The sequence below is a fragment of the Pseudomonas capeferrum genome, from assembly GCF_000731675.1.
Taxonomy (GTDB): Bacteria; Pseudomonadota; Gammaproteobacteria; order Pseudomonadales; family Pseudomonadaceae; genus Aquipseudomonas; species Aquipseudomonas capeferrum.
Window position 1 is genome coordinate 57,672 of the sequence record NZ_JMIT01000005.1, and the last position, 57,671, is coordinate 115,342.

50 protein-coding genes and 1 tRNA gene (2 of these 51 cut by a window edge) are annotated in these 57,671 nt (G+C 63.7%); 26 read left to right on the top strand and 25 right to left on the bottom strand.

The window, feature by feature from the left end; translation table 11 throughout:
• On the top strand, nt 1-1,164 hold the 3' portion of the coding sequence (locus PC358_RS24415) for a bifunctional diguanylate cyclase/phosphodiesterase (RefSeq protein ID WP_033703066.1). The gene continues 2,580 nt to the left of window position 1, outside the view; the window shows 1,164 of its 3,744 coding nt (coding positions 2,581-3,744); its start codon lies beyond the left edge, outside the window; its stop codon occupies nt 1,162-1,164.
• A 15-nt stretch (nt 1,165-1,179) separates the two neighbouring features.
• Nucleotides 1,180-1,256 (top strand) — tRNA-Ile (locus PC358_RS24420).
• Between the two features lie 286 nt (nt 1,257-1,542).
• On the opposite strand, the gene PC358_RS24425 is transcribed toward PC358_RS24420, so the two are convergent.
• The 4 genes from PC358_RS24425 to PC358_RS24440 form a co-directional block, all read right to left on the bottom strand.
• Nucleotides 1,543-2,835 (bottom strand): carbohydrate porin, encoded by a 1,293-nt coding sequence (locus tag PC358_RS24425; protein WP_033703067.1) that lies wholly within the window; start codon nt 2,833-2,835, stop codon nt 1,543-1,545.
• A 117-nt stretch (nt 2,836-2,952) separates the two neighbouring features.
• Complete coding sequence (locus PC358_RS24430; RefSeq protein ID WP_156056805.1) at nt 2,953-5,388, bottom strand: membrane-bound PQQ-dependent dehydrogenase, glucose/quinate/shikimate family; 2,436 nt, start codon at nt 5,386-5,388, stop codon at nt 2,953-2,955.
• Nucleotides 5,389-5,735: 347 nt separating this feature from the next.
• Complete coding sequence (locus tag PC358_RS24435) at nt 5,736-6,407, bottom strand: hypothetical protein (RefSeq protein WP_033703068.1); 672 nt, start codon at nt 6,405-6,407, stop codon at nt 5,736-5,738.
• A gap of 128 nt (nt 6,408-6,535) precedes the next feature.
• On the bottom strand, nt 6,536-7,090 hold the full coding sequence (locus PC358_RS24440; RefSeq protein WP_033703069.1) for a serine acetyltransferase: 555 nt from the start codon (nt 7,088-7,090) through the stop codon (nt 6,536-6,538).
• A gap of 114 nt (nt 7,091-7,204) precedes the next feature.
• Between PC358_RS24440 and PC358_RS24445 the strand changes: the two genes are divergently transcribed.
• From PC358_RS24445 to PC358_RS24485, 10 genes are all read left to right on the top strand, one after another.
• Nucleotides 7,205-7,666, top strand: coding sequence for an Lrp/AsnC family transcriptional regulator (locus tag PC358_RS24445; RefSeq protein ID WP_033703070.1), 462 nt, complete (start codon nt 7,205-7,207; stop codon nt 7,664-7,666).
• Nucleotides 7,667-7,903: 237 nt separating this feature from the next.
• Nucleotides 7,904-9,586: a flavin monoamine oxidase family protein gene (locus tag PC358_RS24450; protein WP_033703071.1), complete on the top strand. Its 1,683-nt coding sequence runs from the start codon at nt 7,904-7,906 to the stop codon at nt 9,584-9,586.
• Between the two features lie 14 nt (nt 9,587-9,600).
• Nucleotides 9,601-10,395 carry a carbon-nitrogen hydrolase family protein gene (locus tag PC358_RS24455; RefSeq protein ID WP_033703072.1) on the top strand — a complete coding sequence of 265 codons (795 nt, stop codon included), beginning with the start codon at nt 9,601-9,603 and terminating at the stop codon, nt 10,393-10,395.
• A 12-nt stretch (nt 10,396-10,407) separates the two neighbouring features.
• Complete coding sequence (gene pqqF, locus PC358_RS24460) at nt 10,408-12,684, top strand: pyrroloquinoline quinone biosynthesis protein PqqF (protein WP_033703073.1); 2,277 nt, start codon at nt 10,408-10,410, stop codon at nt 12,682-12,684.
• Between the two features lie 170 nt (nt 12,685-12,854).
• Nucleotides 12,855-12,926, top strand: coding sequence for a pyrroloquinoline quinone precursor peptide PqqA (pqqA, locus tag PC358_RS27435; protein WP_003243383.1), 72 nt, complete (start codon nt 12,855-12,857; stop codon nt 12,924-12,926).
• Nucleotides 12,927-13,004: 78 nt separating this feature from the next.
• Nucleotides 13,005-13,916, top strand: a complete 912-nt coding sequence (gene pqqB / locus PC358_RS24465) for a pyrroloquinoline quinone biosynthesis protein PqqB (RefSeq protein ID WP_033703075.1) — start codon at nt 13,005-13,007, stop codon at nt 13,914-13,916.
• A gap of 9 nt (nt 13,917-13,925) precedes the next feature.
• A complete protein-coding gene (pqqC, locus tag PC358_RS24470; protein WP_033703077.1) occupies nt 13,926-14,681 on the top strand; it encodes a pyrroloquinoline-quinone synthase PqqC in 756 nt (251 codons plus the stop codon).
• Nucleotides 14,678-14,953, top strand: a complete 276-nt coding sequence (gene pqqD / locus PC358_RS24475; RefSeq protein WP_033703078.1) for a pyrroloquinoline quinone biosynthesis peptide chaperone PqqD — start codon at nt 14,678-14,680, stop codon at nt 14,951-14,953. The genes pqqC and pqqD overlap by 4 nt, the downstream gene beginning before the upstream one ends.
• Nucleotides 14,925-16,085 carry a pyrroloquinoline quinone biosynthesis protein PqqE gene (gene pqqE, locus PC358_RS24480; protein WP_033703079.1) on the top strand — a complete coding sequence of 387 codons (1,161 nt, stop codon included), beginning with the start codon at nt 14,925-14,927 and terminating at the stop codon, nt 16,083-16,085. The genes pqqD and pqqE overlap by 29 nt, the downstream gene beginning before the upstream one ends.
• The gene (locus tag PC358_RS24485) at nt 16,051-17,883 is read left to right on the top strand and encodes a S9 family peptidase (RefSeq protein ID WP_033703080.1); all 1,833 of its coding nucleotides are present in this window, start codon (nt 16,051-16,053) and stop codon (nt 17,881-17,883) included. The genes pqqE and PC358_RS24485 overlap by 35 nt, the downstream gene beginning before the upstream one ends.
• Nucleotides 17,884-17,930: 47 nt before the next feature.
• Here PC358_RS24485 and PC358_RS27440 read toward each other — a convergent pair whose 3' ends face one another.
• Both PC358_RS27440 and PC358_RS24495 read right to left on the bottom strand, forming a co-directional pair.
• Nucleotides 17,931-18,089, bottom strand: coding sequence for a YqaE/Pmp3 family membrane protein (locus tag PC358_RS27440; protein ID WP_003177654.1), 159 nt, complete (start codon nt 18,087-18,089; stop codon nt 17,931-17,933).
• A gap of 151 nt (nt 18,090-18,240) precedes the next feature.
• Nucleotides 18,241-19,521, bottom strand: a complete 1,281-nt coding sequence (locus PC358_RS24495; RefSeq protein ID WP_033703082.1) for an aspartate aminotransferase family protein — start codon at nt 19,519-19,521, stop codon at nt 18,241-18,243.
• 209 nt (nt 19,522-19,730) lie between these two features.
• Between PC358_RS24495 and PC358_RS24500 the strand changes: the two genes are divergently transcribed.
• On the top strand, nt 19,731-20,654 hold the full coding sequence (locus PC358_RS24500) for a LysR family transcriptional regulator (RefSeq protein WP_033703083.1): 924 nt from the start codon (nt 19,731-19,733) through the stop codon (nt 20,652-20,654).
• Between the two features lie 301 nt (nt 20,655-20,955).
• Here the strand turns inward: PC358_RS24500 and PC358_RS24505 are convergent, their stop codons facing one another.
• The 9 genes from PC358_RS24505 to bioB all read right to left on the bottom strand — a co-directional run bounded on the left by PC358_RS24505 (nt 20,956) and on the right by bioB (nt 31,321).
• A complete protein-coding gene (locus PC358_RS24505; RefSeq protein ID WP_033703084.1) occupies nt 20,956-22,734 on the bottom strand; it encodes an acyl-CoA dehydrogenase C-terminal domain-containing protein in 1,779 nt (592 codons plus the stop codon).
• A 123-nt stretch (nt 22,735-22,857) separates the two neighbouring features.
• Nucleotides 22,858-24,141: a GGDEF domain-containing protein gene (locus tag PC358_RS24510; RefSeq protein WP_033703085.1), complete on the bottom strand. Its 1,284-nt coding sequence runs from the start codon at nt 24,139-24,141 to the stop codon at nt 22,858-22,860.
• 158 nt (nt 24,142-24,299) lie between these two features.
• Nucleotides 24,300-26,105 carry a phenylacyl-CoA dehydrogenase gene (locus PC358_RS24515; RefSeq protein WP_033703087.1) on the bottom strand — a complete coding sequence of 602 codons (1,806 nt, stop codon included), beginning with the start codon at nt 26,103-26,105 and terminating at the stop codon, nt 24,300-24,302.
• A gap of 317 nt (nt 26,106-26,422) precedes the next feature.
• The gene (locus PC358_RS24520) at nt 26,423-26,737 is read right to left on the bottom strand and encodes a hypothetical protein (protein WP_033703088.1); all 315 of its coding nucleotides are present in this window, start codon (nt 26,735-26,737) and stop codon (nt 26,423-26,425) included.
• A 112-nt stretch (nt 26,738-26,849) separates the two neighbouring features.
• On the bottom strand, nt 26,850-27,530 hold the full coding sequence (bioD, locus tag PC358_RS24525; protein ID WP_033703090.1) for a dethiobiotin synthase: 681 nt from the start codon (nt 27,528-27,530) through the stop codon (nt 26,850-26,852).
• Nucleotides 27,531-27,540: 10 nt separating this feature from the next.
• Nucleotides 27,541-28,359, bottom strand: coding sequence for a malonyl-ACP O-methyltransferase BioC (gene bioC, locus PC358_RS24530; protein WP_033703091.1), 819 nt, complete (start codon nt 28,357-28,359; stop codon nt 27,541-27,543).
• Nucleotides 28,352-29,083, bottom strand: coding sequence for an alpha/beta fold hydrolase (locus PC358_RS24535; RefSeq protein WP_033703092.1), 732 nt, complete (start codon nt 29,081-29,083; stop codon nt 28,352-28,354). The genes bioC and PC358_RS24535 overlap by 8 nt, the downstream gene beginning before the upstream one ends.
• Nucleotides 29,068-30,261: an 8-amino-7-oxononanoate synthase gene (gene bioF, locus PC358_RS24540; RefSeq protein WP_033703094.1), complete on the bottom strand. Its 1,194-nt coding sequence runs from the start codon at nt 30,259-30,261 to the stop codon at nt 29,068-29,070. Before bioF ends, PC358_RS24535 begins: the two co-directional genes overlap by 16 nt.
• A 1-nt stretch (nt 30,262) precedes the next feature.
• Nucleotides 30,263-31,321 (bottom strand): biotin synthase BioB, encoded by a 1,059-nt coding sequence (gene bioB / locus PC358_RS24545; protein WP_033703095.1) that lies wholly within the window; start codon nt 31,319-31,321, stop codon nt 30,263-30,265.
• An 89-nt stretch (nt 31,322-31,410) separates the two neighbouring features.
• On the opposite strand from bioB, the gene PC358_RS24550 reads away from it, so the two are divergent.
• From PC358_RS24550 to rarD, 4 genes are all read left to right on the top strand, one after another.
• Nucleotides 31,411-32,142: a ComF family protein gene (locus PC358_RS24550; protein ID WP_033703096.1), complete on the top strand. Its 732-nt coding sequence runs from the start codon at nt 31,411-31,413 to the stop codon at nt 32,140-32,142.
• A 264-nt stretch (nt 32,143-32,406) separates the two neighbouring features.
• The gene (locus tag PC358_RS24555; protein WP_033703097.1) at nt 32,407-33,171 is read left to right on the top strand and encodes a TOBE domain-containing protein; all 765 of its coding nucleotides are present in this window, start codon (nt 32,407-32,409) and stop codon (nt 33,169-33,171) included.
• A 69-nt stretch (nt 33,172-33,240) separates the two neighbouring features.
• Nucleotides 33,241-34,215 carry a serine/threonine protein kinase gene (locus PC358_RS24560; RefSeq protein WP_033703098.1) on the top strand — a complete coding sequence of 325 codons (975 nt, stop codon included), beginning with the start codon at nt 33,241-33,243 and terminating at the stop codon, nt 34,213-34,215.
• Nucleotides 34,216-34,279: 64 nt separating this feature from the next.
• A complete protein-coding gene (rarD, locus tag PC358_RS24565) occupies nt 34,280-35,167 on the top strand; it encodes an EamA family transporter RarD (RefSeq protein ID WP_033703099.1) in 888 nt (295 codons plus the stop codon).
• Between the two features lie 248 nt (nt 35,168-35,415).
• On the opposite strand, the gene PC358_RS24570 is transcribed toward rarD, so the two are convergent.
• On the bottom strand, nt 35,416-35,934 hold the full coding sequence (locus PC358_RS24570) for a glycine cleavage system transcriptional repressor (protein ID WP_033703100.1): 519 nt from the start codon (nt 35,932-35,934) through the stop codon (nt 35,416-35,418).
• Nucleotides 35,935-36,387: 453 nt separating this feature from the next.
• Between PC358_RS24570 and PC358_RS24575 the strand changes: the two genes are divergently transcribed.
• Nucleotides 36,388-38,565 carry a malate synthase G gene (locus PC358_RS24575; RefSeq protein WP_033703101.1) on the top strand — a complete coding sequence of 726 codons (2,178 nt, stop codon included), beginning with the start codon at nt 36,388-36,390 and terminating at the stop codon, nt 38,563-38,565.
• Between the two features lie 43 nt (nt 38,566-38,608).
• Here the strand turns inward: PC358_RS24575 and PC358_RS24580 are convergent, their stop codons facing one another.
• Nucleotides 38,609-39,052: a response regulator gene (locus PC358_RS24580; protein WP_033703102.1), complete on the bottom strand. Its 444-nt coding sequence runs from the start codon at nt 39,050-39,052 to the stop codon at nt 38,609-38,611.
• Nucleotides 39,053-39,238: 186 nt separating this feature from the next.
• Between PC358_RS24580 and PC358_RS24585 the strand changes: the two genes are divergently transcribed.
• The 8 genes from PC358_RS24585 (at nt 39,239) to PC358_RS24615 (ending at nt 50,534) form a co-directional block, all read left to right on the top strand.
• Nucleotides 39,239-41,176 (top strand): putative nucleotidyltransferase substrate binding domain-containing protein, encoded by a 1,938-nt coding sequence (locus PC358_RS24585; RefSeq protein ID WP_033703103.1) that lies wholly within the window; start codon nt 39,239-39,241, stop codon nt 41,174-41,176.
• Nucleotides 41,173-41,883, top strand: a complete 711-nt coding sequence (locus PC358_RS24590; RefSeq protein ID WP_033703104.1) for a 3'-5' exonuclease — start codon at nt 41,173-41,175, stop codon at nt 41,881-41,883. The genes PC358_RS24585 and PC358_RS24590 overlap by 4 nt, the downstream gene beginning before the upstream one ends.
• A gap of 394 nt (nt 41,884-42,277) precedes the next feature.
• Entirely contained in the window at nt 42,278-42,796 is a 519-nt protein-coding gene (locus PC358_RS24595) for an RNA polymerase sigma factor (protein WP_033703105.1), read from the top strand.
• On the top strand, nt 42,793-43,749 hold the full coding sequence (locus PC358_RS24600; protein ID WP_033703106.1) for a FecR domain-containing protein: 957 nt from the start codon (nt 42,793-42,795) through the stop codon (nt 43,747-43,749). Before PC358_RS24595 ends, PC358_RS24600 begins: the two co-directional genes overlap by 4 nt.
• Nucleotides 43,750-43,867: 118 nt before the next feature.
• On the top strand, nt 43,868-46,300 hold the full coding sequence (locus PC358_RS24605) for a TonB-dependent siderophore receptor (RefSeq protein WP_033703107.1): 2,433 nt from the start codon (nt 43,868-43,870) through the stop codon (nt 46,298-46,300).
• Nucleotides 46,301-46,380: 80 nt separating this feature from the next.
• Entirely contained in the window at nt 46,381-47,493 is a 1,113-nt protein-coding gene (locus tag PC358_RS24610; protein ID WP_033703108.1) for a PepSY-associated TM helix domain-containing protein, read from the top strand.
• Entirely contained in the window at nt 47,490-47,666 is a 177-nt protein-coding gene (locus tag PC358_RS27965) for a hypothetical protein (RefSeq protein ID WP_077068766.1), read from the top strand. Before PC358_RS24610 ends, PC358_RS27965 begins: the two co-directional genes overlap by 4 nt.
• A 66-nt stretch (nt 47,667-47,732) precedes the next feature.
• Entirely contained in the window at nt 47,733-50,534 is a 2,802-nt protein-coding gene (locus tag PC358_RS24615) for a dermonecrotic toxin domain-containing protein (RefSeq protein ID WP_033703109.1), read from the top strand.
• Here the strand turns inward: PC358_RS24615 and PC358_RS24620 are convergent.
• The 8 genes from PC358_RS24620 to glnE form a co-directional block, all read right to left on the bottom strand.
• Nucleotides 50,495-51,937 (bottom strand): lipopolysaccharide kinase InaA family protein, encoded by a 1,443-nt coding sequence (locus PC358_RS24620; protein ID WP_033703111.1) that lies wholly within the window; start codon nt 51,935-51,937, stop codon nt 50,495-50,497. The two genes, PC358_RS24615 and PC358_RS24620, sit on opposite strands and share 40 nt — an antisense overlap.
• Nucleotides 51,937-52,689: a lipopolysaccharide kinase InaA family protein gene (locus tag PC358_RS24625; RefSeq protein ID WP_033703112.1), complete on the bottom strand. Its 753-nt coding sequence runs from the start codon at nt 52,687-52,689 to the stop codon at nt 51,937-51,939. Before PC358_RS24625 ends, PC358_RS24620 begins: the two co-directional genes overlap by 1 nt.
• Complete coding sequence (locus tag PC358_RS24630; protein WP_033703113.1) at nt 52,686-53,420, bottom strand: lipopolysaccharide kinase InaA family protein; 735 nt, start codon at nt 53,418-53,420, stop codon at nt 52,686-52,688. The genes PC358_RS24625 and PC358_RS24630 overlap by 4 nt, the downstream gene beginning before the upstream one ends.
• Entirely contained in the window at nt 53,420-54,226 is an 807-nt protein-coding gene (gene rfaP, locus PC358_RS24635) for a lipopolysaccharide core heptose(I) kinase RfaP (RefSeq protein ID WP_033703114.1), read from the bottom strand. Before rfaP ends, PC358_RS24630 begins: the two co-directional genes overlap by 1 nt.
• Nucleotides 54,223-55,347: a glycosyltransferase family 4 protein gene (locus PC358_RS24640; RefSeq protein ID WP_033703115.1), complete on the bottom strand. Its 1,125-nt coding sequence runs from the start codon at nt 55,345-55,347 to the stop codon at nt 54,223-54,225. Before PC358_RS24640 ends, rfaP begins: the two co-directional genes overlap by 4 nt.
• A complete protein-coding gene (gene waaC / locus PC358_RS24645) occupies nt 55,347-56,405 on the bottom strand; it encodes a lipopolysaccharide heptosyltransferase I (protein WP_033703116.1) in 1,059 nt (352 codons plus the stop codon). The genes PC358_RS24640 and waaC overlap by 1 nt, the downstream gene beginning before the upstream one ends.
• Entirely contained in the window at nt 56,406-57,455 is a 1,050-nt protein-coding gene (gene waaF, locus PC358_RS24650) for a lipopolysaccharide heptosyltransferase II (protein ID WP_033703117.1), read from the bottom strand.
• A gap of 184 nt (nt 57,456-57,639) precedes the next feature.
• Nucleotides 57,640-57,671 carry the final stretch of a bifunctional [glutamate--ammonia ligase]-adenylyl-L-tyrosine phosphorylase/[glutamate--ammonia-ligase] adenylyltransferase gene (glnE, locus tag PC358_RS24655; protein ID WP_033703118.1) on the bottom strand. 2,902 nt of this gene lie beyond the right edge of the window, so the window shows 32 of its 2,934 coding nt (coding positions 2,903-2,934); its start codon lies beyond the right edge, outside the window; the stop codon is at nt 57,640-57,642.

The following is a 57,671-nucleotide window of genomic DNA, read 5'->3' on the forward strand; positions in this document are numbered from 1 at the left end:
GGCGACCTGTTGCTCAAGGGTATCGCCCAGCGCCTGAAAGAGCAGGTGCGTGACGTCGACACCGTGGCCCGCCTGGGCGGTGACGAGTTCATCATCCTTCTGCCCGGCCTGCACAGGCCCAGCGACGCCAACAGCATCGCCGGCAAGTTGCTGGCCTGCTTCAGCGCGCCGTTCCAGGCCGGCGAGCACGAGTTCTTCACCAGCGCCAGCATCGGCATCAGCCTGTACCCCCAGGACGGCAGCGACGTCTCGACGCTGATTCGCAATGCCGACGCTGCCATGTACCGCTCCAAGGCCAAAGGCCGCAACCGTGTAGAAGCCTACACCCGCGACCTCACCGCCCAGGCCAGCGAACGCATCGCCCTCGAACATGAGTTGCGCCGCGCCGTCGAGCGCAACGAGATGAGCCTGTGCTTCCAGCCCAAGCTCAGCCTCAAGACCCAGAGCCTGGTCGGTGCCGAAGCGCTGATCCGCTGGAGCCACCCGACCTTTGGTGAGGTGCCGCCAGAGCATTTCATTCACCTGGCAGAAGAGAACGGCACCATTCTTCAGTTGGGCGACTGGGTGCTGGAGCAGGCCTGCCGGCAGATGCACCTCTGGAAGATGCACTACGAAGACTTCGGCCCCCTGTCGATCAACCTCGCCGGCGCCCAACTGCGTCACCCGCACCTGGCGCGGCGCATCGAACAGTTGCTCAAGACCTATCAACTGAAGGCGGGTGACCTGCAGCTGGAGATCACCGAGAACTTCATCATGAGCCAGGCCGAGGAAGCCCTGGCCGTGCTGCACCAGTTGAAAAAGCTGGGCGTGCAATTGGCCATCGACGATTTCGGCACCGGCTATTCGTCGCTCAGCTACCTCAAACGCCTGCCGCTGGACATCCTCAAGATCGACAAGTCGTTCATCCGCGGCCTGCCCGAGGACCCCCACGACGCCGCCATCGCCCGCGCAATCATTGCCCTGGGCCGCAGCATGCAGTTCACCATCATTGCCGAAGGCGTGGAAAACCAGGCCCAGCAGCGCTTCCTCGCCGCCGAAGGCTGCGAACAGATCCAAGGCTACATCGTCAGCCTGCCCCTGCCGGCGGAGGAATTCGCTGCGGCGTTTCTTCGTATAGCACTAACCGATCTTTCGGATGGCACCCTTTCAAAACCCTCGTTATAATCCGGCCACCTCTGAGGGCCTATAGCTCAGTTGGTTAGAGCAGAGGACTCATAATCCTTTGGTCCACGGTTCGAGTCCGTGTGGGCCCACCATATTCAAAGCCGCGCATTGCGCGGCTTTCTGCTTTTCGGGTTTATCCCACCCGTATCAGTCCTAGGTTCTGTACGAAAAGTTTTGTGGGAGCGGGCTTGTCCCGCGATGGAGTGCGAAGCGCTCCTGTACCCGATATTAAATAGTGTCAAAGACGCCGCGAATTCAGGCTTTGCTGCCGCGTTGCGGCAGATCGCGGGGCAAGTCGGATCGCCGCACCGCCGCTCCCACAACGATGGATGACCATACTTTTCGTACAGAACCTAGGTTGGGTCCGAAGGTAGACGGTTAAAACGTCATCTTGACCTGCAACCCAGCCGCTAGCGCATTGCCTCTTTGCTTGCCAAAGAAAGCCCCAGGCTCGATGTAGTACTGCACGTCCGGGCGCAGCAGTAGCCACGGTGTTACTTGTGCACCGTAATTGAGTTCCAGTACTTGCTCCCCGCTATCGAGCCCGGTAATGACGGCAGTGTCATCTGGGTAGGCCGCAGCAGCTTCCTGCACACCCCGCGTGCGCGGGTTGATAACGGCGCGGCCATAGCCAAAGGAAATGGAGTCTTGCGGGCGGCTGGCAAACGGCTTTTGTTTAACCAGGCCCAGCGAGTACCAGCGGCGCATTGGCGAGGTCGCGGCGTTGCTGGTGGCTGCTTGCCCGAACAACCTCAGCACACTGGCCGGGTCTTGCTCGTCGCGCCAGATCGCCTGATCCACCAGCAGGTAAGCGCCTGTACGGCTGCTGCTTTTGCCGGTGCCGCCAATCTTGGCGTAATCGGACGTGTCGTAGTACCAGCCAACTTTGTATTGGCCATTGAGGAATGCACGGTTATTGATGATCGCCTCCAGCGGCAAGATAGCGCCCGTCGTGCCGTTGCTGGGCATAGCGAACGCTTTGGAGACGCGCGCGTTGTACCCCGGGTTGACCTGGAACAGTGCCGTTTGCAGCGTCAGCGACGGGTTGACGTCATAGCGCAACTCGCCCCCCCAATGTGCGGTCGGGTAGTTGCCCCAGCCACTGCCGCTGGACATGGTCAGCGGATGCGCACAAAAGCCTGCACTGACAAAGTTGGCGAGGATCGGCATGCCGCCGAAATCGGTGCCCATGACCATGTAACCGAGCTTGGTGGACAGGTCTGGCGAGAACAGCGTGCGCTGGTAACTCAACTCGGTCAGCCGCGTATATTCGCCCCCGTAGACCTCTTGCGCGGACATGCGGTTGCCAATCAGGTCTTCGGTGGCGCTGTGGCCGCGACGATCGTTGAGCAGTACTTGCACGCGCCCGGCATCTGGGGTGTCGAGCAGTTTGCTCAAATCAAACTGAGCGCCCAAACGTATCTGTTGTGCATAGCGAGTACCGCGTTTGATACCGCCATGCAGGTTGGAAATGGTTTCCGAGGTGTAGTCGCCCGTCAGCTTGATACCCTGGTCTTCCAGCCTCTGACGCTGCCCGCCCCAGTTACCGGTGAGTGTAGGTTGGGTCATCAGGTGGGCAGTATCGGCCAATGCGCAGGGCAGTGGCAGAAGGCAAAGCGATAAACCGCTGCACAGGCTGCCGGCCAGCACGGCGCGGAGGGGTAATGACATTTTGCGCGGGTTCCTTGCTTGAGAAGTCGTTGAACAGTTCTGGCTTTTGCGTGATGGGCTGACTGGCGGGAAAAAAAATCCCCGCGAGCGGGGATTTTTCGTAGTGCACCAGAGCCGTTACGGCTTGCTGCCGTCAGGCAATGCGTAAGCGATGATGTAATCGCCCACATCTGGCGAGTGGCTCATGCCGCCAGCGGAAATCACCACATACTGCTTGCCGGTCGTGGGGGACTTGTAGATCAGCGGCGCTGCTACGGCACCTACTGGCAAGCGGGCCTTCCACACTTCTTTGCCGGTTGCCGAGTCGAGCGCACGCAGGTAGTAGTCCTGGGTGCCCGCGAAGAACACCAGGCCGGATGCCGTCGAAGTAGGGCCGCCGAGTGTCGGCATACCCAAAGGGATCTGCAGGTGCGTCTTGATGCCCAGTGGGCCGGTATCCTGAACCGTGCCCAGTGGCACCTGCCACACCAGTTTCTGGGTGTTGAGGTCAATCGCGCTCATGCTGCCAAACGGTGGCGTATTGCACGGTACGCCCAGTGGCGACTGGAGGATGTCGATCTTCACACCGCCATAGATGCCCGCGACCTGCGGCCGAATAGTGCCCATGAAGCCAGGCACCTCATCGGTCGACACTTTGTACTTGCGGGTGTTTTCCTGGGTTACCAACGACATGCGCAGTGGCATACGCATGTCGTTGACGAACATCATGCCGGTGTTTTCATCAATAGAAATGCCACCCCAGTTCATGCCACCCAACAGCCCTGGCCATTCGATGTACGGCTTTTCAGAGGGCGGTGTGAACGGGCCGACATACACCGAGTCCTTGAACATCATCCGGCAGTAGAGCTGGTCGAAAGTGGACACACCCCACATCGATTGCTCGGTCAGCGGGTCCGCGCCAATGACGGGCATACCCGCCGAGTACGGCTGGGTCGGTGACAGGTGTTCGCCTTCTGCGGCCGGTGAAGTGGGAACAGGGCGCTCCTGAACTTCAGTGACCGGCTGGCCAGTGCGGCGATCCAGCACGAAGATATGGCCGGTCTTGGTGGTCTGGATCAGCACCGGGGTCTTGGTGCCTTGGGCGTTTTTCATCTCGTACAGCACGGGTTGCGAAGGCAGGTCGTAGTCCCAGACATCATGATGGACAGTCTGGAAAACCCACTTGGCCTTACCTGTCGATGCATCGACCGCGACAATGGCTGTGCCGAACTTTTCTTTCACCTGGTTACGGTCGCCACCCCAATAGTCAGGTGGGCCATTGCCGGTAGGCAGGTAGACCAGATTCAGTTCTTTATCGTAGGTGGGAATGGTCCATACGTTAGGTGTTTCAAGCGCGAACTGATGGTCAGCCGCCGCAGTGTCGGTACCCTCAGGCGCACCGACATCCCAGGCCCATACCAACGAACCGCTCAGCACATCGAATGCACGCACGGCACCAGAAGGCTCGCCGGCCACGATGTCACGTACCCAGCCCCCCACCACTGTGAGGTGGCCCATGACCACAGGCAGAGACGTCGGGTGGTAGCGCTTGCTGTTTTCCGTTGGCCCCATGCCCTTCTTGAGGTCAACGTAACCGTCCTCGCCGAAGTTGGGGCAAAGGGTGCCGGTGTGTGCATCCAGGGCAAACAGCCGGGCATCGACCGACGATACCAGGATGCGCTGGCGGCATTGCTGGTCGCTGGCGTGAGAGGCTTTTACCTCGGCGCTGAGGCTGTCGTCCCGGTCGATGTCGTAATAGCCCACGCCACGGCAGGTCACATGCTCTTCGCTTTTGGCGTGAGGGTCGAACTTCCAGAGGGGTTTGCCGGTATCGCCATCAAGCGCGGTGATCAGGTTTTCCGGCGTGCACGAGTACAGGACGTTGCCGATCTGCAATGGCGTGTTCTCGTCGACACCCGCACCTGGGCCGCTGGTTCTGCGGCCGGTCCGGTAGGTCCAGGCAACTTGCAGGTCCTTGACGTTTTCCGGGGTGATTTGCGTGTAGGGCGCGAAGCGCGTGCCCGAGGCGCTGCGCCCAAAGAACTCCCAGTTTTCCGGGGCTGTGGAGGCAGCGTCTGGGGTTGTCAGGCTACCTGCTGCGATGGGGTTCGAGATGCCGCCATGTGGGAAGAAGGCGGCGATGAACGTGGCGATCAATGCCAGCAACAGGGCAAACCCGGAGCGATTGGCGGTTCGGCGTGTGCTCGAAGAGGTAGTGGGCAGTGCAGCGCCCACCCACAGGCTCAGGGTCAGGATGATGGCCGGGACCACCAGACGCGGCAGCAGTGGCCAGTAACTAAGTTGCCCCACTTCGTAAAATGCCCAGGCGCAGGTGGCCAGGAATATCAGAATCGAAAGTACAATACTGATACGCTTGCGCAAGCACACGGCTACGGCCAACACGGCGTAGGCAAGCCCCGCCAGCAGGTAGTAACTTGACCCGCCCAGTGCTAATAGTTTGCAACCGCCGTAAATCAAACCCAGCGCCACACACATTACAAGTAGCGCAAATAGCAGTCGAGCGGCACTGCTTAACGAGCGCCTCCCCGCGTTGGAACACGTGTCATCCGTCATGGTTGTGTAAGCTCTGTGGGTATATGCATGGTTGTTCCATCAGGGCGCAAGCACGCCGCCAGAGAAGTCAGGCTGCGCAGCCTGCCAATAGCAAGAATCGCCAAGATCATCAGCGTTAGATGAAAGGTCAGTTATTCAGGCAGGCCGCTAGAACGGCCCTGTTGGCACGAAACTTTGTAAAACGAACAATTATTCAACGTCAGCAACCTGAATACCGAGGTTTGACGTTGCTTAAAGGATAAGTCCGACTATCCCCAGGATAAACCAACGCGTCTGCAACAGCTTTTATACGAACCTGTAACAATGACAAAGCCGCGCCATCGCGCGGCTTTGTCATTTCAACTTGGTCAGGCTTTGCAGATCAAGATTGCATCTTCGATACGGCAGCTTTCCTGCTTCCCGTCATACCCCCAATGAATGGAGGGGAGCGGGCCGCTTGCCACAGAACTGCCATCCTCGTTGAACACTTCAATAACCGCGTTCCACAAACTTGTGCGAGGTGTTTCGCTGCCGGGGTCCAGGCATAACAGGTGAGTGATCTGGAAATCACCCTCGTTTTCATAACCCTGATAACCGACCACCATCATCCAGTGGCCACTGCCACCAGGCCAGCGCACCCCGATAATCGGGGCAGACATGCAGTCGATTGAATCCTGGACCTGTTGAACAATGTCTTTTTTACTGCCGGTAACGTACTCAGCGCCCACCCCCACACCACTGAAGCACTCGACCAGCCTCAGCATGTCCTTGTGGTCGGTGCCTTCTGAAACCAGTGCGCCCAAACTACGTATTTCGGAACGAAAACGCCCTTCGCGGCTGTTGCCATGCCAGAGATACATGTTCCTGGCTTCGCCATAACCCATGACGCCCAGGGTAATCAGGGCCATCACCACACTGTATGGGCCACACGCACCGTCCAGTCCACCTTGGCGCAAATGCACCAACTGACCGCCACGAGCATAGGTCAGCGGCCCATCCGGGGAGACCATCAACCAGGGGCTGACTGTCATCTTGTTCATAGCGCGAATCCTTGCATGACGTGAGGTTAAATCGCAGTGAGCGGGGCGGCGGAAGATATCAATCGGCCACCATTCCGTCCACGCAGATCAACCGGCCGGCAAGTTTGCTGAAGATCAACGACCAAGGATTACAGGGTGGTTACGCGCATTTCTACTTGGCGGGGGTTGTAGAACGTGGTGTCAGCCGGAATATCGCGCATCACCAGCGACATGGCCCCAATCACCACGTTATCGCCAATGCTGATCCGGTCGGCAACAATGCAGCTGTTGGCGCCCAGGCTGACGTTATCGCCAATGCGCAGCGCATACGCCTGCAGCCCAAGGGTCTTGATGCCGATCGAGCAATTCTGCCGAATGAAGAAATTGCGCCCGATGCTCACGTGACGGGTAATCACCACGCCAGGCAGGTGGGCGATGCGCAGCCCGGGCGCGATCTGTGCGCCGATGTCGATGTCTACGGCATACTTCAGATTAAGCCGCTGCTGCATGCGCTTGGCGTGCCGCCGGCCCAGGCCGCCTCGTGCATCCAGATACTGGGCCAGGCGGAAGGCGAAGAGAAAGCGCAGCTTGTTATCCTTGCGGGCGCGGCGCAGCACGTTGAACAACAGGCTGATACGGCGCCCGGGCTTTTTCTTGTTGGAGACTTCCAGTCGCCAGCATTCGAGCAGGTTTGCGAGGTTCATGGCGTGGCTCCACTGCGTACGGCCTGCCATGATGCCGAAACAAAGCCAGCGACGCAGCCTTGCCCTGGCGGCCACTGGCTGGCTAGGCTAGCGGGCCCACTGTAGAGACTTGCCATGTCGGATGCCCGCCCCATCACGCTGGATGAAATCGATCGCCAGCTGATCGCCCTGCTGCAGATCAATGCCCGCGAAAGCGTTGCCACCCTCGCCCGCCTGCTCGGTATCGCGCGCACCACGGTCAACTCGCGCCTGGAGCGGCTGGAGAAGAACAAGGTGATCTCAGGCTACGGCGTGCGCCTTGGCCAGCACGTGATCGGGGGTGGTTTGCAGGCGTATGTCGGGATCAAAGTGCAGCCCCGCTCCGGCAAGGAAGTGGTGCGGCGCTTGAGTGCCATGGGGCAGGTGCAGCAATTGTGCGCGGTGAGTGGCGAATTCGATTATGTGGCCTGGCTGCGGACCGATTCGCCAGAACAACTGGACCAGATGCTCGACCAGATCGGCAGTGTCGACGGGGTGGAAAAAACCACTACGTCGATCATCTTGAGCAGCAAGGTCGACCGCGGGCAGCCGCTCTGAAGTGGCTGGCGATCAGGCTTACTGACTGGCGAGTATGCCTCCTGAACTGTGGATTCTCCCGCCACGCTGGCCTGATTCGTCACAATGACTTTAATTGGATACATTTCGACTAAAACCACTACATTCCTCCAACACTCTGCACCTTAATTACGAACACCCCGCTCCCTAAAATGACCCCCAGGCATCTCCTATACTCAGGCTCCGCCCTCCGCGCAGCCCCTCTGGCAAGGTCACTTCATGAACAACAAGAACCGCCACCCCGCCGACGGCAAAAAACCCATCACCATCTTCGGCCCGGACTTCCCCTTCGCCTTCGATGACTGGCTGGAAAACCCGGCTGGCCTGGGCAGCATCCCTGCCCAGCGGCATGGCGAAGAAGTGGCGATCGTGGGTGCCGGTATCGCCGGCCTGGTGGCGGCCTACGAGCTGATGAAGCTGGGCCTCAAACCGGTGGTCTATGAGGCCTCGAAGCTCGGTGGCCGGTTGCGCTCGCAAGCCTTCAACGGCACCGACGGAATCATCGCCGAGCTCGGCGGCATGCGCTTTCCGGTTTCTTCAACGGCCTTCTACCACTATGTGGACAAGCTGGGCCTGGAGACCAAACCCTTCCCCAACCCGCTGACGCCGGCCTCCGGCAGCACGGTGATCGACCTGGAAGGCCAGACCTACTACGCCGAGAAAGTCGCCGACCTGCCTGAGCTGTTCCATGAAGTGGCCAACGCCTGGGCCGACGCGCTGGAGAGCGGCGCTCAGTTTGCCGACATCCAGCAGGCGATCCGCGACCGTGATGTACCGCGCCTCAAAGAACTGTGGAACACGCTGGTGCCCCTGTGGGACGACCGCACCTTCTACGACTTCGTCGCCACTTCGCGCTCATTCGCCAAGCTGAGCTTCCAGCACCGGGAGGTGTTCGGCCAGGTCGGCTTCGGCACCGGTGGCTGGGACTCGGACTTCCCCAATTCGATGCTGGAAATCTTTCGCGTGGTGATGACCAACTGCGACGATCACCAGCACCTGGTGGTGGGCGGCGTGGAGCAGGTGCCGCAAGGTATCTGGCGGCATGCGCCAGAGCGCTGCGCCCACTGGCCTGAAGGCACCAGCCTCAGCTCGTTACACGGGGGTGCGCCACGCACCGGGGTCAAACGCATCGCCCGTGCCGCCGATGGCCGGCTTGCGGTCACCGACAACTGGGGTGATACCCGTCATTACGCCGCCGTGCTCGCCACCTGCCAGACCTGGCTGCTGACCACCCAGATCGACTGCGAAGAATCGCTGTTCTCGCAGAAGATGTGGATGGCCCTGGACCGCACCCGCTACATGCAATCGTCGAAAACCTTCGTCATGGTCGACCGCCCGTTCTGGAAGGACAAAGACCCGCAAACCGGCCGCGACCTGATGAGCATGACCCTCACCGACCGCCTCACCCGGGGTACCTATCTGTTCGATAACGGCAACGACAAACCCGGTGTGATCTGCCTGTCCTACGCGTGGATGAGCGATGCGCTGAAAATGCTCCCGCACCCGGTCGAAAAGCGCGTGCAACTGGCCCTCGACGCCTTGAAGAAAATCTACCCGAAGACCGATATCGCCGGGCACATCATCGGCGACCCGATCACCATTTCCTGGGAGGCCGACCCGCACTTCCTCGGCGCCTTCAAGGGCGCGCTGCCGGGCCATTACCGCTACAACCAGCGCATGTACGCGCACTTCATGCAGCAGGACATGCCCGCCGAACAACGCGGCATGTTCATCGCCGGTGACGACGTGTCGTGGACGCCGGCCTGGGTAGAAGGCGCGGTGCAGACTTCGCTCAATGCCGTGTGGGGTATCATGAACCACTTCGGTGGCCAGACCCACCCGGACAACCCAGGCCCAGGCGATGTGTTCGATGAAATCGGCCCTATCGCGCTGGCCGACTGAAACAAGGAGGCGCCATGCGCATCGCTCTGTTCCAAGGCGCACCCAACCCACTGGACGTGCCAGGCAACCTGCAACGGCTGCAGCACCAGGCCCAACTGGCGGCTGAGCGCGGCGCTCAACTGCTGGTGTGCCCGGAGATGTTCCTGACCGGCTACAACATCGGCCTGGCCCAGGTCGAACGCCTGGCCGAGGCCAGTGATGGCCTAGCGGCCATGAATGTGGTGGAAATCGCCCAGGCCCATCGCATCGCGATCGTCTATGGCTACCCGGAGCGGGGCGATGACGGCGCGATCTATAACAGCGTGCAACTGATCGATGCCCAGGGTCGCAGCCTGTGCAACTACCGCAAGACGCATCTGTTCGGGGAGCTTGACCGGTCGATGTTCAGCGCAGGCCCCGATCACTTCCCGGTTGTGGAACTGGATGGCTGGAAAGTCGGCATGCTGATCTGCTATGACATCGAGTTCCCGGAGAACGCCCGGCGCCTGGCGCTGGCGGGCGCGGAACTGATCCTGGTGCCGACGGCGAACATGACGCCCTACGATTTCATCTGCCAGGTGACGGTACGGGCACGCGCACAGGAGAACCAGTGCTACCTGGTGTATGCGAACTACTGCGGGGCCGAGGATGAAATCCAGTATTGCGGGCAGAGCAGCATCATCGGCCCGGATGGCAGCCTGCTGGCCATGGCCGGGCGGGATGAATGCCAGTTGCTGGCGGAGCTTGCGCATGAGCGCGTGATAGAGGGGCGCAAGGCATTTCCCTACCTGACCGATTTGCGCCAGGAGCTGCATCTGAGTAAAGGCTGACCGGAGCCCCTCATGCCTGACGCTACGCGCCACCTCACCCTCGCCAACGGCCTGCAGCTGACCCTGCGCCATGCCCCGCGCCTCAAGCGCGCGGCGGCCGCGTTGCGGGTGCACGCGGGTAGCCACGATGCCCCGGCGCAATGGCCTGGGCTGGCCCACTTCCTTGAACACCTGTTCTTCCTCGGGACCCGTACATTCGCGCAGCAGCATGGGCTGATGCGCTACGTCCAGTCCCTCGGCGGCCAGGTCAACGCCAGCACCCGTGAGCGCACCACCGACTTCTTCTTCGAAGTCCCACCGGCGGCGCTGGCCGGAGGGCTGGAGCGCCTGTGCCAGATGTTGGTCGAGCCCGACCTTGGCATCGAGCGCCAGCGCCAAGAGCGTGAGGTGATTCACGCCGAGTTCATCGCCTGGTCACGTAACCCGCAGGCACAACAGCAGTTCGCCTTGCTGCAGTCGGTTTCGCCGCAGCATCCATTAAGCGGCTTTCATGCCGGCAACCGGTTTACCCTTGCCCTGCAGGACCCGGCGTTCCAACGGGCTCTCGGGATGTTTCACCAACGCTTCTACCAGGGCGGGCAGGTCACCCTGAGCCTGTGCGGCCCACAACCCTTGGATGCACTGGAGCGCCTGGGCCGGCAATTTGGCAGCCTGTTCCCGGCCGGTGGGCGTGTCGAGCAAGCAATGCCGCCGCCGCTGCTGGCGGCCGATCAGCCGTTCATCTTCGCCCATGAAGGCCTGCCCGAAGGTGGCGAACGCGCGCTTGGCTTACTGATCGACCTGCTAGGCGACAGCCGCCCGGGCGGATGGCTGAACGCGCTTCGCCAGCGCGGCTGGCTGCGGGGAGTCAAAGCCGAACCGCTGTATGCTTTCGCCGGGCAGATGCTCTGGCACATCGACTTGCAGCTCGGTACCGACGCCTCTGTCGACGAAGCTATCGCATTGCTGCACGGCTGGTTCGGCTTTATTCGCCAGAGCGACCTGCAGCACCTCAATGCCCAGTTCGGCCAACTGCAACGCAGCCGCGAGCGGGCCGCCAGCCCGCTTGAACTGGCACGACGGGACAGCGCAGACCAGCCTTTCGCAGCACTCGACAAGCAAGCTTTACGCGCACTGGAGGCACTGCTTGCCAGCCTCCCTTACGCCAGCCATGGTCAATGGCAGATACCCGCCGCCGACCCTCTGCTGACGGCCGAGCCGCTCGCCGCAAAGGCACCGTTACCCGCGGCATTGGCCATCAGCGACGCGCTGCCACCGACACGCGAGTACGCGGCGCTGTACCTGCGCTGGCACCTGCCTTCACCTCTTCGACGTGCGCTGTTTCCCATCCTGGGCCAGGCCTTGCGTCCCTTGCAGGAGCGCGCCGAACAGGCGGCGTTGCAACTGCAGTTCAGCGAAGCTGGCGAGTATTGGCAGCTACGTTGCGCCGGCCAACCGTCAGCGGTGCTCCGCGCCGTCGATGAAGCCCTCGCCTTGCTGAACGCGCCCTCACACGATAGCTGGCAAGGGCAGCCGAACCCAGAACCCGCGCAGATCCCGATCAGAGCCCTGCTCAAGCAACTGCCTGACGCCATTCTTGGCAGCAATGCCGAGCCGTTGCCGCCTTGCACACTCGACCAGCCACTGCTTGACCAGGTATGGGCAACTGCCCGCTGGCACGGCCTGGCGCTGGGCTTTGAAGAATTGGCCGCCCTTGGCGCCGTGCTGGGCGCCTGCCCAGGCCAGGGCGCCACAGCGACGCCACTGCCCATTTGGCAGGGCCGTCGCTGGGTTGACACTGCGCTCGCAGGCAGCGAAAACGCCCTGCTGCTGTTCTGCCCGGTGGCGGCCAACCAGCAAGCCAGCGGCCGCCTGCTCGCCCAGTTGTTGCAAGGGCCGGTGTACCAACGCCTACGGGTGGAGCTGCAATTGGGCTACGCCGTTTTCAGCGCCTTCCGTCAGATAGAAGGCTGCAATGGCCTGCTGTTCGGCGTGCAGTCGCCCCATGCCAGCCATGCCGAAATACTCGCTCACCTGCATGCGTTGCTAAGCCAGGGCGTGACACTGGACTGCACCGCCCGGCAAGCCTTGGCCGAGCAGTTCGTCGAATCGGCCATGGCCAATGCCGAGGTGGCCGAGTGGGCATGGCAGGCACACATGGCGATACAATCCGACAGGCTGAATGACCTGCACCGGTCTATCCTGATGACGCAACAGGCCGATCTGGACGTGCTCCTAGGCAGCCTTCTTGCCCACCGCGCCCCTTGGCTCTGCCTGGCCAATGCGGCCGCACCAGGCCCAGCTTGGTGAAGAGCAAAGGCGTATTGTTACGTGAACTGCAAGGGCGCTTTTCCAATAATTAACCTTTCAGTACAAATTTTTCTTGTAAGATAGCGCAATCTCAGTCAAGGGAACCTCCGGCGCCCGGCGGTACCCAACAAGTAGCTGACCAACCCAACCCGTTCGGAAGGAGTCATCCCATGTGGACCAAACCTGCATACACTGATCTGCGTATCGGCTTCGAAGTCACCATGTACTTCGCCAACCGCTAAGCTCTGCTTACGGTTCGACGCCTCGGCCCGCCGGGGCGTTTGTGTTTTTCGGATACGGTTTTCCGGTAGAGAGTGGCCATGTACATCCAGATTCTCGGTTCCGCCGCCGGCGGCGGCTTCCCCCAGTGGAACTGCAACTGCGTCAACTGCAAGGGCTATCGCGACGGCAGCCTGCGTGCCACGGCGCGCACCCAGTCGTCCATCGCGCTGTCCGACGACGGCGAGCACTGGGTCCTGTGCAACGCCTCGCCCGATATCCGCGCCCAGCTTCAGGCCTTTGCGCCGATGCAACCGGCCCGCGCCCTGCGCGATACCGGCATCAATGCCATCGTCTTGCTCGACAGCCAGATCGACCACACCACCGGCCTGCTCAGCCTGCGCGAAGGCTGCCCGCATCAGGTCTGGTGCACCGACATGGTCCACCAGGACCTGACCACCGGCTTCCCACTGTTCAACATGCTCAGCCACTGGAACGGCGGCCTGCAGTGGAACCGCATCGAGCTGGAAGGCAGCTTCGTCATCGACGCCTGCCCCAACCTCCGGTTCACCCCCTTCCCCCTGCGCAGCGCCGCGCCGCCCTATTCACCGCACCGCTTCGACCCTCACCCGGGCGACAACCTGGGCCTGCTGGTCGAAGACACCCGCACCGGCGGCAAGCTGTTCTACGCCCCAGGCCTTGGCCAGGTCGACGACAAGCTGCTGGCGATGATGCACGGCGCCGACTGCCTGCTGGTCGACGGCACCTTGTGGGAAGACGATGAAATGCAGCGCCGTGGCGTCGGCACCCGCACCGGCCGCGAGATGGGCCACCTGGCGCAGAACGGGCCAGGCGGCATGCTCGAAGTGCTCGATGGCTTCCCGCGCCAGCGCAAGGTACTTATCCACATCAACAACACCAACCCGATTCTCGATGAAGACTCGCCTGAACGGGCCGAGGTCCAGCGTCGGGGCGTTGAAGTCGCCTTCGATGGCATGAGCATCGCGTTGTAAGGAGGCCTGATGAGCGACCCATTGCCGATGTCCCCTGCCGAGTTCGAGCAGGCCCTGCGCACCAAAGGCGCCTACTACCACATTCATCACCCCTATCACGTGGCGATGTACCAGGGCCGCGCCACCCGCGAGCAAATACAGGGCTGGGTAGCCAACCGCTTCTACTACCAGGTCAACATCCCGATGAAGGATGCCGCGATCCTGGCCAACTGCCCGGACCGCGAAGTGCGCCGCGAGTGGATCCAGCGCCTGCTCGACCACGATGGCGCCCCTGGCGAAGACGGGGGTATCGAAGCCTGGCTGCGCCTTGGCCAGGCCGTTGGCCTGGACCCTGAGCAACTGCGCTCCCAGGAGCTTGTGCTGCCCGGCGTGCGCTTTGCCGTAGACGCCTACGTCAACTTTGCCCGCCGCGCCAGCTGGCAAGAGGCGGCCAGCAGCTCGCTGACCGAGCTGTTCGCCCCGCAGATCCACCAGTCGCGCCTGGACAGCTGGCCACAGCACTACCCCTGGATCGACCCGGCCGGCTACGAATACTTCCGCACCCGCCTGGGCCAGGCCCGGCGTGATGTCGAGCACGGGCTGGCGATTACCTTGCAGCACTACACCACCCGCGCGGGCCAGGAGCGTATGCTGGAGATCCTGCAGTTCAAGCTGGATATCCTCTGGAGCATGCTCGATGCCATGAGCATGGCCTACGAGCTGAACCGCCCGCCTTATCATTCGGTCACCCAGGAACGGGTCTGGCACAAGGGGATCGCCCTATGAGTTTCGATCGCAAGCAGGTGCCGAACTGGCGCCCCGGCTACCGCTTCCAGTACGAGCCGGCCCAGAAAGGCCATGTGCTGCTGTACCCCGAGGGCATGATCAAGCTCAACGACAGCGCCGCGCTGATCGGCGGCCTGATCGACGGCCAACGCGACGTCGCGGCGATCATTGCCGTACTGGCCCAGCAGTTCCCGGATGTCCCGGAAGTGGCCGATGACATCGAGCAGTTCATGGAGGTGGCCCGTGGCGAACACTGGATCGTCCTCGCCTGACCTGCCGGCCACGCCTGAGGTCGGCCTGCCGCTGTGGTTGCTGGCCGAGCTGACCTACCGCTGCCCGCTGCAATGCCCGTACTGCTCCAACCCGCTGGACTTCGCAGCCCAGGGCCAGGAGCTGAGCACCGCGCAGTGGTTCAAGGTGATGGCCGAGGCGCGCGAAATGGGCGCCGCGCAGATCGGCTTTTCCGGTGGCGAACCGCTGGTGCGCCAGGACCTCGCCGCGCTGATCGGCGAGGCGCGCCGGCTGGGCTACTACACCAACCTGATCACCTCGGGCATTGGCCTCACCGAAGCGCGCATCGCCGAGTTCAAGACCGCCGGCCTGGACCACATCCAGATCAGCTTCCAGGCCAGCGACGAGCAGGTCAACAACCTGCTGGCCGGCTCGAAGAAGGCCTTCGCGCAGAAGCTGGAGATGGCCCGTGCCGTAAAAGCCCACGGCTACCCGATGGTGCTCAACTTCGTTACCCATCGACACAACATCGACAAGATCGACCGCATCATCGAGCTGTGCATTGCGCTCGAGGCCGACTTCGTCGAGCTTGCCACTTGCCAGTTCTATGGCTGGGCGCACCTCAACCGCCTGGGGCTGCTGCCGACTCGCGCACAGCTGCAGCGGGCCGAACGTATCACCAATGAATACCGTGACAAGCTCAAGGCCGAAGGCAACCCGTGCAAGCTGATCTTCGTCACCCCTGACTACTACGAAGAACGCCCCAAGGCCTGCATGAATGGCTGGGGCAACCTGTTCCTCACCATCACCCCGGACGGCACCGCCCTGCCCTGCCACGGCGCCCGCCAACTGCCGGTGCAGTTCCCCAACGTGCGTGACCACGACCTGCACCACATCTGGTACGACTCGTTCGGTTTCAACCGCTTTCGCGGTTACCAATGGATGCCTGAGCCCTGCCGCTCCTGCGACGAGAAGGAAAAGGACTTCGGCGGCTGCCGTTGCCAGGCCTTCATGCTCACCGGCGATGCCAGCAACGCCGACCCGGTGTGCGCAAAATCGGCGGATCACGGCATCATCCTCAAGGCCCGCGAGGAGGCAGAAACCGCCCAACTCGCCATTGAAGAGATGACCTTCCGCAATGATCGAAACTCCCGTGTCATCGCCCGCGGCTGAATTCAGCGCAGCCCAGGCCGTCGCCGCTGGTACCGACTTCGCCGAGCTCAAGGTCGGCCCCACCGGGTTGTTCTGGAACGAGTTTCGCCCGGCCGACGGTGCCTGCCGAATCTGGCACTGGCATCAACACCAGGCCCAGTGCCTGACGCCGGATGGTTTCAGCGTGCGCAGCCGGGTTTACGAATATGGCGGGGGCAGCTTTTGCCTCGGCGGTGAAGGGCTGGTCTTCGTCAACGAGAAAGATCAGCAGCTCTATACCCAGACGCTGGACGGTGCCGTACCCAAGCGGCTTACCGACGACCAGCAGTGCCGCTACGGCGATGTGCACTGGCACGACGGCCAAGTGCTGGCGGTCGAAGAGCGCCATGGGCAAACCGTGGAGCATCGCCTGATTGCCCTGCGCGAAGGCTCGCGCGAGGTGCTGGCTGAAGGCGCCGACTTCTACGCATCACCCACCGTGAGCAGTGATGGGCAGCGCCTGGCCTGGGTCGAATGGGACCGCCCGGCACAACCCTGGACACACACGCGCCTGCTACTTCGCCAACGCGACAGCAGCGGCGCATGGGGGCCTGCGTGTTGCGTGGCAGGCCAGGACGAGTCTCTGCAACAACCGCGTTTCGACGCGCAGGGCCGCTTGTATTGCCTGTCTGATCGCGACGGTTTCTGGCAGCCCTGGGGGGAAGTCGACGGGCACTGGCAGGCCCTGCCCGCCGAACCCGCCGACCATGCCTCGGCGCCCTGGCAACTTGGCGCCAGCAGTTGGCTGGCCCTGGGGCCGCAAAGCTATGTGGCCAGTTGGTTCGAGGGCGGTTTTGGGCAGTTGGGGCTGCGCACCGCCGAGCAACCGGTAGAACGTTTCGCCAGTGCCTACACGCGCTTTCGCAGCCTGGCCATGGATGACGGGCACCTCTATGCCATCGCCGCATCCCCCGTCAGCCCGGCGGCAGTCATTGCCATCGACCGCAGCAATCACGAGGTACGCGTGCTGGCAGGGGGTGCCGAGGTACTGCCCGCCGAAGCCATCAGCATGCCGCAGTCCATTCGCTACACCAGTGGCAACGGCATCGCCCATGGCTTCTTCTACCCGGCCATGCACGCCAAGGCGCCCGCGCCCCTGGTGGTGTTTATCCATGGCGGGCCGACGTCGGCCTGCTACCCGGCGCTCGACCCCCGCATCCAGTACTGGACCCAGCGCGGCTTCGCCGTCGCCGACCTGAATTACCGGGGCAGTACCGGCTATGGCCGGGACTATCGCCAGGCCCTGCACCTGCACTGGGGCGAGCGGGATGTCGAGGATGCTTGCGCGGCGGTCACGCACCTGGCCGGGCTGGGGCTGATCGACCCGCACAAGGCCTTCATCCGCGGTGGCAGCGCGGGCGGTTACACCACGCTGTGCGCCCTGGCGTTCCACGACGTGTTCCGAGCGGGGGCCAGCCTCTACGGGGTCAGTGACCCCATTGCCCTGAGCCGCGCCACGCACAAGTTCGAAGGGGATTACCTGGACTGGTTGATCGGCGACCCACTGCAAGACGCCGAGCGCTATCACGCACGCACGCCACTGCTGCATGCCGCGCAGATCAAGGTGCCGGTGGTTTTCTTCCAGGGTGAACTAGATGCTGTGGTGGTGCCGGAGCAGACGCGCCTGATGCTCGATGCACTGAAGGCAAATGGCATAGAGGCCGAAGGGCACTTTTATGCGGGGGAGCGACACGGGTTCCGACAGGCAGAGAACCTGGCGCATGCGCTGGAAGAGGAGTGGAAGTTCTATTGCCGGGTGTTAGGCCAGGTCCCTCACTGAATCTGGCCTTTCGTCGCTAAAAGGGCCGCAACGCGGCCCCAATGCGTTCATCGCTTGGCGATGATATACACCGCATGCACGATCCCCGGAATGTACCCCAGCAGGGTCAGCAGAATATTCAGCCAGAATGCCCCGCCGAAGCCCACCTGCAGAAACACCCCAAGTGGCGGTAGCAGGATGGCGATGATGATACGAATGAAGTCCATGCGAGTCTCTCCTGAAGGGTCTCAACAAAGACTAGCCGCGCTTCGCAGAGGTTCCACACCCCTGCAATACCGGGCAAAAAAAAACGCCCCTGGCCAAATGAAACAGGCCAAGGGCGATGCGCAGAAACGCCAGACGGTTCGTTGAATTCGGTTACGCCGGCATTTCCCGGCGGGCCTGCTGCTGTGCATGCAGACGAGCAAAGGCGCGGGCCAGGCGCAGGAGCATTTCGTCGATGTTGCCCTTGCTCACGGTCAGCGCGGGCGAGAAGCGCACCACATCGGCCTGCGGGGCATTGAGCAGCAGGCCTTCATGCAGGGCAGCCTTGACCAAGTCCTGAGCGACGCGCTCCTGCAGTTGCAAGGCCCACAGCAGGCCTTGGCCGCGCGCCTCGCCCTGGCCATATCGCCCCGCCAAGCGGCAAAGGCCTTCGCGCAGGTGGCGACCACTGTCCTGTACATGCTCGAAAAAGCCAGGCTCCAGCACGGTATCGAGCACTGCCAGGCCCGCAGCGCTCATCAGCGCGTTGCCATGGTGGCTGCCTTCCAGCTCACCCGGCTCGGCGCAGCAAGCGCTACCGCGCGCCAGCAAGGCCGCCAGCGGCACACCACCACCCAGGCCCTTGCCCAGGGTGATGATGTCGGCCCGCACGCCGTAGCTCTGCTCGGCGAGCAGGGCGCCACAACGGCCGATGCCGGTCTGCACCTCATCGAGGATCAACAGGATGCCCAGCTCGCGGCACAGTGTTTCGACGCCCTTCAGGTACGCCTGCGTGGCCGGAATAACACCTGCCTCGCCCTGGATCGGTTCGAGCATGATCGCGACGGTGCGCGAATCCACTGCTGCATGCAGCGCCGCCAGGTCATTGAACGGCACCTTGCTGAAACCCGGCAGGCCCGGTTCGCAACGATTGCACGGCAGTGGGTCGGAGGCCGACAACGCGCCCAGGCTGCGGCCATGGCACGCCTGGCTGGCAGTGATGATGTGATAGGCGCCGTTACGGTGTAGCTGGCCCCATTTGCGCGCCAGCTTGATCGCCCCTTCGCAGGCTTCGGCGCCGCTGTTGAGCAGGTAGGCCTGGTCGCTGCCGGTGCTCTGGCACAGGCGTTCGACCAGTGCCAGCAGCGCGCGGCTGTGATAACCGGAACCTGGGTTGATCAGTGCCTGGGCCTGGTTACCCAGTGCCTTGACCAGCACGCTGGGGCTGTGGCCAAGGCTGTTTACCGCACCACCCTGGGTGAAATCCAGGTAGGCATGCCCTTCGCTGTCCCACAACCACGAACCCTGACCACGCACGAACATCTGCGGCGCACGTTCGGTGCTCGGCATCAGGCGCTCGCGGGACAACTGCGGCGCATCCGCCACGGTCACCGGCGCACGCTTGGGCTCGGCGACAGCGGCGGCTGCCGACCGGCGCAGGTTGAACAGGTTCATCAGGGCTCCAACCAATCACGGTAAAGGGCGGCTATGTGCGGTCTGAATGCCGGCACTTGATATTTAGCCTTGCCTATCAAAAGTGTTTTTCATCTGGGGTAACAATCAGCTCAATGACCGCTGTAACCCACTGGAATACGGCGATAGACTAGGCTTCGCGAAGGTTTTCGACCATTTCGTTTTTCCAGCATTTTCGATAAGTGTTACTTATGGATTTCCGCCAACTGCGTTATTTCGTCGCGGTGTACGAAGAAGGCCACGTAGGCCGCGCCGCCGAGCGTCTGTCACTGTCCCAGCCAGCGCTTTCCCAACAGATACGCCAACTGGAACACAGCCTCGACCTGAACCTGTTCGAGCGCAGCAACAAGCGCCTGCTGCCGACCTTGGCCGCACACACGCTGTACAACCATGCCCTGCCGTTGCTCGATGGCTTGCAACGGGCCCATGAGGCCATGCGCAACTTCAAGGGCCAGTCCCTGCGCACCTTGGCCATCGGCGTGCTGCAGACCGTGCGGCCAAGCCTGGTGCCGCAGCTGCTCGAACGCTTGCGCAAGGCACAGCCGCACCTTGTGGTGCAGATCTACGAGCTGTCGGGGCTGGAAATCGAACGGCGTTTGCTCAATGGCAGCCTGGACATCGGCATCAGCTACCTGCCGCCGCGCCAACCTGGGCTGCATGGCCTGCTGCTGTACGAAGATGAACTGCAACTTGTCATCCCCGATACCCACCCCTTGAAGGATTTCAAGAAGGTGTCGATCCGTCAGGCAGCCGAGCTACCCATGCTGATGCTGGGCGAGGAGTTTCAGATTCGCCAGATCTGGCAGGCGCAGTTGGCCAGCCAGGGGCGTCGGCCGCAGGTGCAGGCAGAAATGAACAACATGGCCGGGATTCTCGACAGCCTGGCGCACACGGCGCTGGCCACCATCCTGCCTGGCCGGGCCAAGGACGCGGCCGAGGATGACCAGGGCCTGCTGTGGAAGCCATTGAGCGAGCCGCGGGTGCCGCTCAAGGTTGGCCTGGTGTTCCGCGATGCACAGCGCCAGCAGGCGTCGGTCGAGCTGCTGCGTACATTGCTGGAAGAAGAGACAGACGCGCGCCACCTGGGAGGCTCGCCACTGGATGTGCTCGGCTGAAAGGATGTGCTCGGCTGCAAAACACGCGCACAAAGAAAACCCCGCCGAAGCGGGGTTTCCCAGACTGTTTCCCTGTGACATCCGTATCGCCCCGCCATCCTGGCAGGAAGTCCTTCGTCGTCTTCCTTGATCTGTCCTTTGCGCTTCCTGCGCAACGTCCATGTGGTAAAGATTACCTGTGGATCCAATCTGAGAACAGTGGTGAAAAGTCACCGCGTTGTGTAGGAAAAGGCTTACAAAGAGGATTCAATGCTAGTCATACCGGGGATTGGGGGCGCTTCGCACCCCCAGCATCAACAGATCAGAACTGCTCAGCCTCCAGCAGATACAGCGCCTCGCTCCCCGCCTTGACCGAGGCCACCAATGACTGCACCCGCGGCAACAGACGCGCAAAGTAGAACCGCGCCGTCCCCAGTTTGCCGGAGTAGAAGGCTTCATCCCCCTCGCCAGCCTTGGCCGCCCGCGCCATCAACGCCCACATGTAGCCATAGGCGACGTAACCAAACGCCTGCAGGTACTCGACCGAAGCGGCGCCAATTTCATTGGGGTTACCCTTGGCCTGCTCCAGTACCCACTCGGTCAGCCCGTCCAGCTGGTCAAGGTAAGCACCCAAGGGTTTGGCAAACTCATCCAGTTCACTGTCGGCACCGGCGACAAACCGGCGTATCTCGTCGGAGAACAGCTTGTAGTACGCACCCCCACTGGCCACCACCTTGCGCCCCATCAGGTCGAGGGCCTGGATGCCGTTGGTGCCTTCGTAGATCTGCGTAATCCGCACATCACGCACCAATTGCTCCTGCCCCCACTCCCTGATGTAGCCATGCCCGCCGAACACCTGCTGGCCATGCACGGTGCACTCAAGGCCAAGGTCGGTGAGGAAGGCCTTGGCAACCGGGGTCAACAGCGCCACCAGTTCTTCACTGCGCTTGCGGGTGGTCGGGTCTTCGCTGTACTTGGCACTGTCGAGCTGCATCGCCACGTAGCTGGAGAAGGCGCGTCCGCCTTCGATCAAGGCCTTCATGGTCAACAGCATGCGCCGTACATCCGGGTGGACGATGATCGGGTCTGCGGCCTTGTCCTTGGCTTGCGGGCCGGTCGGGGCGCGGCTCTGCAGGCGGTCACGGGCATACTCCACGGCGTTCTGGTAGGAACGTTCGGCCGATGCCAGGCCTTGGATGCCTACGCCCAGGCGCTCATAGTTCATCATGGTGAACATGGCCGCCAAACCCTTGTTCGGCTCACCGACAATGTAACCGACCGCTTCGTCGAAGTTCATCACGCAGGTGGCTGATGCCTGGATACCCATCTTGTGTTCGATCGAGCCACAGGTGGCGGGGTTGCGTGCGCCCAGGCTGCCGTCCGGGTTGACCAGGAACTTGGGCACCAGGAACAACGAAATACCTTTGGGCCCGGCCGGGGCATCCGGCAACTTGGCCAGCACCAGGTGGATGATGTTCTCGGTCAGGTCATGCTCGCCACCGGTGATGAAGATCTTGGTGCCACTGACCTTGTAGCTGCCATCGGCCTGAGGCTCCGCCTTGGTGCGGATGATGCCGAGGTCGGTACCGGCATGGGGCTCGGTCAGGCACATGGAGCCCGCCCAGACGCCAGCGTACATGTTGGGCAGGTAGGCTGCCTTGAGTGCTTCACTGGCGTGGGCATTGATCGACAGGCAGGCGCCGGCAGTCAGCATCGGGTACAGGCCGAAGGCCAGGCTCGACGCGTTGACCATTTCCTCGACCTGGGCCGAGATGACCTTGGGCATACCCATGCCGCCGAACAGCGGGTCACCGCCCACACCCACCCAGCCGCCTTCGGCATAAGTGTTGTAAGCGTCGATGAAGCCAGCGGGCGTGCTCACCGCACCGTTGTCCCAGCGGCAGCCCTCTTCATCGGCGGCGCGGCTGAGCGGGGCGATGGTCCGCGCGGTGACCTTGCCGGCCTCCTCCAGCACAGCCAGGGCGGTTTCGGCATCGACCACGTCGGCCAGCGCGGGCAACTGTGCCCATTGCTCGGCCACGTTGAAGACTTCATTCAGAACGAAGCGCATGTCGCGCAGGGGCGCTTTATAGTCGGCCATGACAACCTCTCGCTAGTAGGGTCGGGGCGGTCTCGGAGAACCGCGACACTGGGTTGCTGGCAGTGTAACCGAACAACTTTTACGAGACATAGGGTCATCAGTTGACCGCATGGTCTAATCTGGTCATGCCATTCGCACCGCTCCACGTTGCGATTGTTGCCCATGCACCATGACACAATTGCGCCCCGCCTCTTTGGCGCTATACAGCGCCTGATCGGCAGACTTGAGCACGGCCTCCGGGTTGCGGTGATCGGCCTGGCGCTCGGCAACGCCAATGCTGATGGTTACCGAAACCGTACCGGCGCCGCTGCCACCGCGGCGCTGTCGCCCTGCCGAATCGTCCTGCGGGCGGCTGTTCGGGTCACGCAGTTGCATGGCGTAGTTGGCAATCATCTCGCGCACGGCTTGCACGTGCGGCACACATTCTTCTGCCGTCTTGCCCGCGAAGACCAGTGCAAATTCTTCGCCGCCATAGCGATAGGCCCGACCGCCGCCGGTGATCTTGGACAACCGGCTGGCCACCAGCCGTAGCACCTGGTCGCCGACATCGTGGCCGTGGGTATCGTTGAATTTCTTGAAGTGGTCGACGTCGGTCATGGCGATCACATAGTTGCGCCCTAGCCGTTGCATGCGCTCGTTCAAGGCGCGGCGCCCCGGCAGGCCGGTAAGCTCATCACGAAAGGCCATCTGATAAGCCTCGTGCGCGACGGCAGCGGCGATCATCAACATCACCTGGCTGCACATGATGTTCAGGGTGAAGGGCAGGATGAACGTTTGCGGCAGCATCCAGAAGACGCCGATCAGGCCAATCACCTGCGCCGCGTGCAAGGGCCTGGGCTCGCGCAGGTACTGCACCACCAGCAGGATGAACACCGCGAGGAACAACGGGTAGGCCATCTGGATCAGGCTCATCCACTGGCCATGCAAGGACGGCCAGCGGATCTCCGCCAGCCACGTCAGCAGCGTATCGGGGTAGCTTTGCTCGAGGGCCACAGCGACGCTGGCAACGGCAAACAGCACCGCGAAGCGCGCGACCAGGTCCTGCAGCAGGTGGGTGCGCTCCTGCCAGGCGCCATACAGCGCAAACAGGGCTGGTAGCAGCAGGCACACCAGATGGAAGATCACCGCGGCATCCGCGCGCACGTGGCCGTTGTCGCGGTAGAAGTCGGTCTGAGTGTCGAGCAGATAGTAGGCGATGTACACCGTGACCATCAGAAACAGCTCGCGCTGGCGGCGATAAACGGCGCAGTAGGCACCGCCCAATAGCAGGACCAAGGTGGGCAGCACATTGAACAGCGACGTGAAAAAGACACTGAGGTCTCTTACGTAAGCCGCCGCAAGGCCTGCCAGCAACAGAAACAGCGAAGGCAGGAAGTGGCTTACGCGTACAGCATCAAGACGAAACAAGGGTAATCTCCAACCCGGCAGATCAATAGTGGCATTGTGCCCTTATTTCATCGGCAGCGCGCGTGAACAGTTGAATACCCGCTGGCAATGCCCTGACCCCGAAACGAAAAAACCCGCCTGCCGGTGAGGGCAGGCGGGTTTTTTCTACAGCTTATGGGTCAGTAAGACAGACCGAAGTGCTCTTCTTCCATCGCCATCAGGTTACCTGCACCCGACAGCATCGCCGCCACATGGGTACGGGTACGCGGCAGGATGCGCTGGAAGTAGAAGCGCGCGGTCTGCAGCTTGGCGGTGTAGAACGCCACTTCTTCAGTACCGGCAGCCAGCTTTTCGGCAGCCAGGCGGGCGATGTCAGCCCAGAAGTAGGCCAGGCAGGCATAACCGGAATACATCAGGTAATCGACCGAAGCGGCACCCACTTCTTCGCGATCTTTCATGGCGGCCATACCGACCTTCATGGTCAGCTCGCCCCATTCCTTGTTGATGGCCGCCAGCGGCTCGACGAACTCTTTGACCGCCTCGACGCCTTCTTGCGCCTGGCAGAACTTGTGCACGATCTTGGTAAAGCCCTTCAGCGCTTCACCTTGGGTCATCAGCACCTTGCGGCCGAGCAGGTCGAGGGCCTGGATGCCGGTAGTGCCTTCGTACAGCATGGAGATACGGCTGTCGCGCACGTTCTGTTCCATGCCCCACTCGGCGATGAAACCATGGCCGCCGTAGATCTGCACGCCGTGGTTGGCGGCCTCGAAACCGACTTCGGTCATGAAGGCCTTGGCGATCGGGGTCATGAAAGCCAGCAGCGCGTCAGCTTTCTTGCGCTCTTCTTCGTCCTGGCTGTACTTGACGATGTCGACCTGCTTGGCGGTGAAGTAGACCATGGCGCGGTTGCCTTCAGCGAAGGCTTTCATGGTCAGCAGCATGCGGCGCACGTCCGGGTGGACGATGATCGGGTCGGCCGCCTTTTCAGGGGCTTTAGGGCCGGTCAGCGAGCGCATCTGCAGGCGCTCACGGGCATACTTCAGGCCGCCCTGGAAGGCCACTTCGGCGTGGGCCAGGCCTTGCAGTGCGGTGCCCAGGCGAGCGGTGTTCATGAAGGTGAACATGCAGTTCAGGCCTTTGTTGGCCGGGCCGATCAGGTAGCCGGTTGCGCCGTCGAAGTTCATCACGCAGGTGGCGTTACCGTGGATGCCCATCTTGTGTTCGATCGAGCCACAGCTCACGGCGTTACGCTCGCCGGCAGCGCCTTCGGCGTTGGGCATGAACTTTGGCACGATGAACAGCGAGATGCCTTTGGTACCAGCCGGGGCATCGGGCAGGCGGGCCAACACGATATGGACGATGTTGTCGGCCATGTCGTGCTCGCCAGCGGAAATGAAGATCTTGGTGCCCGACACTTTGTACGAACCGTCAGCCTGAGGCTCGGCCTTGGTACGCAGCATGCCCAGGTCAGTGCCGCAGTGCGGCTCGGTCAGGCACATAGTGCCGGTCCACTCGCCGGAAACCAGCTTGGTCAGGTAGACCTCTTGCTGCTCAGGCGTGCCGTGCTCGGAAATGGTGTTCATGGCGCCATGGGACAGGCCTGGGTACATGCCCCACGACCAGTTCGACTCACCGACCATCTCGCTCAGGGCCAGGCCCAGCGATTCCGGCAGGCCTTGGCCGCCGTGGGCAACGTCATGCGCCAGGCTCGGCCAGCCACCCTCGACAAACTGCTCGTAAGCCGCCTTGAAGCCGGTCGGCGTCTTCACGCCCGACTCGCTCCAGGTGCAGCCTTCCTGGTCGCCAACGCGGTTCAGCGGGGCCAGTACCTGCTCACAGAATTTCGCGCCTTCTTCAAGGATCGCGTCGACCATGTCGGGCGTGGCGTCCTCGCAACCCGGCAGGCTCTGATAATGCGCTTCGTAGCCGAGCAGCTCGTCGCGAACGAAACGGATATCACGCAAGGGGGCTTTGTAATCAGGCATTGCGGTGAACCTCTGTGATGAGTTCGGGGGTGATCGGTACTACCGACAAGCTCTTGGCGGCTTTCGATCAAACAGTTGTTTGAAACTTACGTTTAGCACGCGCGGATGTCAAGGAGGGACGATGGTGCCATTTACGTCACGAAAAATGACGTTTCGGCCATTGCACGACGATCAGTGTCTGAAATGCACAGGCTGCGGGAGCGGCTTTTCCCGCGAACAGGGCCTCCCAGACGATAAAGGTGTCTGATCGGACGCATTCGCGGGTAAACCCGCTCCCACAGTGTTGAAAGGAGGTGTTTTACAGGGGACGCCAGAAATCAGGCGTAGGTGTCGATGATCCGACCGAGCATTTCGTCGGAAGCCTTGACGACTTTTGCGCCAAGCTCCACTTCATGCTTGCCCAGTGCCAGTTGCACGGTACTGGTCGCCATGTCCATTTGCTGGCTGCGATCGACCGCGCGCAGGCGTTCTGCCTGAAAGTCGCTGGACTGGCTGGTGGCAGTGCGCTCGGCACTGTTGTTGGCAATCTGGCTGGTGTTGGCAATCTGGCTGGCGGCTTGATCGACGCGGTTCTGGCCGGTCTGGATTGCGCTCAGGCCCGCGTAGTAGGCGGAGCTACCGGTGATTTCCATGTCAGGACTCCATTGACGCTGGATGACGAACAGGCCTAATTAAAGCAGGCGACGGCAGAAAAGGCCCGTTTAAATCGTTAATGGCCCAGTGCCAGTCGATAGACAGCGGCGGTTAATCGAGCAAATCCAGCTGCAAATGCTCCGCCACCATGTCGGCACTCGCCTGCTTCAACTTGGGCACCCGCCCCAGGCAAGGCGCGGGCAACCGCTCGGCGAGGCTGGCCAGGTTCTCTTCCAGGCGCGACGTGCGCGGTTCGATGATGTTCGCCACCCAGCCCGCCAATTGCAGCCCGTCGCGGGCGATCGCTTCGGCGCTGAGCAAGGCATGGCTGATACAGCCAAGGCGTACCCCCACCACCAGAATCACCGGCAGTTTCAGGGCGATGGCCAGGTCAGACAGGTTGGCCTGGCCCGACAACGGCACGCGCCAGCCACCGGCGCCTTCTATCAAGGTGAAGTCGGCGTTTTGCTGCAGCACGTTGCGCATCGCCGCCAGCAGCTCGGGCACGCCCAGCGTGACGCCAGCCTCACGGGCCGCGACATGGGGTGCGATCGCAGGCTCGAAGGCAAACGGGTTGACCTGTTCGTACGGCAACTTGATCGAGCTTTCATCGATCAGCGCCTGCGCATCGCTGTTGCGCAAACCCTTTGGGGTTACCGTGCAACCGGACGCCACCGGCTTGGCCCCCAAGGTGCTCATGCCTTGCAACCGCGCCGCATGCAGCAGCCCGGCGGCAATGGTGGTCTTGCCGACGTCGGTATCGGTACCGGCAATGAAATAGGCCTGGCTCATCTGACTCCCCTTACCCCTGTGGCTTGCGCAACACACCATAGACCACTTGATAAGTGGCTGGCAGCCCCTGGGGCTGGCGAAATGCCTCATATGCCTGCAACAAGCTTTGCATGCGCGCGCGGCCGGTCAGGCCCGAGGGGCGGCCCGGGTTGATGTTGTGGGCGCCAAGGGCCTTCAGTTCGTGGGTCAGGCTGCGTACATCCGGGTAGTGCAGCACATGCGCACGCTGCTGCAGCGTCACGTGCTGCAAGCCACTGCCTGCGCACAGGCGCTGGTAATCGTCGAAGCGGCGGAAGCGGTTGACGTGCACCAGGCCATCCACCGCCTGCCAACTGGCGCGCAGCTCGTCCAGGGTACCGACGCACAGGCTGCTGAACGCCAGCACACCGCCTGGGCGCAGCACCCGCCGCGCCTCATCCAGCACACTGGCGAACTGCCCGCACCACTGCACTGCAAGGCTGGAGAACACCAGGTCGACGCTGGCCTCACGCAGCGGCAGGCGCTCGGCATCGCCGACCACGTGGTACTGGGCACCGCCCTGCTCATGCCGGGCATGGCGCAGCATGCCTTCGGCGATATCCACCGCCACGCCACTGGCCTGCGCGAAGCGCTCGGCCAGCACCCGGCTGAAGTGCCCGGTGCCGCTGCCCAGGTCAAGCCAGCGCGACGGCGCCAGCCCTGCCGGCAACTGGCCCAGCAGGCTCATGCCAACGTCGCGCTGCAAGGCCGCGACGCTGTCGTAGCTGGCCGCCGCGCGGGAAAACGAGGCCGCCACCTGGCGCTTGTCCGGCAGCGCGCCGGGCAGAATCGGACGGGAAAGGTCAGTCATCGCCACTCTCATGCAGGAAACTCTTGATGCCCGCCGCCAGCTCCTGTGGGTACTCCAGCAGGAAGGCGTGGGAACTCTCTTCGACCAGGCCGACTTCCACGTCCGGCAACAGTTCGCTCAGGGCCTTGGCGGCCTCCGCAGGCACCAGCGCATCGCTACCGGCGAACAGGTGCAGTTGCGGCCCGGCGAAGTGTTGCAGGGCCGCGCGGGTATCCAGTTGCGCCAGCACCTGTAAGCCGGTGGCAAGGTACAGCGGGTCGGTGTCCGGCACCCCTACGCCAAGCTGACGCAGCAACGTACGCGGTTGCAGGGCACCGTCGCTGCACAAGCTGCGAAAGCGCTTGAGCGTCACCTGGGTGTGGCTGCGGCAACCGTCGAGGAAGGTGCCGAAGGTGTCGTCGGCCATGCCGTGGGGCCAGTCCGACCGCGCCACGAAGCTGGGGTTGCTGCCCAGGGTCAGCAGGCCGCAGCAGTGATCACCGCGCCTGCTTGCCAGCTCACTGGCCAACATGCCGCCGAGCGACCAGCCGCCCAGCCACGTATCAGTCGGCAGCTTGCGATCGAGGTGGTCGACCCAGGCCTGCACATCGGCTTCGGCCAGTTCCGGCAGGGGCATCAGCTCGACCTGCAGGCGTGCATCCTGAGCCCTGAGGCTGGCAGCCAGTGGCTCCAGCGCAGCGGTGCCCAGGCCCCAGCCGGGCAATAGAATCAGTCGATTTCGCATCGGCGCTCTCCAGTGGTGTTCTCCAGTTGTGGATAACACTCGGCCAATGCATTCAACAATAGCTGCACCTGCGCCTCACTGTGCGCGGCGCTCAGCGTCACCCGCAGGCGCGCGCTGCCGGCGGGCACGGTGGGTGGGCGGATCGCCGTCACCAGCAAGCCCCGCTCGCGCAACATCTGTGACAGGCGCAGGGCCTGGGCGCTGTCACCGATCATGATCGGCTGAATCGGTGTGGGGCTGTCCATCAGCTCAAGGCCGATCTGCTGGGCGCCCTGGCGGAACTGGCGGATCAACGCGGCCAGGTGCTCGCGGCGCCAGGTTTCGCGGCGCAACAGTTCCAGGCTTTTGAGCGTGGCACAGGCCAGCGCCGGGGGCTGGCTGGTGGTGTAGATGTAAGGCCGGGCGAACTGCACCAGCGCCTCGATCAACGCTTCGCTACCGGCAACAAAAGCGCCGGCCGTGCCGCAGGCTTTGCCCAGGGTGCCGATCAGCACGGGTACATCATCCACACCCAAACCAAAGTGCTCGACGATACCGCCACCCTGGGCCCCCAAGGTCCCCAGGCCATGGGCATCATCGACCATCAGCCAGGCGCCGCGGGCGCGGGCGGCCTTGGCCAGGGCCGGCAAATCGGCAAGGTCGCCATCCATGCTGAACACCCCGTCGGTCACCACCAGGGTATTGCCCACGGCCTTGTCCAGGCGGCTGGCCAGGCTGGCCGGGTCGTTGTGCAGGTAGCGGTTGAAACGGGCACCACTGAGCAGCCCGCCATCCAACAGCGAGGCGTGGTTGAGGCGGTCCTGCAGCACCGTGTCGCCCTGCCCCACCAGCGCAGTGATGGCGCCCAGGTTGGCCATGTAGCCGGTGGAGAACAGCAACGCGCGCGGACGCCCGGTCAGCTCTGCCAACGCCTCTTCGACCTGGTGGTGCGGCGTGCTGTGGCCAATCACCAGGTGCGACGCGCCGCCACCGACACCCCAGCGTTCGGCGCCGGCCTGCCAGGCGGCGATCACCTCCGGGTGATTGGCAAGACCCAGGTAATCATTGCTGCAAAACGCCAACAGCGGCTGGCCATCGACCACCACTTCAGGCCCCTGCGGGCTCTCCAGCAGTGGCCGCTGCCGATACAGGTCTGCAGCGCGCCGTTCGGCCAGGCGCGCTGCCAGGTCAAAGGCCATCTCAGGCCGTTGCTGCGTTGTAGAACATCTCGCTGCTGCGCTGTTCGACCAGCGCCTGCTCGATGGCTGCCTGGTGCACTTCATCGGCGTGCTCTTCGCGGGCCTCAGGCTTGATACCCAGGCGGGCGAACAGCTGCATGTCCTTGTCAGCCTGCGGGTTGGCGGTGGTCAGCAGTTTCTCGCCATAGAAGATCGAGTTGGCGCCCGCCATGAAGGCCAGGGCCTGCATCTGCTCGTTCATCTGCTCACGGCCGGCAGACAGGCGCACATGCGACTTGGGCATCAGCAGGCGGGCCACCGCCAGCATGCGGATGAAGTCGAACGGGTCGACATCTTCTTCTTCGGCCAGCGGCGTGCCCGCCACCTTGACCAGCATGTTGATCGGCACCGACTCCGGGTGCTCGGGCAGGTTGGCCAGCTGGATCAGCAGGCCGGCGCGGTCATCCAGCGACTCGCCCATGCCGAGGATGCCGCCAGAGCAGATCTTCATCCCGGCATCACGCACATAGGCCAGGGTTTGCAGGCGTTCGCTGTAGGTGCGGGTGGTGATGATGCTGCCGTAGAACTCGGGCGAGGTGTCGAGGTTGTGGTTGTAATAGTCGAGGCCGGCCTGGGCCAGCGCCTGGGTCTGATCCTGATCGAGCTTGCCGAGGGTCATGCAGGTTTCCAGGCCCATGGCCTTGACCCCTTTGACCATCTCCAGCACGTAGGGCATGTCCTTGGCCGACGGGTGCTTCCACGCCGCGCCCATGCAGAAGCGGGTCGAGCCAATGGCTTTGGCGCGGGCGGCTTCTTCCAGCACCTTCTGCACTTCCATCAGCTTCTGTTTTTCCAGCCCGGTGTTGTAGTGGCCGGACTGCGGACAATATTTGCAATCTTCCGGGCAGGCGCCGGTCTTGATCGACAGCAGGGTCGAGACCTGCACGCGGTTTGCGTCGAAATGCGCGCGGTGCACGGTTTGCGCCTGGAACAGCAGGTCGTTGAATGGTTGCTGGAACAGCGCCTTGACCTCGGCCAGGGTCCAGTCGTGACGTGTTGTTGCAGTTGTGCTGGCGCTCATCGGCGTTTCCTTGTTTAGGCTGTAACTGGCGCCGGGACAGGAATGCCCGCCAGCGCATCACGGATAGCTCGCATAGTCATGGAAGGCCTATGAACTGTCAACCCAACCTGAAAACACTGGTTTACAAGTGTATAAATATTAACCATTACTGTCTGCTCTGCGACGCCCTTGCCGAACAGGCGTACCCACTGTGTGTCGCCTGCGAACAGGCGTTGCCTTGGTTGCAGGACTACTGCCTGCGCTGCGCCCTGCCTTTGCCCATGGCCAACCTGACCTGCGGCCAGTGCAGCCGCCGGGCGCCGGCGTTCGACCAGGTCATCGCGCTGTGGCATTACGGGTTCCCGGTAGACACGCTGATCAGCCGCTTCAAGCACAAACGCCAGTGGCCGCTGGGGCGGTTGATGGCCGAATTGCTCGGCCAGGGCCTGCAACATCGCTATGCAGAAGGCCTGGCGCAACCTGACCTGCTGTTGCCTGTGCCCTTGGCCAAGCGTCGACTGCGTGAGCGCGGCTTCAACCAGGCCGGCATGCTGGCGCGCTGGTTGGCGTCGCAGTTGGGCATCGATTGCGACGAGAGGCTGCTGCTGCGTACACGCGAAACACAGGCGCAGCAGCACCTGGATGCCAAGGCCAGGCGCCGCAACCTGCGCCAGGCCTTCTGCCTCACCGGGCACAAGGCACTGGCGGGCAGGCATGTAGCGGTGGTCGATGACGTGCTGACTACCGGCACCACCGCCCAGTCGATTGCCCAGGTGTTAACCAAGGCCGGGGCACGCCGGGTCGATGTGTATTGCCTGGCACGCACCCCCAAGCCCGTGTAGGAGCGGCCTTGCGTCGCGAAAGGGCTGCGCAGCGGCCCCCGGATTTCAGCGTCGCTGCTAATCCCGGATTTCAGCGTCGCTGCTAATCCCGGACTCCAGCGTCGCCGCTAATCCCGGATTCCAGCGTCGCCGCTAAAATCGATGGGGGCTGCTGCGCAGCCCTTTCGCGACGCAAGGCCGCTCCTACACCAATCAGGGCCATGCAACCAATCAGGGCCATGCTATAAAGCAACGACCTTGCATCGACGACTGATTACCCTCCCCATGTCCCTACCCGCCCTGCTCACCCAGCACATCGCCCGCCGCCCGCAACGCATCGCCCTGCTCCAGCACATCGCCGAACAAGGCTCGATCACACGCGCCGCCAAGGCCGCAGGCGTCAGCTACAAAGCCGCCTGGGACGCCATCGACGAGCTCAACAACCTGGCCAGCCAGCCCCTGGTCGAGCGCAGCACCGGCGGGCGTGGCGGCGGCGGCGCACGCCTGTCGGTCGAAGGCGAACGCGTGCTGCGTCTTTATCAACGCCTGCAGGCCCTGCAGGCACAAATCCTGGAAGCGGCCGAAGAGTCCAGCGACCTCGACCTGCTCGGGCGCCTGATGCTGCGCACCAGTGCGCGCAATCAGCTGCAGGGCAAGGTCAGCGGCCTACGCCGTGAAGGCCGGCATGACTGCGTAAGCCTGGCGCTGGGCGGTGGCCTGGAGATCGAGGCGCTGATTACCCACGACAGCACCGCGCGCCTGGAGTTGACCCTGGGGACAATGGTGGTGGCGTTGCTCAAGGCCGGTTGGGTGCAACTGCTGGGGGATGGCGATGACGCCGACGCGGGCAGCAACTGCCTCAAGGCAACGGTGGAACACGTGCTGGCGGACGCTGACGGGCCCAGCGAAGTACGGCTGGCGCTGGGCAATGGGCAGACATTGTGCGCGTTCGCCGAAAAGGCGTGGTTGACGCGCAATCGGATTCAAACGGGCAGCCAGGTACGGGCACAGTTCCATCCTTCTTATGTGCTGCTGGGGGTGCCGGTGTAGCTTGGCCGCACCGTTTGGCAAGGTGGAATGCGTTACCATGGCTGCACGCCGCCTATCCCCGGAGCCACCATGTCACACCCCTTCGTCACCCTCACCCCCGACTTGGTCCTGGACGCCGTGGAAAGCATCGGCTTCCTCAGCGATGCCCGGATCCTGGCGCTGAACAGCTACGAAAACCGCGTCTACCAGGTAGGCATCGAAGACTCACAACCGCTGATCGCCAAGTTTTACCGACCTGGCCGCTGGAGCGATGCGGCGATCCTTGAAGAACACCGCTTCACTGCCGAGCTTGCCGACTGTGAAGTGCCCGTGGTCGCGCCTCTGCAGCACGACGGCCGCACATTGTTCGAGCACCAGGGTTTTCGCTTCACACTGTTCCCCCGCCGTGGCGGCCATGCACCAGAACCCGGCAACCTCGACCAGCTCTATCGCCTCGGCCAGTTGCTCGGCCGCCTGCACGCCGTTGCCGCGACACGGCCGTTCGAGCATCGCGAAGCGTTGGCTGTGGACAACTTCGGCCACGCCTCCCTGCAAACCCTGCTGGAAGGCAACTTCGTCCCGCGCGAATTGCTGCCCGCCTTCGAGTCCGTGGCCCGCGACCTGCTGAAACGGGTCGAGGATATCTACGCCCGCACCCCACACAAGGTGATGCGCCTGCACGGCGACTTGCACCCGGGCAACCTGATGCATCGCGACGAGGTGTATCACGTGGTCGACCTCGACGACTGCCGCATGGGCCCGGCGGTGCAGGACCTGTGGATGATGCTCGCTGGCAGCCGCGAAGAACGCCTCGGCCAACTGGCAGAGCTGATCGACGGCTACAACGAGTTCCACGACTTCGACCCACGCGAGCTGCCCCTGATCGAGCCGCTGCGCGCCTTGCGCCAACTGCACCACAGCGCGTGGCTGGCGCGGCGCTGGGACGACCCGGCATTCCCGCGAAGCTTCCCGTGGTTCGGCCAGCCGCGCTACTGGGGCGACCAGATTCTCGCGCTGCGCGAGCAGATGGCAGCCCTCGATGAACAACCGCTGAAATTGTTCTAGAAGTGCGCTGACCTCTGTCTACAATAGGCGTCGCTTTATTTAGCTACCTAAGCAAGGATTCTGCATGCACGCCGCAAACCCGCAACGCGGGTACATCCTGGGCCTTAGTGCCTACATCATCTGGGGCCTGTTCCCTCTCTACTTCAAAGCGATCCAGAGCGTGCCGGCGGTGGAGATCATCGTCCACCGGGTGCTCTGGTCGGCCTTGTTTGGCTCGCTGCTGTTGCTGGTATGGAAGCACCCCGGCTGGTGGCGCGAACTGCGCGACAACCCGCGCCGGCTGGCCATCCTGGCGCTGAGCGGCGCGCTGATCGCTGGCAACTGGCTGACCTACGTATGGTCGGTGAACAATGGCCGCATGCTCGAAGCCAGCCTTGGCTACTACATAAACCCGCTGATCAACGTGCTGCTGGGCATGCTCATCCTGGGCGAGCGCCTGCGCCGCCTGCAATGGCTGGCAGTGGCCATGGCGGCGGTGGGCGTGGCCCAGCAGGTATGGCAGGTCGGCAGCCTGCCCTGGGTCTCGCTGGTACTGGCGCTGACCTTCGGCTTCTATGGGCTGATCCGCAAACAGGCGCCCGTGGCAGCGTTGCCGGGCCTGGTGGTGGAAACCTGGATGCTGGTGCCCCTGGCCCTCGGCTGGCTGTTGCTGCACCCCGCCGCGATGAGCGCGCAGGGCGCGTTCTACACCAGCAGCGAAGCGTTGTGGTTGATGGCGGCAGGGCCGGTAACGCTGGTGCCGCTGGTGTGCTTCAACGCTGCCGCACGCCATCTGCCGTATACCACGCTGGGCTTCCTGCAGTACCTCGCCCCGACCCTGGTGCTGCTGCAGGCGGTGCTGCTGTTTGACGAGCATTTGTCGTCGAGCACCCTGGTGGCGTTCGTGTTCATCTGGGCGGGTTTGGCGATATACAGCGTCGATGCCTGGCTGAATTTGCGCAAGCGCGCCTGATCAAAAAACGATCAAAACTCTGCAGGGCACGTGGGTCGTGGCCTGCAGAGACATCTCCAGAGGTTATCCACACCCTCGTCCCCGTGCTTTGTGCACAAGCTGCTGAATTCTGGGTGTTTTTTGAACAAACCTTTGCAGGCCTTGATGCGCGTGGGATGGAGACGTGCGCCCCCAGGTTATCCACAGGGCCGTACCTGTAAAACGGGGGATAACCCTGAGGCCGCAAAGCGAGCCCCAGCCATCGCGGATCACTCTTCCGCCCGCAGCTCCAACTCCACCATCAAATCATCCGCCAGGCTCTCCAACCGCTGCTGCAGTTCGTCCAGCGACAAGGTCAACGGCAGCGCCAACAATGCATTGGCATGAAACAACGGCTCACTGCTCATCGGTGCAGGCCGCACTTCAGTGGTAAAGCGCTCCAGGTTCACCCCAAGCTCGGCCAGCAGCCGGGTGATATCGCGCACGATCCCGGGCCGGTCATTACCCACCAGCTCCATGGCGATAGGCTTCCAGGTGCACGACGGCTCGATGCCGCTCTCGGCAATCAATACACGAATATCGTAGCGGGCCAGGGCCTGCAGCGACGCGACCAGTTCTGCATAATTTTCCGCCGGCACCGCCACCCGCAGGATGCCGGCGAACTGCCCGGCCATGCGCGACATGCGGCTTTCCAGCCAGTTACCGCTGTGGTCGGCGATGCATTGGGCAATGCGTTCGACCTGGCCGGCCTTGTCAGGGGCAATCACAGTGAGTACAAGATGATCCACAAGCCCTTCCTCTGTGTCAAACCGCGCTGGGCGGCGATAAACCGGGGGATCGATTGAGTATAGGCAAGGCGCGGCAACCTGCCGCAGGGCAATCGACATGACTAATCGTGTACTGTTTCAAGATTTATCTGGAACAATCCACCTGTTTTTTGCGAACATACCAATTCCCAGCGTGACCATACGCGACCAACGGGTCGCACAACGACGCTTTTAGTCTGATTTTGCCCCGCCTACTGCTTCATGTAGTATCCCGTGGCGCGGACTACAAAACGTCGTTTGGATGTCTGCCAAGGCGCCTGTGAAAATACGCACACTGCCCGCCAGCCCGTCTGGCAGGCCGCACCCAGCCGCCCTCGGGTTCATCCGACCTGGGCACGCACTGGTGCCGTGTTTAGAGAAGCGCTACAGGCTTAATACAGAAGAGCGAAATAGCTGAGCAGAGTGAGGCAAGCAATGACTGGATACGTTCAAGTCGGTGGCCTTCAGGTCGCCAAGGTCCTGTACGACTTCGTGAACAACGAAGCCATCCCCGGGACCGGCATCGTCGCCGAGCAGTTCTGGGCAGGTGCAGAGAAGATCATCAATGACCTCGCTCCAAAGAACAAAGCCCTGCTCGCCAAGCGCGACGAGCTGCAAGCCAAGATCGACGCCTGGCACCAGGCACGCAAAGGCCAGGCCCATGACGCCGTAGCCTACAAAAGCTTCCTCCAGGAAATCGGCTATCTGCTGCCACAAGCCGACGATTTCCAGGCCACCACGCAGAACGTGGACGAAGAAATCGCCCGCATGGCCGGCCCACAGCTGGTAGTGCCGGTGATGAACGCCCGCTTCGCCCTGAACGCCGCCAACGCCCGTTGGGGTTCGCTGTACGACGCCCTGTATGGCACCGATGCCATCAGCGATGAAGGCGGCGCCGAGAAAGGCCAGGGCTACAACAAAGCCCGGGGCGACAAGGTTATTGCCTTTGCCCGCGCCTTCCTCGACGAAGCCGCGCCACTGGCTGCAGGCTCGCATGTCGACTCCACGGCCTACAGCATCAAAGCCGGCAAGCTGGTCGTCGCCCTCAAGGGCGGCAGCAACAGCGGCCTGCGTGACGATGCCCAACTGATCGGCTACGTCGGCGATGCCGCCGCGCCGACCTCCGTGCTGCTCAAGCACAACGGCCTGCACTTCGAAATCCAGGTCGATGCCAGCACCCCGGTTGGCAGCACCGATGCCGCCGGTGTCAAAGACATCCTGATGGAATCGGCACTGACCACCATCATGGACTGCGAAGACTCGGTCGCGGCCGTGGACGCCGATGACAAAGTCATCGTCTACCGCAACTGGCTGGGCCTGATGAAAGGCGACCTGGCCGAAAGCGTGAACAAGGGTGGCAAGACCTTCACCCGCACCATGAACCCAGACCGCGAATACGCCGCGCCAAACGGTGGCACGGTCACCCTGCACGGCCGTTCGCTGCTGTTCGTGCGCAACGTTGGCCACCTGATGACCAACCCGGCGATCCTCGACGCCCAGGGCAATGAAATCCCCGAAGGTATCCAGGACGGTCTGTTCACCAACCTGATCGCCCTGCACAACCTCAACGGCAACACCAGCCGCAAGAACACCCGTACCGGCAGCGTCTACATCGTCAAGCCGAAGATGCACGGCCCGGAAGAAGTGGCCTTCGCCGCTGAAATCTTCAGCCAGGTCGAAGACCTGCTGGGCATGCCGCGCAACACCGTCAAGGTCGGCATCATGGACGAGGAGCGCCGTACCACGGTCAACCTCAAATCCTGCATCAAGGCCGCTGCCGAGCGCGTGGCGTTCATCAACACCGGCTTCCTCGACCGCACCGGTGACGAAATTCACACCTCCATGGAAGCCGGCGCCGTCGTGCGCAAGGGCGCCATGAAGAACGAGAAGTGGATCGGCGCCTACGAGAACAACAACGTCGACGTCGGCCTGGCCACCGGCCTGCAAGGCCGTGCGCAGATCGGCAAAGGCATGTGGGCCATGCCCGACCTGATGGCTGCCATGCTCGAGCAGAAGATCGCCCACCCGCTGGCCGGTGCCAACACCGCCTGGGTACCTTCGCCGACCGCCGCTACCCTGCATGCCCTGCACTACCACAAGGTCGATGTGCAGGCGCGTCAGCGCGAGCTCGCTACGCGCACCCCGGCTTCGGTCGACGACATCCTGGCCATCCCGCTGGCCGCCGACACCAACTGGTCGGCCGAGGAGATCCGCAACGAGCTGGACAACAACGCCCAGGGCATCCTTGGCTACGTGGTTCGCTGGATCGATCAGGGCGTGGGTTGTTCGAAGGTGCCGGACATCAACAACGTCGGCCTGATGGAAGACCGCGCCACCCTGCGCATCTCGGCCCAGCTGCTGGCCAACTGGCTGCGCCACGGCGTGGTCAACGAGGCGCAGGTGCTGGAAAGCCTCAAGCGCATGGCGGTGGTGGTCGACCAGCAGAACGCTGGCGACCCCCTGTACCAACCGATGGCGCCGAGCTTCGACGACAACGTCGCGTTCCAGGCGGCCGTGGAGCTGGTGATCGAAGGTGGCAAGCAGCCGAACGGTTATACCGAGCCGGTACTGCACCGTCGCCGTCGCGAGTTCAAGGCGCGTAACGGGTTGTAAGTAACATCTGCGTACGGGGGCCGCTTTGCGGCCCCTCTACCCATCACCCAATCTTCAGTTCTTTCTTCACCAGCTCCAGCAGTTTGCCCAGGTCCACCGGCTTGAGCAAAAAGTCGACCACCCCCAGGTGCATCACGTCTACCGCCTCTTTCACATCGGTGTCGCCCGACACCACGATGATCGACAACGCCGCCCGCTCCGACTTACGAATATACCGGATCAGATCCAGGCCATCCTTGGGCTCCATGCGCAGGTCAGTGATCACCAAGGCGATCCTCGGCTCGTAATGCAGCTTGAACATCGCCTCCTGGACCCCGTCGGCCGTCATGCAGTCGATGCCTCTGCTTTTCAGGTACAGGCTCAAGGCCTCGCTGTTCACTCGGTTGTCATCCACCACCAGAACCACAGGCTTGGGCGCAATAGGCGCCACCAGCCGGGCCAGTGCCTCGCGTTCGGCGTCACTCAGGATGTCGTCATGCTCAACCATGGTCGTCTCGTCAAAAAGTCTTGCTCACCGGTAAGACCGCGCTTTGCGATATTGATCACACGCCGCCCATAGACTTACGTCCAATGGGCACCACACCTCAGCCAGCCGACCATGGGGACCGAGAACAACAAGGCCGGCACCTATATATAGATATATATAGTTCGGCGTAGCGATACGGTCAGTGTCATGAGTAAAAAGGACGCCTACAGCCAGGCGGGCAGGACGGCTGTGCTGCAGAACATACAAGGTACGTTGCAGTTTCTGCAGCGCTTCCCACCCTTCAACCAGATGGAGCACAGCCATCTGGCGTATCTGGTCGAGCAGTGCCAGCTGCGTTTCTATGCCAGTGGCGAAAGCATCGTCAAACCCGCCGACGGCCCGGTCGAGCACTTCTACATCGTCAAACAAGGGCGCGTGGTCGGCGAACGCCAGCACCTGGTCAAACCCGGTGTGGAGACCACCTTCGAGATCACCAGCGGCGAGTGCTTCCCCCTGGCCGCCCTGCTTGGCGAGCGCGCCACCCGCACCGAGCACCTGGCCGGTGAGGACACCTTCTGCCTGCAACTGAACAAGGCCGCTTTCATCCGCGTGTTCTCCCTGTCGGAAGCCTTTCGCGACTTTGCCCTGCGCGGGGTCAGCAGCCTGCTCGACCAGGTCAACCAGCAGGTGCGCCAACGCGCCGTGGAAACCCTCGGCACCCAGTACTCGCTGAACACCCCCCTGGGCGAGCTGGCCATGCGTCACCCGGTGGTGTGCAACCCCGACACGCCGCTGCGCGACGCCGTGCGGCTGATGCACGAGCAGCAGGTCGGCAGCATTGTCGTGGTCGACCCCCAGCGCTACCCGATCGGCATCTTCACCCTGCGCGACCTGCGCCAGGTGGTGGCGGGCGCGGATGCCGACCTGGGCGCGCCCATCGACCGGCACATGACCGCCAGGCCGTTCTACCTCAGCCCGCAGGCCAGTGCTTTCGATGCCGCCATGGCCATGACCGAGCGGCATATCGCGCATGTCTGCCTGGTGGACAACCAGCGCCTGTGCGGGGTGGTTTCCGAGCGTGACCTGTTCTCCCTGCAACGTGTCGACCTGGTGCACCTGGCGCGTACCATCCGCCATGCCCCGCGTCTGGACACCCTGGTGTCGCTGCGCGGTGAGATCAGCCAGCTGGTCGAGCGCATGCTCGCCCATGGCGCCTCGTCGACGCAGATCACCCAGATCATCACCTTGCTCAACGACCACACGGTCTGCCGGGTGATCGAACTGGCCATAGCCGAACGCGGCGACCCAGCGGTGCCGTTCAGCTGGCTGTGCTTCGGCAGTGAGGGGCGGCGCGAGCAGACCCTGCACACCGACCAGGACAACGGCATTCTGTTCGAGGCCCGCGACAGCGCCGAAGCCGACGCGATCCGTGCCCGCCTGCTGCCCCTGGCGCAGTACATCAACCAGTGCCTGGCACAGTGCGGCTTTACCCTGTGCAAAGGCAATGTCATGGCCGGCAACCCCGCGCTGTGCCTGTCACGCGGGGAATGGGCGCGGCGCTTCGCAGGATTCATCCGCGAGGCAAGCCCCGAAAACCTGCTGGGTTCGAGCATCTATTTCGACCTGCGCGTGGTCTGGGGTGACGAGCAAGGCTGTGAACAACTGCGCCAGAGCCTGCTGGCCCAGGTCGCCGACAACCGCATTTTCCAGCGCATGATGGCCGACAACGCCCTGCGCCAACGCCCACCGGTGGGGCGCCTGCGCGAATTCGTGCTGACCCGCCAGGGCAACGACAAGGCCGCCACCCTCGACCTCAAGGTGCAGGGCCTGACGCCCTTCGTCGATGGTGCGCGCCTGCTGGCCCTGGCCAACGGCATCGGCGCCTGCAACACCCTCGAACGCCTGCGCCAGCTGGTGCAGAAGGGCATCATCGAACCACTCGACGGTGCGGCTTACGAAGAGGCCTACCACTTCATCCAGCAGACCCGCATGCAGCAGCACCAGCGCCAGACCCGCGATAACCTGCCCTACTCCAACCGCGTCGACCCCGACAGCCTCAACCACCTGGACCGACGCATCCTGCGTGAGTCGCTGCGCCAGGCCCAGCGCCTGCAAAGCAGCCTGGCCTTGCGGTACCAGCTATGAGCCTGTTCGCCTGGCTGCGCCCCAACCTGCCCACGCTGGACGACACCGCGCGCCAACGCCTGGCGCAGTTGCCCAAGCCGGCTGCGCTGGGGGTGTGCACGTTGCGCGAACAGCGCTGGGTGGTGCTGGACCTGGAAACCAGTGGCCTCAACCCCAACCGCGACCAGGTCCTGTCGATCGGTGCCGTGGCCATCGAGGACGGTGCCATCGACTTTGCCCAGCAGTTCGAACGCACTCTGTACCGCCCCTCCCAGAAGACCAACGCCAGTGTGCTGATTCACGGGCTAGGGCCCAGTGCCCTGGCCGCGGGTTGCGACCCGGCCGAGGCGTTGATCGACCTGCTCGACTTCATTGGCGACAGCCCGGTGTTGGCGTTCCATGCGCCTTTCGATCAGCGCATGCTGGCGCGGGCGCTGAAGGAAAGCCTGGGCTATCGCCTGCAGGTGCCGTTCCTGGATGTGGCTGAACTGGCGCCGATGCTCAACCCCGACACGGTACTGCGCGAAGCCGGGCTGGATGACTGGGTCGCCCGCTTTGGCCTGCAGGTTGAAGAGCGCCACCATGCCAGCGCCGATGCCCAGGTCACTGCCGAGCTGGCGTTGATCCTGTTCAGCCAGGCTCGCCGCCAGCAGCTCGACAGCCCGTTGCAACTTGAGCAGCGGTTGCGCGGGTGGCGGCGGCGTGCGGCACAGAGTCACGGTTTGTAGGGCTTGAGTGTTGTTGCGCCGGTGAGATCGAGCGCCGCCCGCGCGGCGCTTCGCGGGGCAAGCCCGCTCCCACATCTATTTCGGGCCAGTGAGGCCAGTACCTTAGGGGCGTGACCGCCTTGTTGGTCCGATTCGATATCGAGGCGGGCGCCAAGGGGCCGCGCGCCAATGCCTCAGGAATAACTGGCCCGAAACAGATGTGGGAGCGGGCTTGCCCCGCGCTGCGCCGCGCGGGCGGCGCTCGATCTGATAGGCGCTGAATCATCCAGACCATGCGCCTGGAAGCCCCGCATAGTGGCAATCCGATAAGCGTCCATTGCGCCGCGCCCCCCGCCTCTGCAACAATCGCGAATAATTATCGTTAGTTAATGCATTCGTTCCGGGGGGACGCTGCTTGTCTTCTGCACACAGCCCACACGCCGAGCTGGTCGGTGCGCTTTACCGCGATCACCGCAGTTGGCTGCTCGCCTGGCTGCAACGCAGCACGGCCTGCCGCCAACGTGCCGAAGACCTGAGCCAGGACACCTTCGTGCGCCTGCTCGGCCGCGAGCAACTGGACACGCCCCGCGAGCCGCGCGCCTTTCTGGCCGCCGTGGCCAAGGGGCTGCTGTTCGACCACTTCCGCCGCGCCGTACTGGAGCAGGCCTACCTGGCCGAACTCGCCCACCTGCCGGAAGCCGAACAGCCCTCTCCCGAAATCCAGCACCTGATTCTCGAAGACCTCAAGGCCATCGACCGCCTGCTTGGCAAGCTGTCGAGCAAGGCCCGTGCGGCCTTCCTGCACAACCGCCTGGACGGCATGGGCCACGCCGAAATCGCCGAGCGCCTTGGTGTTTCGGTCTCGCGGGTACGCCAGTACATCGCCCAGGGCATGCGCCAGTGCTATGTGGCCTTGTACGGGGAGCCGACGTGAACGGTTCACCGGTCTCGTCGCGGGTGCTGGATGCAGCCATTGCCTGGAAGCTGAGCCTGGACCAGGGCAGCGGCACGCCAGATGAGCGCAGTGAGTTCATGCGCTGGCACGCTGCCAGCGAAGAGCATGCCCGCGCCTGGCGCCAGCTGGGTTGCCTTGACCAGCGCGTCAACGCCGCTGCCGGGCCCGCGCGCCAGGCGCTGCTGCAATCGCGTGCCGGCTTGCGCCGGCGCATCGGCAAGGTGGGCGGTGGCCTGGCGGGCATGTTCCTGCTGGGTTCGTTGCTGGCTTGGGTCGGCGCCCCGTCGCTGTCAGCGCACTACTGGCTGGCCGACCAACGCACCGCCACCGGCGAGCTGCGCACCCTGCGCCTGGAAGACGGCACCTTGCTGAGCCTGAACACCCACACAGCAGTGGACATCGACTACGCAGGCGCGCAACGGGTGATCGTGCTGCACCAGGGTGAAATCTCGGTCGAGACCGGCCACCAAGACCCACGCCCGTTGCTGGTACGCACCGACGACGGCCGCCTGCGCCCGCTGGGCACGCGCTTCCTGGTGCGCCGTGAGGCCAACGGAACACGCCTGGAGGTGCTGCAGGCCTCGGTCGCGGCCATGCCGCTGAACAGTGGGGACGAACAGGTATTGCGCGAAGGCCAGCAGGTGCTCATGGATGCCAACGGCCTCGGCCAGGTCGGCACGGTCGACGTCGGTGCCGATGCCTGGACCCGCGGCATGCTGGTGGTGGACAACGTACGCCTGGCTGACTTGGTCGCTGCCCTCGGCAAGTACCGCAGCGGCCACCTCGGGGTGGCAGACGAGGTCGCCGACCTGCGTGTTACCGGCAGCTTCCCGCTGACCGACATCGACCTGGCCCTGGCATCGCTGGTGCCGGCACTGCCGGTGAAGATAGAGCGGCATACCCCGTGGTGGGTAACGGTTCAGCCCCAGTAGTAGCGGCCTGTGGCCGCGCCTGCAAAAAATCTCGCTTTTTTCATGACACCCCCCTGTCACTTTTGAAATCTCGCTCGGCAAGGAAGCAGTAAGCACTTATCCGTCGAGGAGCCGCTGCATGTCCCGTACTGTCGATCGTATCCTGCGCCCCAGCCTGATGGCCCTGGCCATTGGCCTGGCTGCGCCGTTGGCCAGCCCTGCCCTGTTCGCCGCCGAGCAATCCGCCCTGCGCGCCTACGACCTGCCCAGCGCCCCCCTGGCCAGCACCCTCAACCAGATCGCCAGCCAATCGGGCATCGCCCTGGCCATCGACCCAGCACTGGTCAGCGGCCGCACTTCGGCGCCCGTCACCGGCCAGTACGACGGCATCGGCGCCCTGCAGGCCGCCCTGCGCGGCAGCGGGTTGCAGTTGCAGCAGAGCAGCGTCGGCAGCTACAGCCTGGTGGCCGTCCCGGATGGCACCCTGGCGCTGCCAGAAATCACCGTGAATGCCGCCAGCATCAGCGAAAGCGCGTGGGGCCCGGTAGAGGGCTACCTCGCCAAGCGCAGCGCCGCCGGCACCAAAACCGATACCGCACTGGTCGAAATACCCCGCTCCATTTCCGTCGCCACGCGCCAGCAAATGGCTGACCGCGGCGTGCACAGCCTGGATGATGCGGTGCGCTACATGCCCGGCATCGTCTCTGCCAGTTTCGGCAGCGACACCCGCTATGACTGGATGCGCGTGCGCGGCTTCGAGCCGACCCAGTTCCTCGATGGCCTGCCACTGCCACGTGGCGTATACGCCAACCCGAAAGCCGAAACCTGGAACCTGGACCGCCTCGCGCTGCTGCGCGGCCCAGCCTCCTCGCTCTATGGCCAGACCCCACCGGGTGGCCTGCTGGACATGGTCAGCCGCCGCCCACAGGCCGAAAGCAGCCACGAAATCGAAGTGCAGTACGGCAGCGACAATCACCGCCAGATCAACTTCGCCAGCACCGGCAAAATCGATGACCAAGGCCAGTTCCTGTACAGCGTCAGTGGCGTGATTCGCGATGGCGGCACGCAGATCGACCACATCGACGACAAGCGCTACAACATCGCCCCAAGCCTGACCTGGAACATCGACGAAGACACCTCGCTGACCCTTCTGACCCAGTTCACCCGCGACGATACCGGCGCCACCAGCCAGTTCCGGCCCATCCAGGGCACCAAGATCGACATGCCATTCGGCAAGATCTCGCACCACAAGAACCTGGGTGACCCGGACTACGAGTTCTACGACCGTACCTACTACGCGCTGGGCTATGCCTTCGAGCACCGCATCAACGATGTCTGGCAGTTCCGCCAGAACCTGCGCTACACCAAGACCGACCTGGCGTTCCAGACCATCACCCCCGGCAGCTACTACCAGCCCGGTGGCCCCGTGCAGGACGATGGCACCGTCAGCCGCATGTCCACCAACACCGATGAAGACATCAGCCAGTTCGCAGTGGACAACAACTTCCAGGCTGACTTCAGCACCGGGGACATCAGCCACACCCTGCTGATCGGCCTGGACCATCAGCGCGTCAACACCAACTACCTGTCGATCTTCGGCTTCAACGTGCCAGACAGCAACGTCATCAACCCGGTCTACGGGCTGCCGATCACACGCCCGGATCGCTCCACGGCGTTCTACGACTACAACCAGAAAACCCGCCAGACCGGCGTGTACGTCCAGGACCAGATGGCGCTGGGCAACTGGCGCCTGACCTTGGGCGGGCGTGAAGACTGGGTGCACACTGGCACCAAGTTCTTCAACCAGGGCGATGCCACCAGTACCGAGCGTGACAAGAAGTTCAGCGGCAACGCGGCAATCAGCTACGTGTTCGACTCTGGCTTCGTGCCGTACCTTTCCTATGCCGAGTCGTTCCAGCCGTCCAGCAATGCCAGTGTCTCGGCAACGGAGTCGTTCAAGCCGACCGAAGGCGAGCAGTGGGAACTGGGCATCAAATATCAGCCGCCGGGCTCCAGCACCCTGCTGTCGGCCGCCGTGTATGACCTGACGCAGAAAAACGTCTCTGTCACCAACAACGTCGGTGGCATTACCTTCACCAGCCAGACCGGTGAAGTGAAGGTGCGCGGGCTGGAGCTCGAAGCGGTTGCCGACGTTACCGAAAACCTGAAGGTGGTTGCCGCCTACACCCTGGCCAAATCCGAAGTGCAGGACGGCCTGTACAAAGGCAACCGCCTGCAGTTGATACCCAACCAGCAAGCCTCGCTGTGGGCCGACTACACCTGGCACACCGGCGTACTCGACGGCTTCGGCATCGGCGGTGGCGCGCGCTACACCGGCAACACCTACGGCGACCAGGCCAATACCTACCTGGGCAAGGCCAACGCCTACACCGTGTTCGATGCCTCCGTGCACTACGATCTGGGGCGCCTGGACAACAGCCTGAAGGGTGCCTCGGTGGCGGTCAACGCCACCAACGTGTTCAACAAAGACTACATTTCCACGTGTGACAGCTACTACTGCTACTACGGCGATGAGCGCAGCGTGGTCGCCAGCGCCACTTACAAATGGTGATGACCTGACGACAAGCTCGCCGACCAAGCCGCCCCCCAGGGGCGGCTTTGGTCTTTCTGAACGTCGAGAAAGAAAATGAAATGAAAAGCTCAACCATCCGCCGCTGGTCCGCGATCCACACCTGGAGCAGCCTGGTCTGCACCTTGTTCCTGCTGTTGCTGGCGCTGACCGGCCTGCCGCTGATCTTCCACCACGAGCTGGAGCATCTGCTCGGCGATGCCCCCGAGTTGCGCGAGATGCCCGCAGGCACCCCGCACCTCGACCTGCAGCAACTGGTACTCAAGGCCGAGCAGCATCGCCCCGGCGAAGTGATGCAGTACTTCGGCTACGACGAGGACGAACGCAACGGCGTGGTGGCGATCACCGCCGCCACCGCAGGCACCGAGCCCAATTCGTCACACACCTTCATGCTCGACGCCCGCACCGGCGAAGCTGTCGCCATGCCCGCCGCCAACGGCGGCTTCATGATGGTCATGCTGCGCCTGCACGTCGACATGTTCGCCGGGCTGCCCGGCAAGCTGCTGCTGGCGTTCATGGGTGTGCTGTTCGTCGTGGCGATCATCTCTGGCACCGTGCTCTACGCGCCGTTCATGCGCCGCCTGGATTTCGCCACGGTGCGCCACGACAAATCCCGCCGCCTGCGCTGGCTCGACCTGCACAACCTGATTGGCGTGGTGACCCTGGCCTGGGCGCTGACCGTTGGCGTCACCGGGGTGATCAGTGCCTTGTCCGATCTGGTGATCGCCGCCTGGCGCAACGACAGCCTGGCCGCCATGGTCGCGCCCTACCGTGACGCCCCGCCGCTCACCGAGCGCGCCCCAGCCAGCCGCCTGCTGGACATCGCCGGGCAGGCCGCGCCCGGTATGCGCCCGGACTTCATCGCCTTCCCCGGCACGCGCTTCTCCAGCGAGCACCATTACGCCGTGTTCATGAAGGGCGCCACTCACCTGACCTCGCACCTGCTCACCCCCGTGCTGATCGATGCGCGCACCCTGCACGTGACGGCAGTGGGCGAACGCCCGTGGTACATGGACGCCATGGGCCTGTCCCAGCCACTGCACTTCGGTGACTACGGCGGGCGCCCTATGCAGATTCTCTGGGCGGTGCTGGATGTGCTGACCATCATCGTGCTCGGCAGCGGCCTGTACTTGTGGCTAAGCAAGCAGCGCAAAGCCCGGGAGGTGCGGGCATGAGCCACGCCTCTCGATCATCCTGGCGGATCTTCGCCTGGCCGGCCGCCATCAGCGTGCTCGGTGCCGCCGGCCTGTTTGCCGCCTTGCTGGGTGACGGTGCCTGGGACGCCCTGGCCTGGCTGGGCCTCGGCGTGCCCGCCATCCTCAGCCTGCGCGGGCTTTGCAGTCGATAACCGGCTACCGCTCCGGCCCTTGCCCTGGGCCCTAACGTTACGGCTCCCTTAAGAAAGGAGCGCAACATGCTACCGCTGGAACGCATCGAATTCCTCGACCAGCAGATCATCGTCCTGCTGGCGCAATTACCGGCCGCCGACCGGCAACCGCTCAGCCGACAGCAATTGCAGGGCGAACTGGCGGAATACTGGGCCGCCTGCGACACCCAAGGCCGCTCGCGCAGGGTGCGCCTCGGCGATCTGCGCCGCGCCCTGATGCACGCCGAGCTGACACTGCGCCAGGCCGACGGGACCTTGCCCGCCCCCGAGGCCGACGCCCTCAGCCTGTGCCTCGACCTGCCCAACGCCTGGCAACGGAGGCCCCAGCCGGTGGCCACGCGTGCCCAGGTGTACCGCCTGGTCCTCAGCCGTAGCCAGCCCCACAGCCGCGCGGTGCTGCCGGGTATGTTCGTGGTCGTCACCGGCAACGACGAGGCTGCCGAGCTCACCCCAGAGCAGGCCCTGGGCCCGGCCTTGCTGTGCGGCCTGGCCCAGGGCATCGAGGCCTACGCCTCGCTGGCCGACTTGCACCTTGAGCTGTGCGAGCGCCTCGACGACCCACTGCAAGGCCCGCCACTGCTAAGCCTGCTGGTTGATGACGCGCGTATCGGCAACGCCGCCAAGGCCGACCGGCTACGCTACGAATGGTATCCCGATGACCCGGTGCAAGCCCAGGTCGACAGCCTGATCGAAGCGCAGCGCCTGCGTGTCAACCAAGCCTGGGCAAGCGCCCAGGGTGCCCCGGCACCGGCCGTCGAGACGCTGCACAATGCCCTTTCAGTGGCGGCTGAAGCCGGCAAGCAAGCCTTGCTCGACACCCGCTACGGCCTGCTGCTGGAAAAAAACCTGCCCAATTGGTTGAGCAAGGCAGGGCCCCAGGGGCTTACGCATATCATGCAGACGATGCAACAACTGGTGGCCGCCGGCAATCGCGTCGCCGCCCCGGGCATCCTCACCCTGGGGCAGTTCCGCCAGCAGGACAGCCTGCAGGGCTGGGCGCGCGCGCGCGTCGAAGAACGCCTGCGCCACGATCATGGCCTGCGCTACGCAGCCGCAGACATCATGATCCATGTCGTGCACAGCCGGCAGGCAGGCCCGCAGTTGAATCCGTTTCACCCTTCAAGCTACGTTACCTGGCGAGGCTTCCAGCACGTCGGTGGCCAGATGATCGAACTGATCAGAGAGAGCTACCCGCTACACGAGCTGGCATTGCGCAACGTGGCCTGGTTCGACTACGACTACTGGCTCACCGCCCGGATAACCCACCGTCACGGCAAGCCATTACCCGAGGCACTGAACCCGGCCTACATCAAGGCGATGATCAGGCACCTGAATGTCGGTGGCAGCTATCATGCCTACCTGAAAACCCAATTGATCGATTCCCCGGTCGGGGGGTGGCGGCTGAACGCCCATGCCCTGGTCAACCGCGCCCGCATGTGCGCCGAGGCGGCCAAGGCGCGCTATGCCGGGCATCTCGCCCGCAACCCCGATGAGCGAGCCTACCGTTGGGTGCGTCAGGTGCTGGACTATCCGCATAACGCGCTTCGCCCCCCGGTGGACGGACAACGCGTCACCGTGCGCCAATTGACGATCCATGGCCATACCTTGCAAGGCGTGTTGCTGATCAATGCCGAGGGCGCCGGCGTGGGGGCGTTCATCCTCTACACGCCGGACGCACCCGACCGCCGCGCCTGGCGGGGGCTGAGCAATGCGCGCGAACTGATGCGCCTGCTGCGCAAACAACCCGCCCTGCGCGCCTACGTGGCGGGCCGCTTGCCGTTGCTGGCACCCGCAGGCATCGAGCGGCTGCTGAACAAAGGCCGGCTGAGCCCCGCACTGCGCACCCCGGCGATCGACGACGAGCTGTTTTTCGCCTGCTACAGGGCCGAAGTGCGCGCCTGGCTGGCCAAGGTCGATGCCGACAGCCGTACCACCGGGGAAGCCGACCTCCAGCAGGGCGCCGACCTGGCCTGGCGCCTGCTAGACCTGATCAGCCTGGTACTGCCTGCCCGGGTGCAACTTCCGCTTGCGCTGGGGCGCATGGCCATCGAGATCTGGGGTGGGGTGGATGCCTTTGGCCAAGATGACATCGACGGCGTGCTGACCCATACCTACAACGCCCTGAGCTATGCCAACGATGCCGGCACCAGCATGGTCAGCACCGGCCTGATGCGCCGGATGATGCGTGGCATGCCGACACAACCGCCATTACCATTGCCCTCGCGTTACAGCATCACGCCTGCACTCGATAACCTGCGCTACACCATTGACGGTGTGCACGGCGAAGGCGTTTTCGAGAAAGCATCGGCATTCGAAGGGCTGACCCTGTATTACATCCAGGACGCCCACGGCCGTTATTACAAGGTCGTGTTCGACGGCCGTCGCTGGCGGGTCATCGACCCGACGCAACCCGATGCCTACTTGCAGCAGCCGGTCAAACGCCTGGCCGATGGCAACTGGGTCATCGACTCACCGGTGCTGTGGTACGACGGCCTGCCGGATCTTGCGCAGTTGCTGGCCGACTGCCGCCTGCAATCGCCGCTGGCGGGTGAGGCGGTGGATGCGCTGGCAGGGCTGTACCGAGCAGACGACCAGCTCTACCTGCAAACCGCTGCCGGGCAACTGCCGCTGCGCGCGCACCTGCTCGCCGGGCGCTACCACCTGCTCATCCCCCACGCCCAGCAAGCCGGCGTGGTGCCGTGGGCGATCCTGCGCTGGCAAGACCAACAATGGCGCATCCGTGTGCGCCAGGCCGGGCGCAGCAGCGATTGGCTGGCGCTGCCCGAAGGCTACTCGGCGAGCCGTGGCAGCAACCGGTCGAGGCGCTGATGCAGGGCACAGCTACTCGGCCAGTTGCGCAGCAGCCGCGCCCGGTCACGGGCGTAGGCCGGGGCGAAGCTGAGCCCGGTGGCGTGCTGGCACATGGCGTCGAGGTCGATCAGCGACCATTGGCCGTTGTGCCAGAACAGGTTGTGGCCCTTGAAATCACCATGGCTGATGCGCTCGCGGATCAGTTGCTGCATCACCTTGACCAACGCATCGACCTGCTCTTCAGGCGCCTCGCCGTTTTCCACATAGGGCGCAAAGCACGCGGTCAGGTCCGGGCCATCGACGAATTCGGTGACCAGGTACGCACGGCTGCGCAGCCCCATCACCCGTTGCTCCAGCACCGCCAACGGGCGCGGTGTGGCGATGTCGAGGAACTCCAAGCGGTGGCCTTCGATCCACGAGTGCCAGGCCCGGCTCGGGCGCCAGAAGCGCTTGAACCAGTGCGCGGTGTTCTTGATGTTGTAGCGCTTGAGCACCAACGGGCGGCCATCGACGTCGATGCGAGCCACGCTGGCGGCGCCACCGGTCTTGTACAGGTGGCCGTTGTCGATCAGCGCATCAGCCTGCGCCAGCACCGGCAGCATCGCTTCGACTTCACCACGGCGGATCGCCCGCAGGCCCGAAAGGCTGCGCTCGACACTGAACAGTGTGCACTCGCGGCCGGCCTTTTCCAGGTAGTCCTTCTGGCGCCAGTTGCGCACCTTGTCGATCTGCTTTTGCAGCGCTTCCATCGGCAACGCGTGCTCGGCATTGGCCAGCAGGTAATGCACCAGCAGCTCTTCGATGAAGGGCTCCAGACGCTTGGGCAACTGGGCGAAGAACACCCCGAGGTTTTCCAGCACACGCGGGCGCGACAACTGCTGGCCCGGCGTCTCGGCCTTGATGCCCGCGCCATCGATCAGGTACAGCTTGGCGCCGTGGCGCAGCAGGTTGTCCAGGTGCAGGTCTTCCTGCCACAGGCCCTTGGCGTGCATCTGCGCCACCGCGGTCAGCGCTTCGCCCAGCACCAGGTGCTGTTCGTCGGCCAGTACCGGCAGGTGCTCAACGGCGGCCCAGGCATCGGCCAGGCTTTCTGCGCCATCGAGAAACTCGAACAACAGCCAGCCGCCCTCGCCTTCCTTCAAGCCATCGGCCAGCAGCTTCGGCGTGGTCAGGCCTTGCTCGGCCAACAGCTTCACGCCCTGCAACTCGCGCTGGAAATGCCGCGCAGCGTTGCCCCCCACCAGCAACTTGGCCAGCACCGGCGTGCCACGCCAGACACCGGCACCGACATAGCGCTGGCCGGGCAGTACGCGCAGCAGGCTGAACAATTGCAGGTCGGCGCTACCGGCGGCATCGGCCAGGGTGATACTCAAGGGCAATGCCGGGGTGCGCCCGGCAGCTTTCAGTTCAGACAAACGCATCAGCGGGCCTCTTTTTCACGACGGCGTTGCGTCAGCCGTTGCAGCCAGTTGTCGACCAGGGCGCTGTCCGACGGCTGCGCCAGGTAGGCCGCCAGCAACTGACGCACATCCGCCTCACTCCAGGCACTGGCACGGCGCAGCAACGGCTCCAGGTCCTTGAGCCGGTCACGCATGCCGAACAGCAGCGGCCGGGTCTTTTCCAGGTCGATCAGTTGCGCGTCCCAGCCCTCGCGGCGCTGGCGCAAGAAAATATGCTTGGGGTAGAAGCAGCCATGTACCTGCCCGGCGCTGTGCAGCGTGCGCGCCAACTGGCCGCAGGCTTCAAGGATGCCTTTGCGTTCGGCGTCGCCCAACTGCGGCCACTGGGCCAACAGGCTGTCCAGGTCGGCCCATTCGTCCAGCGCCCGGGTCATGAGGATTGCCCGGTGCTGGCCGGCCTGCTTGCGCTCGCCATAGAACACCGCCTGCAAAGCCGGGATGTGCAGCTTCTGGTAACGGCTGATATTGCGGAATTCGCGGGCGAAGGTCGGTTCGCCGAAGGGCCTGTGCAGGGTGCGGGTGAGGTAGTCGCTCTGGCGCTTGAGGTAGTAGCCTTTGCCTTCGAGCTCCAGGCGGAACACGCTGCTCCAGCCCCCGCGCCCGGTGTTGGGCTCGTCCACGGCATCGAGCTGCAGCGCCCACAGCGCCTCGAAGTCGTTCAAGCCGTGGCGTTTGAGCAGCGCGAGGTCTGCGCTGGCCAGGTAATCGGTCATTCCCTTCCCTCGAAAAAGCTCAGCACCTGGCGGATCCGCTTCTTGTCGCGGGCATTGAGCCGGTCGCGACCGCGGTATTGCAGGTAGAAACGCAGGCGCTGGGTCGCCGACAGGTGGTATTTGGCGACCTTGTCCAGGCACGCCAGGTCTTTGATCATCCGGTGCCGCCACATGAAACCGCGCCAGAAGTCGCCGGTCGGGCAGTCGATGAAGAATAGCGTGCCCTGGTCGTCGACCAGCAAGTTGCGCCACTTCAGGTCGTTGTGGGCGAAACGGTGCTCGTGCATGACCCGAGTGTGGCGCGCCAGCTGTTGGCTGACATGCTCGACCCAGGCCCGGTCAGCCAGGCGTGCATCATTGCGCTCGGCCAGCGCCGACAAGTCTTCGGTGCGCGGCAGTTCACGGGTGATCATCGCCCCCCGGCCAAACGCCAGGCCCTTGCGTTCCAGGCCCCAGGCGACCACTTCGGCGGTGGGGATGCCCCACTTGGCGAACTGCTTGAGGTTCTGCCATTCGGCCTTGATGCGCGGCCTGCCGAGGTAACGGCGCATGTGCTTGCCGGCGCCGGTGTAACGCTTGACGTAGTAATTGACGCCGTCACGCTCGATGCGCACCACCTCGCTGAGCGGGTCGCGGGTCAAGCGTTCGCCCTGGATGGCAAAGACGGCATCAAGGCTGCCGAAATCCGCCGCCAGGTGTTCGTAGCCGGGCGCCAGTGTCCAACCCGACATCAGAGTGCATCCCCATAACGTTGCTTGCGGTCATAGAGTTTCTGCGCCTTGCGTTCCAGCCAGGCAAGCAGCGCGGCCTCTTCGGCAAGCACCTGGCGCAGCGGGCGCTGGAAGTAGCCACGCAGAAAACGCAATTTGTCGCGACGGGTCAGGCCGATGTCCAGCGCCGAGAAATACAGCGCGGCCAGGTCCTTGTCGCGCCAGCGGCGGCTGATGCTCGCCCGCGTCTGGGCACGGTGCAGGTCGATGACCGACAGCTTGAAGTCGTCTGCCGTCACCGGGCGGTCGGTGTGCAGCAGGAAGTGGCAGATGTAGCAGTCGCGGTGGTTGACCCCGGCGCGGTGCATGCCACCGGTCATCTTCGCCACTTCGGCGATCAGCGCACGCTTGAGGCGTGGCTCGGGCGCCTGCCTGACCCAATCGATGCTGAAGTCTTCCAGGCTGATGGTCGGCGCCAGCTCTTCGGTGACGATGAACGAGTGCTGGGTGGCCGGGTTGCTGCCGCGCTCGCCATAGGCGACTGCGGTCATGGTCGGCACACCGACCTCGTGCAGACGCTGGATGGCTCGCCATTCCTGGCCGGCACCGAGCACCGGCAGCTTGGCGCTGAACAGGTTCTTGAAAATCTCGCCCCAACCGATGCCCCGGTGGATCTTGACGAAAAAGCCTTTGCCCTCGACCTCCGTGCGCAGAGTGCGGCGGCCTTCCAGCTCGCGGTATACCTCGCCTTGCAGCGCTTCCACGGCCTCGAAGGCATCACGCCCGGCCCACAGGCGCTTGAAGGGTTCGGCCAGTATCAGCTTCATGCGGTCTCCTGCCCCAGGATCACGTCGGCAGCATGCTGCGGCATGCTGTACAGGTCGGCCGTATCGGCAAAGGCCAGGCCATTGCGCGACCAGTCGGCGCGCGCCTGCGGGTCTTCGAGCATGCGTTGCAGGTAGCCATTGAGTTGTTCCTGCTCGAACGGCTCGTCCAGGACCAGGCCGCAGTCGGCCTCGGCAATGTAGTGGGCGTAGCCACACACCTTGGACACCAGCACCGGCAGGCCTGCCACCAGGGCTTCGAGCAGCACGGTGCCGGTGTTTTCGTTGTAGGCCGGGTGAATCAGCAGGTCGGCGCCCAGCAGGAAGCGCGGGATGTCGCTACGCCCCTTGAGGAACTGCACCTGGTCGCCCAAGCCGAGGGTGGCGCTTTGCAGCTGGAACACCTTGGGGTCGTCCTGGCCGATGACCATCAGGCGGGTGCGCTTGCGCAACGCCGACGGCAGTGCGGCCAAGGCCTTGAGGCTACGGTCGACGCCCTTGGTCTTGAACCCCGAACCAATCTGCACCAGCAGCAGGTCATCGTCCGCCAGGTTGAATTCCTTGCGGAACCCGGCGCGGATCTCGGCGGCATTGGCCGGCGCGCGGCGATCCGGGGAAATGCCCGGCGGCAGCAGGTGGAAGCGTTCTGCCGGGGTGCCGTAATGTTTGACGAACAGCGGCTGCTGCACCTCGGAGATCATCAGCACCTCGGTTTTCGCATCCTTGGCGAACACCGCCCGCTCGTACGCGGCAAAGTGCCGGTAGCGGCCCCAGCGCTTGTACAGGCCGCCGCGCAGGGTCTGGGCCTTGTCTTCGAAGCAGCCGTCGGCGGCGTAGTACACGTCCAGCCCCGGCATCTTGTTGAAGCCGATCAGGCGGTCGACCGGGCGCTTGGCAAGGTCGGCGGCCATCCAGGCGCTGAGCTTCTCGTTGCGCCGGTGGTTGAACAGCGCCTTGACCGGCGCCACCAGCACTTCGAAGCCCGGCGGAATATCACCTTCCCAGATCAGCGTGTACACGCGAATCTGATGGCCGCGCTTCTGGCATTCCAGGGCAATGCGCATGAAGTCGCGCTGCAGCCCGCCGAAGGGGAAATATTTGTAAAGCACGAAAGCCAGTTGCATTAACGAACATCCTCAGCCAGCAGCAACGCGCTCAAGCGGCTCGCCACATGCTCGGGATTCAGGCGAGTGAAGCACAGTGGCCACTCGCGTTTGAGATCGAACCGGCGCAGGTCATCGGCGCTCGGTTTGTAGGTGCACTTCTTCTGCAGGCAGGGCGCGCAGGGGAAATCGCTGGCCTGGTGAACCTGGGCGCGGCCATAGGCGCCGGTCAGGCCAGGGTTGGTCGGGCCAAACAGCGAAATGGTCGGCACGTCCAGCGCTGCGGCCAGATGGCCCAGGCCGGTGTCCACGGCCACGCAGGCCTTGGCCGCAGCCAGCACGCGGGCGACGCCGACAAGGTTCAATTTGGGCAGCACCTGGCAGTTGTTCAAGCCCTGGGCGATACGCTCGGCGCGCGCCTTCTCGGCCGGGTTGCCCCAGGGCAGGCGCACTTGCAGCTTGCGCCGGCCCATGCGCTCGGCCAGCTCGCGCCAGTAGGCCTCGGGCCAATGCTTGGTGGCCCAGGTGGTGCCGTGCAGGAATACCACGTAGGGGGCGGCTGGCGGCAATTGCAGGCGATCAAGGTCCAGGCCGTAGTTGCCGATGCCCTCCGGCAGGTCATAGGCCAGGGCCATGGCGAACAGTTGACGCACCCGCTCCACGGCGTGCTGGCCAACCGCGACCGACAGCGGCCGGTCATAGAAGCGGCTGGCCAGGCCTTCGCGGGCCGAGTAGCGGTCCAGCCCGGCCACCGGTGCCTTGACGTATCGGGTCAGCCAGGCCGATTTGACCAGGCCCTGGGCATCGATCACCAGGTCGTACTTGCGCGCGCGAACACGCTGCTTGAACGCCTTCCACTCGCCGCTCTTCAGGGTCTGCCAGAGATGCTTGCGCCAGCGCCGGATCGCCACCGGGATCACCTCGTCGACCGCAGGGTGCCAGCTGGGGATCTCGGCAAAGCCTTCTTCCACCACCCAGTCGAAACGAATGCCCGGTATGGCGTGGGCGGCATCGGTGATTGCCGGCAGGGTATGGATCACATCCCCCAGCGACGAAGTCTTGATGATCAGTACCCGCACTTAGTCGACCTCGGCCACGGTATCGATCAGGTTCGGACCACCCAGGCTGTGCAAGGCGGCGATGACGCGCTGCGGTTCGAGCAGGCGCAGGCAGTTGTAGTGCCCGAAGCGGCAGGTACGGTCGAAACAAGGGCTGCATTCGATGCCGGTGCGCACCACTTCGACGTGCTCGGCCAGCGGCGGCGTGAAGCCCGGCGAGGTCGAGCCATAGACGGCGACCAGCGGGCGGTTCAGCGCGGCAGCCACGTGCATCAGCCCAGAGTCGTTGGACACCACCGAATCGGCGCAGGACATCAAGTCGATGGCCTCGGCCAGCGAGGTTTCACCCGCCAGGTTGTACGATTCTTCACGCAGCCCCGGGATCAGCCGGTCGCGGATCTGCTCACCGACCGGGTGATCGCTTTTCGAGCCGAACAGCCACACCTGCCAGCCCTGGCGGATCATGGCGTCGGCCACGGCGGCGTAGTGCTCGGCCGGCCAGCGCTTGGCCTCGCCAAATTCAGCACCAGGGCACAACGCCAGCACCGGGCGGTCCAGCGCCAGGCCGAACTTGGCCAGGGCCAGGTCGCGGCTCTGCGCCTCGATCTGCAGGCTGGGGCGCGGGTAGGGTTGCGGCAGCTCGGCACCCGGCGCATAGGCCAGGGCCATGAAGCGCTCGATCATCAGCGGGTAGCGCGCCTTGTCCAGCTTGCGCACGTCGTTGAGCAGGCCGAAACGCATCTCGCCGCGCCAGCCGGTGCGTTTGGGGATACCGGCAAAAAACGGTACCAACGCCGATTTCAGCGAGTTGGGCAGCAGGATCGCCTGGTCGTACTGGCCGGCCAGGGACTTGCCGATGCGCCGCCGCGTGGCCAGCTCCAGCGCGCCATGGCCGAGCGGGAAGCTCAAGGCCTGACGCACTTCGGGCATGCGTTCGAGGATCGGCCGGCTCCACTCGGGCGCCAGCACGTCGATCACGCAGTCGGGGTGCTGCTGTTTCAGGCACTGGAACAGGGTCTGCGCCATTACCATGTCGCCGACCCAGCTGGGGCCAATGATCAGTATTCTCATGCTTAGTCCAGAAACGCTCGGGGAGGCTGCAGGCTGCGGTACAGCCTGGCCTCCCCTCTTTATATTCAGGCTATGTGGCGGACAGTGTACCACCGGTGGTGGAACATGGGCCTCCAGGCCCCCGGAGCGGCCCTGCCGGGGCGCCGGACCGGTCGGAAAGGGCCGCCAAGCGGCCCCGGCAATCTCAACTCAGCCCAAGCTCGCCCCAGATGCGCC

Coding starts and splice junctions, on each gene's coding strand:
- PC358_RS24615 (WP_033703109.1), top strand. CDS start 47,733: ATGCTACCGCTGGAACGCATCGAATTCCTCGACCAGCAGATCATCGTC.
- bioD (WP_033703090.1), bottom strand. CDS start 27,530: ATGAGCCAGGCCTATTTCATTGCCGGTACCGATACCGACGTCGGCAAG.
- bioC (WP_033703091.1), bottom strand. CDS start 28,359: ATGACTGACCTTTCCCGTCCGATTCTGCCCGGCGCGCTGCCGGACAAG.
- PC358_RS24515 (WP_033703087.1), bottom strand. CDS start 26,105: ATGCCTGATTACAAAGCCCCCTTGCGTGATATCCGTTTCGTTCGCGAC.
- PC358_RS24520 (WP_033703088.1), bottom strand. CDS start 26,737: ATGGAAATCACCGGTAGCTCCGCCTACTACGCGGGCCTGAGCGCAATC.
- pqqF (WP_033703073.1), top strand. CDS start 10,408: ATGCCTGACGCTACGCGCCACCTCACCCTCGCCAACGGCCTGCAGCTG.
- PC358_RS27440 (WP_003177654.1), bottom strand. CDS start 18,089: ATGGACTTCATTCGTATCATCATCGCCATCCTGCTACCGCCACTTGGG.
- PC358_RS24575 (WP_033703101.1), top strand. CDS start 36,388: ATGACTGGATACGTTCAAGTCGGTGGCCTTCAGGTCGCCAAGGTCCTG.
- PC358_RS24450 (WP_033703071.1), top strand. CDS start 7,904: ATGAACAACAAGAACCGCCACCCCGCCGACGGCAAAAAACCCATCACC.
- pqqC (WP_033703077.1), top strand. CDS start 13,926: ATGAGCGACCCATTGCCGATGTCCCCTGCCGAGTTCGAGCAGGCCCTG.
- PC358_RS24590 (WP_033703104.1), top strand. CDS start 41,173: ATGAGCCTGTTCGCCTGGCTGCGCCCCAACCTGCCCACGCTGGACGAC.
- rarD (WP_033703099.1), top strand. CDS start 34,280: ATGCACGCCGCAAACCCGCAACGCGGGTACATCCTGGGCCTTAGTGCC.
- pqqD (WP_033703078.1), top strand. CDS start 14,678: ATGAGTTTCGATCGCAAGCAGGTGCCGAACTGGCGCCCCGGCTACCGC.
- PC358_RS24485 (WP_033703080.1), top strand. CDS start 16,051: ATGATCGAAACTCCCGTGTCATCGCCCGCGGCTGAATTCAGCGCAGCC.
- PC358_RS24500 (WP_033703083.1), top strand. CDS start 19,731: ATGGATTTCCGCCAACTGCGTTATTTCGTCGCGGTGTACGAAGAAGGC.
- PC358_RS24505 (WP_033703084.1), bottom strand. CDS start 22,734: ATGGCCGACTATAAAGCGCCCCTGCGCGACATGCGCTTCGTTCTGAAT.
- PC358_RS24605 (WP_033703107.1), top strand. CDS start 43,868: ATGTCCCGTACTGTCGATCGTATCCTGCGCCCCAGCCTGATGGCCCTG.
- PC358_RS24445 (WP_033703070.1), top strand. CDS start 7,205: ATGTCGGATGCCCGCCCCATCACGCTGGATGAAATCGATCGCCAGCTG.
- rfaP (WP_033703114.1), bottom strand. CDS start 54,226: ATGAAGCTGATACTGGCCGAACCCTTCAAGCGCCTGTGGGCCGGGCGT.
- PC358_RS24440 (WP_033703069.1), bottom strand. CDS start 7,090: ATGAACCTCGCAAACCTGCTCGAATGCTGGCGACTGGAAGTCTCCAAC.
- waaF (WP_033703117.1), bottom strand. CDS start 57,455: ATGAGAATACTGATCATTGGCCCCAGCTGGGTCGGCGACATGGTAATG.
- PC358_RS24430 (WP_156056805.1), bottom strand. CDS start 5,388: ATGACGGATGACACGTGTTCCAACGCGGGGAGGCGCTCGTTAAGCAGT.
- PC358_RS24620 (WP_033703111.1), bottom strand. CDS start 51,937: ATGCGTTTGTCTGAACTGAAAGCTGCCGGGCGCACCCCGGCATTGCCC.
- PC358_RS24425 (WP_033703067.1), bottom strand. CDS start 2,835: ATGTCATTACCCCTCCGCGCCGTGCTGGCCGGCAGCCTGTGCAGCGGT.
- PC358_RS24535 (WP_033703092.1), bottom strand. CDS start 29,083: ATGCGAAATCGACTGATTCTATTGCCCGGCTGGGGCCTGGGCACCGCT.
- PC358_RS24610 (WP_033703108.1), top strand. CDS start 46,381: ATGAAAAGCTCAACCATCCGCCGCTGGTCCGCGATCCACACCTGGAGC.
- PC358_RS24585 (WP_033703103.1), top strand. CDS start 39,239: ATGAGTAAAAAGGACGCCTACAGCCAGGCGGGCAGGACGGCTGTGCTG.
- bioF (WP_033703094.1), bottom strand. CDS start 30,261: ATGGCCTTTGACCTGGCAGCGCGCCTGGCCGAACGGCGCGCTGCAGAC.
- PC358_RS24625 (WP_033703112.1), bottom strand. CDS start 52,689: ATGACCGATTACCTGGCCAGCGCAGACCTCGCGCTGCTCAAACGCCAC.
- PC358_RS24580 (WP_033703102.1), bottom strand. CDS start 39,052: ATGGTTGAGCATGACGACATCCTGAGTGACGCCGAACGCGAGGCACTG.
- PC358_RS24495 (WP_033703082.1), bottom strand. CDS start 19,521: ATGAACCTGTTCAACCTGCGCCGGTCGGCAGCCGCCGCTGTCGCCGAG.
- PC358_RS24455 (WP_033703072.1), top strand. CDS start 9,601: ATGCGCATCGCTCTGTTCCAAGGCGCACCCAACCCACTGGACGTGCCA.
- PC358_RS24640 (WP_033703115.1), bottom strand. CDS start 55,347: ATGCAACTGGCTTTCGTGCTTTACAAATATTTCCCCTTCGGCGGGCTG.
- bioB (WP_033703095.1), bottom strand. CDS start 31,321: ATGAGCGCCAGCACAACTGCAACAACACGTCACGACTGGACCCTGGCC.
- PC358_RS24550 (WP_033703096.1), top strand. CDS start 31,411: ATGAACTGTCAACCCAACCTGAAAACACTGGTTTACAAGTGTATAAAT.
- pqqB (WP_033703075.1), top strand. CDS start 13,005: ATGTACATCCAGATTCTCGGTTCCGCCGCCGGCGGCGGCTTCCCCCAG.
- PC358_RS24555 (WP_033703097.1), top strand. CDS start 32,407: ATGTCCCTACCCGCCCTGCTCACCCAGCACATCGCCCGCCGCCCGCAA.
- PC358_RS27965 (WP_077068766.1), top strand. CDS start 47,490: ATGAGCCACGCCTCTCGATCATCCTGGCGGATCTTCGCCTGGCCGGCC.
- PC358_RS24435 (WP_033703068.1), bottom strand. CDS start 6,407: ATGAACAAGATGACAGTCAGCCCCTGGTTGATGGTCTCCCCGGATGGG.
- PC358_RS24630 (WP_033703113.1), bottom strand. CDS start 53,420: ATGTCGGGTTGGACACTGGCGCCCGGCTACGAACACCTGGCGGCGGAT.
- PC358_RS24560 (WP_033703098.1), top strand. CDS start 33,241: ATGTCACACCCCTTCGTCACCCTCACCCCCGACTTGGTCCTGGACGCC.